64 protein-coding genes and 4 pseudogenes (1 of these 68 running past the window's edge) are annotated in these 54,869 nt (G+C 69.7%); 48 read left to right on the top strand and 20 right to left on the bottom strand.

The annotated features are described in order from the left end of the window. The 5 genes from AB0946_RS38055 to AB0946_RS38035 all read right to left on the bottom strand — a co-directional run. Positions 1-1,413 carry the 5' portion of a helix-turn-helix domain-containing protein gene (locus tag AB0946_RS38055; protein ID WP_366765304.1) on the bottom strand. It extends 93 nt beyond the left edge of the window, so only the first 1,413 of its 1,506 coding nucleotides appear in the window; the start codon lies at positions 1,411-1,413; its stop codon lies beyond the left edge, outside the window. Between the two features lie 1,111 nt (positions 1,414-2,524). Continuing rightward, positions 2,525-2,968 carry a GIY-YIG nuclease family protein gene (locus tag AB0946_RS38050; protein WP_366765303.1) on the bottom strand — a complete coding sequence of 148 codons (444 nt, stop codon included), beginning with the start codon at positions 2,966-2,968 and terminating at the stop codon, positions 2,525-2,527. Next, positions 2,965-4,197: an XRE family transcriptional regulator gene (locus AB0946_RS38045; RefSeq protein ID WP_366765302.1), complete on the bottom strand. Its 1,233-nt coding sequence runs from the start codon at positions 4,195-4,197 to the stop codon at positions 2,965-2,967. The genes AB0946_RS38050 and AB0946_RS38045 overlap by 4 nt, the downstream gene beginning before the upstream one ends. A gap of 236 nt (positions 4,198-4,433) precedes the next feature. Next, positions 4,434-5,144, bottom strand: coding sequence for an ATP-binding protein (locus AB0946_RS38040; protein WP_366765301.1), 711 nt, complete (start codon positions 5,142-5,144; stop codon positions 4,434-4,436). Continuing rightward, entirely contained in the window at positions 5,141-5,899 is a 759-nt protein-coding gene (locus AB0946_RS38035; protein WP_366765300.1) for a GntR family transcriptional regulator, read from the bottom strand. Before AB0946_RS38035 ends, AB0946_RS38040 begins: the two co-directional genes overlap by 4 nt. Before the next feature lie 361 nt (positions 5,900-6,260). Here AB0946_RS38035 and AB0946_RS38030 point away from each other — a divergent pair, with 361 nt between their 5' ends. The 15 genes from AB0946_RS38030 to AB0946_RS37960 all read left to right on the top strand — a co-directional run bounded on the left by AB0946_RS38030 (position 6,261) and on the right by AB0946_RS37960 (position 18,268). Beyond that, the gene (locus AB0946_RS38030) at positions 6,261-7,019 is read left to right on the top strand and encodes a hypothetical protein (RefSeq protein WP_366765299.1); all 759 of its coding nucleotides are present in this window, start codon (positions 6,261-6,263) and stop codon (positions 7,017-7,019) included. 162 nt (positions 7,020-7,181) lie between these two features. Then, positions 7,182-7,358, top strand: a complete 177-nt coding sequence (locus AB0946_RS38025; protein ID WP_366765298.1) for a hypothetical protein — start codon at positions 7,182-7,184, stop codon at positions 7,356-7,358. An 82-nt stretch (positions 7,359-7,440) separates the two neighbouring features. Then, entirely contained in the window at positions 7,441-7,623 is a 183-nt protein-coding gene (locus AB0946_RS38020) for a hypothetical protein (protein WP_366765297.1), read from the top strand. Between the two features lie 160 nt (positions 7,624-7,783). After that, on the top strand, positions 7,784-8,080 hold the full coding sequence (locus tag AB0946_RS38015; RefSeq protein WP_366765296.1) for a WhiB family transcriptional regulator: 297 nt from the start codon (positions 7,784-7,786) through the stop codon (positions 8,078-8,080). A gap of 108 nt (positions 8,081-8,188) precedes the next feature. Next, positions 8,189-8,365, top strand: a complete 177-nt coding sequence (locus AB0946_RS38010; RefSeq protein WP_366765295.1) for a hypothetical protein — start codon at positions 8,189-8,191, stop codon at positions 8,363-8,365. A 109-nt stretch (positions 8,366-8,474) separates the two neighbouring features. After that, a complete protein-coding gene (locus tag AB0946_RS38005) occupies positions 8,475-8,834 on the top strand; it encodes a hypothetical protein (protein WP_366765294.1) in 360 nt (119 codons plus the stop codon). 406 nt (positions 8,835-9,240) lie between these two features. After that, on the top strand, positions 9,241-10,764 hold the full coding sequence (locus AB0946_RS38000) for a DUF2637 domain-containing protein (protein ID WP_366765293.1): 1,524 nt from the start codon (positions 9,241-9,243) through the stop codon (positions 10,762-10,764). Positions 10,765-10,899: 135 nt separating this feature from the next. Then, the gene (locus AB0946_RS37995; protein ID WP_366765292.1) at positions 10,900-11,451 is read left to right on the top strand and encodes a hypothetical protein; all 552 of its coding nucleotides are present in this window, start codon (positions 10,900-10,902) and stop codon (positions 11,449-11,451) included. Positions 11,452-11,465: 14 nt separating this feature from the next. After that, on the top strand, positions 11,466-11,651 hold the full coding sequence (locus AB0946_RS37990) for a hypothetical protein (RefSeq protein ID WP_366765291.1): 186 nt from the start codon (positions 11,466-11,468) through the stop codon (positions 11,649-11,651). A 122-nt stretch (positions 11,652-11,773) separates the two neighbouring features. After that, positions 11,774-14,392, top strand: a complete 2,619-nt coding sequence (locus tag AB0946_RS37985) for a hypothetical protein (RefSeq protein WP_366765290.1) — start codon at positions 11,774-11,776, stop codon at positions 14,390-14,392. 11 nt (positions 14,393-14,403) lie between these two features. Continuing rightward, positions 14,404-14,850, top strand: coding sequence for a conjugal transfer protein TraB (locus AB0946_RS37980; protein WP_366765289.1), 447 nt, complete (start codon positions 14,404-14,406; stop codon positions 14,848-14,850). Positions 14,851-14,933: 83 nt separating this feature from the next. Then, positions 14,934-17,237, top strand: a complete 2,304-nt coding sequence (locus AB0946_RS37975) for a hypothetical protein (RefSeq protein WP_366765288.1) — start codon at positions 14,934-14,936, stop codon at positions 17,235-17,237. Between the two features lie 39 nt (positions 17,238-17,276). After that, positions 17,277-17,465: a hypothetical protein gene (locus tag AB0946_RS37970; protein ID WP_029380917.1), complete on the top strand. Its 189-nt coding sequence runs from the start codon at positions 17,277-17,279 to the stop codon at positions 17,463-17,465. 41 nt (positions 17,466-17,506) lie between these two features. Continuing rightward, complete coding sequence (locus AB0946_RS37965; RefSeq protein ID WP_366765287.1) at positions 17,507-17,698, top strand: hypothetical protein; 192 nt, start codon at positions 17,507-17,509, stop codon at positions 17,696-17,698. Positions 17,699-17,782: 84 nt separating this feature from the next. Next, positions 17,783-18,268: a hypothetical protein gene (locus tag AB0946_RS37960; protein ID WP_366765286.1), complete on the top strand. Its 486-nt coding sequence runs from the start codon at positions 17,783-17,785 to the stop codon at positions 18,266-18,268. Between the two features lie 82 nt (positions 18,269-18,350). Here AB0946_RS37960 and AB0946_RS37955 read toward each other — a convergent pair whose 3' ends face one another. Then, a complete protein-coding gene (locus AB0946_RS37955) occupies positions 18,351-18,569 on the bottom strand; it encodes a hypothetical protein (protein WP_366765285.1) in 219 nt (72 codons plus the stop codon). A 94-nt stretch (positions 18,570-18,663) separates the two neighbouring features. On the opposite strand from AB0946_RS37955, the gene AB0946_RS37950 reads away from it, so the two are divergent. From AB0946_RS37950 to AB0946_RS37860, 19 genes and pseudogenes are all read left to right on the top strand, one after another. Continuing rightward, complete coding sequence (locus AB0946_RS37950; protein ID WP_366765284.1) at positions 18,664-19,434, top strand: hypothetical protein; 771 nt, start codon at positions 18,664-18,666, stop codon at positions 19,432-19,434. A 254-nt stretch (positions 19,435-19,688) separates the two neighbouring features. Continuing rightward, positions 19,689-20,114 (top strand): RRQRL motif-containing zinc-binding protein, encoded by a 426-nt coding sequence (locus AB0946_RS37945; RefSeq protein ID WP_366765283.1) that lies wholly within the window; start codon positions 19,689-19,691, stop codon positions 20,112-20,114. Positions 20,115-20,133: 19 nt separating this feature from the next. Further along, a complete protein-coding gene (locus tag AB0946_RS37940) occupies positions 20,134-20,505 on the top strand; it encodes a hypothetical protein (protein WP_366765282.1) in 372 nt (123 codons plus the stop codon). After that, positions 20,391-20,666: pseudogene (locus AB0946_RS37935) on the top strand (hypothetical protein); the annotation flags it as partial. The gene AB0946_RS37940 and the pseudogene AB0946_RS37935, both read left to right, overlap by 115 nt. Positions 20,667-20,787: 121 nt before the next feature. Next, on the top strand, positions 20,788-21,294 hold the full coding sequence (locus AB0946_RS37930) for a hypothetical protein (RefSeq protein WP_366765281.1): 507 nt from the start codon (positions 20,788-20,790) through the stop codon (positions 21,292-21,294). Continuing rightward, on the top strand, positions 21,291-21,641 hold the full coding sequence (locus AB0946_RS37925; RefSeq protein ID WP_366765280.1) for a hypothetical protein: 351 nt from the start codon (positions 21,291-21,293) through the stop codon (positions 21,639-21,641). Before AB0946_RS37930 ends, AB0946_RS37925 begins: the two co-directional genes overlap by 4 nt. Further along, positions 21,641-21,808 (top strand): pRL2-8, encoded by a 168-nt coding sequence (locus AB0946_RS37920; RefSeq protein WP_311579286.1) that lies wholly within the window; start codon positions 21,641-21,643, stop codon positions 21,806-21,808. The genes AB0946_RS37925 and AB0946_RS37920 overlap by 1 nt, the downstream gene beginning before the upstream one ends. Before the next feature lie 96 nt (positions 21,809-21,904). Then, positions 21,905-22,846: an ATP-binding protein gene (locus AB0946_RS37915; protein WP_366765279.1), complete on the top strand. Its 942-nt coding sequence runs from the start codon at positions 21,905-21,907 to the stop codon at positions 22,844-22,846. Between the two features lie 95 nt (positions 22,847-22,941). Next, positions 22,942-23,247: a hypothetical protein gene (locus AB0946_RS37910; protein ID WP_366765278.1), complete on the top strand. Its 306-nt coding sequence runs from the start codon at positions 22,942-22,944 to the stop codon at positions 23,245-23,247. Positions 23,248-23,338: 91 nt separating this feature from the next. Further along, positions 23,339-24,016 (top strand): GGDEF domain-containing protein, encoded by a 678-nt coding sequence (locus AB0946_RS37905; RefSeq protein WP_366765277.1) that lies wholly within the window; start codon positions 23,339-23,341, stop codon positions 24,014-24,016. Further along, positions 24,013-24,456: a hypothetical protein gene (locus AB0946_RS37900; RefSeq protein WP_366765276.1), complete on the top strand. Its 444-nt coding sequence runs from the start codon at positions 24,013-24,015 to the stop codon at positions 24,454-24,456. Before AB0946_RS37905 ends, AB0946_RS37900 begins: the two co-directional genes overlap by 4 nt. Beyond that, on the top strand, positions 24,453-24,737 hold the full coding sequence (locus AB0946_RS37895; protein WP_366765275.1) for a hypothetical protein: 285 nt from the start codon (positions 24,453-24,455) through the stop codon (positions 24,735-24,737). The genes AB0946_RS37900 and AB0946_RS37895 overlap by 4 nt, the downstream gene beginning before the upstream one ends. 20 nt (positions 24,738-24,757) lie before the next feature. Beyond that, positions 24,758-24,934: a hypothetical protein gene (locus AB0946_RS37890; RefSeq protein ID WP_366765274.1), complete on the top strand. Its 177-nt coding sequence runs from the start codon at positions 24,758-24,760 to the stop codon at positions 24,932-24,934. Between the two features lie 11 nt (positions 24,935-24,945). Beyond that, the gene (locus tag AB0946_RS37885; protein ID WP_366765272.1) at positions 24,946-25,815 is read left to right on the top strand and encodes a hypothetical protein; all 870 of its coding nucleotides are present in this window, start codon (positions 24,946-24,948) and stop codon (positions 25,813-25,815) included. Then, positions 25,815-26,564, top strand: coding sequence for a hypothetical protein (locus tag AB0946_RS37880; RefSeq protein WP_366765271.1), 750 nt, complete (start codon positions 25,815-25,817; stop codon positions 26,562-26,564). Before AB0946_RS37885 ends, AB0946_RS37880 begins: the two co-directional genes overlap by 1 nt. A 32-nt stretch (positions 26,565-26,596) precedes the next feature. Then, the gene (locus tag AB0946_RS37875) at positions 26,597-26,773 is read left to right on the top strand and encodes a hypothetical protein (protein ID WP_366765270.1); all 177 of its coding nucleotides are present in this window, start codon (positions 26,597-26,599) and stop codon (positions 26,771-26,773) included. A gap of 77 nt (positions 26,774-26,850) precedes the next feature. Next, positions 26,851-27,090: a hypothetical protein gene (locus AB0946_RS37870; protein ID WP_366765269.1), complete on the top strand. Its 240-nt coding sequence runs from the start codon at positions 26,851-26,853 to the stop codon at positions 27,088-27,090. A gap of 113 nt (positions 27,091-27,203) precedes the next feature. Continuing rightward, complete coding sequence (locus tag AB0946_RS37865; protein ID WP_366765268.1) at positions 27,204-27,641, top strand: RNase adapter RapZ; 438 nt, start codon at positions 27,204-27,206, stop codon at positions 27,639-27,641. After that, a complete protein-coding gene (locus tag AB0946_RS37860) occupies positions 27,638-28,054 on the top strand; it encodes a hypothetical protein (RefSeq protein WP_366765267.1) in 417 nt (138 codons plus the stop codon). Before AB0946_RS37865 ends, AB0946_RS37860 begins: the two co-directional genes overlap by 4 nt. A 176-nt stretch (positions 28,055-28,230) precedes the next feature. On the opposite strand, the gene AB0946_RS37855 is transcribed toward AB0946_RS37860, so the two are convergent. Next, positions 28,231-29,340, bottom strand: coding sequence for a ParB/RepB/Spo0J family partition protein (locus AB0946_RS37855; protein ID WP_366765266.1), 1,110 nt, complete (start codon positions 29,338-29,340; stop codon positions 28,231-28,233). Beyond that, positions 29,337-30,485: a ParA family protein gene (locus AB0946_RS37850; protein ID WP_366765265.1), complete on the bottom strand. Its 1,149-nt coding sequence runs from the start codon at positions 30,483-30,485 to the stop codon at positions 29,337-29,339. The genes AB0946_RS37855 and AB0946_RS37850 overlap by 4 nt, the downstream gene beginning before the upstream one ends. A 400-nt stretch (positions 30,486-30,885) precedes the next feature. Here AB0946_RS37850 and AB0946_RS37845 point away from each other — a divergent pair, with 400 nt between their 5' ends. From AB0946_RS37845 to AB0946_RS37835, 3 genes are all read left to right on the top strand, one after another. Continuing rightward, positions 30,886-31,503, top strand: a complete 618-nt coding sequence (locus AB0946_RS37845) for a PIN domain-containing protein (protein ID WP_366765264.1) — start codon at positions 30,886-30,888, stop codon at positions 31,501-31,503. A gap of 64 nt (positions 31,504-31,567) precedes the next feature. Further along, complete coding sequence (locus tag AB0946_RS37840) at positions 31,568-32,341, top strand: hypothetical protein (RefSeq protein WP_366765263.1); 774 nt, start codon at positions 31,568-31,570, stop codon at positions 32,339-32,341. A 260-nt stretch (positions 32,342-32,601) separates the two neighbouring features. Continuing rightward, positions 32,602-33,225: a hypothetical protein gene (locus AB0946_RS37835; RefSeq protein WP_366765262.1), complete on the top strand. Its 624-nt coding sequence runs from the start codon at positions 32,602-32,604 to the stop codon at positions 33,223-33,225. 60 nt (positions 33,226-33,285) lie between these two features. On the opposite strand, the gene AB0946_RS37830 is transcribed toward AB0946_RS37835, so the two are convergent. After that, positions 33,286-33,486, bottom strand: a complete 201-nt coding sequence (locus AB0946_RS37830) for a hypothetical protein (protein WP_366765261.1) — start codon at positions 33,484-33,486, stop codon at positions 33,286-33,288. Between the two features lie 159 nt (positions 33,487-33,645). On the opposite strand from AB0946_RS37830, the gene mobF reads away from it, so the two are divergent. The 4 genes from mobF to AB0946_RS37810 all read left to right on the top strand — a co-directional run bounded on the left by mobF (position 33,646) and on the right by AB0946_RS37810 (position 37,361). Continuing rightward, entirely contained in the window at positions 33,646-35,475 is a 1,830-nt protein-coding gene (gene mobF, locus AB0946_RS37825) for a MobF family relaxase (protein ID WP_366765259.1), read from the top strand. Further along, positions 35,472-35,819, top strand: coding sequence for a hypothetical protein (locus AB0946_RS37820; protein ID WP_366765258.1), 348 nt, complete (start codon positions 35,472-35,474; stop codon positions 35,817-35,819). The genes mobF and AB0946_RS37820 overlap by 4 nt, the downstream gene beginning before the upstream one ends. 159 nt (positions 35,820-35,978) lie before the next feature. Further along, positions 35,979-36,251 carry a hypothetical protein gene (locus AB0946_RS37815; protein ID WP_366765257.1) on the top strand — a complete coding sequence of 91 codons (273 nt, stop codon included), beginning with the start codon at positions 35,979-35,981 and terminating at the stop codon, positions 36,249-36,251. A 567-nt stretch (positions 36,252-36,818) separates the two neighbouring features. Then, complete coding sequence (locus AB0946_RS37810) at positions 36,819-37,361, top strand: lamin tail domain-containing protein (protein WP_366765323.1); 543 nt, start codon at positions 36,819-36,821, stop codon at positions 37,359-37,361. A 518-nt stretch (positions 37,362-37,879) separates the two neighbouring features. Here AB0946_RS37810 and AB0946_RS37805 read toward each other — a convergent pair. Together AB0946_RS37805 and AB0946_RS37800 are read right to left on the bottom strand one after the other, a co-directional pair. Further along, on the bottom strand, positions 37,880-38,680 hold the full coding sequence (locus tag AB0946_RS37805; RefSeq protein ID WP_366765256.1) for an aminoglycoside adenylyltransferase domain-containing protein: 801 nt from the start codon (positions 38,678-38,680) through the stop codon (positions 37,880-37,882). Positions 38,681-38,718: 38 nt separating this feature from the next. Then, on the bottom strand, positions 38,719-38,892 hold the full coding sequence (locus AB0946_RS37800; protein ID WP_366765255.1) for an STAS domain-containing protein: 174 nt from the start codon (positions 38,890-38,892) through the stop codon (positions 38,719-38,721). On the opposite strand from AB0946_RS37800, the gene AB0946_RS37795 reads away from it, so the two are divergent. Beyond that, complete coding sequence (locus AB0946_RS37795) at positions 38,810-39,175, top strand: ATP-binding protein (protein WP_366765254.1); 366 nt, start codon at positions 38,810-38,812, stop codon at positions 39,173-39,175. The genes AB0946_RS37800 and AB0946_RS37795 overlap by 83 nt on opposite strands. A 432-nt stretch (positions 39,176-39,607) precedes the next feature. After that, positions 39,608-39,814, top strand: coding sequence for a DUF6417 family protein (locus AB0946_RS37790; protein ID WP_366765253.1), 207 nt, complete (start codon positions 39,608-39,610; stop codon positions 39,812-39,814). 53 nt (positions 39,815-39,867) lie between these two features. On the opposite strand, the pseudogene AB0946_RS37785 reads toward AB0946_RS37790, so the two are convergent. Next, positions 39,868-40,122: pseudogene (locus tag AB0946_RS37785) on the bottom strand (DUF6233 domain-containing protein); the annotation flags it as partial. Positions 40,123-40,315: 193 nt separating this feature from the next. Here AB0946_RS37785 and AB0946_RS37780 point away from each other — a divergent pair. Further along, positions 40,316-41,290, top strand: coding sequence for a hypothetical protein (locus AB0946_RS37780; protein ID WP_366765322.1), 975 nt, complete (start codon positions 40,316-40,318; stop codon positions 41,288-41,290). Between the two features lie 190 nt (positions 41,291-41,480). Here the strand turns inward: AB0946_RS37780 and AB0946_RS37775 are convergent, their stop codons facing one another. The 4 genes and pseudogenes from AB0946_RS37775 to AB0946_RS37760 all read right to left on the bottom strand — a co-directional run bounded on the left by AB0946_RS37775 (position 41,481) and on the right by AB0946_RS37760 (position 43,834). Then, positions 41,481-42,032, bottom strand: a complete 552-nt coding sequence (locus AB0946_RS37775; protein ID WP_366765252.1) for a sigma factor — start codon at positions 42,030-42,032, stop codon at positions 41,481-41,483. A 179-nt stretch (positions 42,033-42,211) separates the two neighbouring features. Then, a pseudogene (locus tag AB0946_RS37770) lies at positions 42,212-42,481 on the bottom strand (LLM class flavin-dependent oxidoreductase); the annotation flags it as partial. Positions 42,482-42,493: 12 nt separating this feature from the next. Then, a pseudogene (locus tag AB0946_RS37765) lies at positions 42,494-42,778 on the bottom strand (NAD(P)-binding domain-containing protein); the annotation flags it as partial. A 60-nt stretch (positions 42,779-42,838) separates the two neighbouring features. After that, the gene (locus AB0946_RS37760; protein ID WP_366765251.1) at positions 42,839-43,834 is read right to left on the bottom strand and encodes an aldo/keto reductase; all 996 of its coding nucleotides are present in this window, start codon (positions 43,832-43,834) and stop codon (positions 42,839-42,841) included. Between the two features lie 339 nt (positions 43,835-44,173). On the opposite strand from AB0946_RS37760, the gene AB0946_RS37755 reads away from it, so the two are divergent. The 4 genes from AB0946_RS37755 (at position 44,174) to AB0946_RS37740 (ending at position 47,403) form a co-directional block, all read left to right on the top strand. After that, on the top strand, positions 44,174-44,464 hold the full coding sequence (locus AB0946_RS37755) for a putative quinol monooxygenase (RefSeq protein ID WP_366765250.1): 291 nt from the start codon (positions 44,174-44,176) through the stop codon (positions 44,462-44,464). Between the two features lie 266 nt (positions 44,465-44,730). Then, a complete protein-coding gene (locus AB0946_RS37750) occupies positions 44,731-45,606 on the top strand; it encodes an alpha/beta hydrolase (protein ID WP_366755530.1) in 876 nt (291 codons plus the stop codon). Positions 45,607-45,769: 163 nt separating this feature from the next. Continuing rightward, complete coding sequence (locus AB0946_RS37745) at positions 45,770-46,651, top strand: alpha/beta hydrolase (RefSeq protein WP_366765249.1); 882 nt, start codon at positions 45,770-45,772, stop codon at positions 46,649-46,651. A 254-nt stretch (positions 46,652-46,905) separates the two neighbouring features. Further along, complete coding sequence (locus tag AB0946_RS37740; RefSeq protein ID WP_366765248.1) at positions 46,906-47,403, top strand: hypothetical protein; 498 nt, start codon at positions 46,906-46,908, stop codon at positions 47,401-47,403. Between the two features lie 160 nt (positions 47,404-47,563). Here the strand turns inward: AB0946_RS37740 and AB0946_RS37735 are convergent, their stop codons facing one another. From AB0946_RS37735 to AB0946_RS37720, 4 genes are all read right to left on the bottom strand, one after another. Then, on the bottom strand, positions 47,564-51,289 hold the full coding sequence (locus AB0946_RS37735; RefSeq protein WP_366765247.1) for an endonuclease/exonuclease/phosphatase family protein: 3,726 nt from the start codon (positions 51,287-51,289) through the stop codon (positions 47,564-47,566). Between the two features lie 293 nt (positions 51,290-51,582). Next, positions 51,583-52,668 (bottom strand): hypothetical protein, encoded by a 1,086-nt coding sequence (locus tag AB0946_RS37730; RefSeq protein WP_158712500.1) that lies wholly within the window; start codon positions 52,666-52,668, stop codon positions 51,583-51,585. 444 nt (positions 52,669-53,112) lie between these two features. Next, the gene (locus AB0946_RS37725; RefSeq protein ID WP_366765246.1) at positions 53,113-54,135 is read right to left on the bottom strand and encodes an LLM class flavin-dependent oxidoreductase; all 1,023 of its coding nucleotides are present in this window, start codon (positions 54,133-54,135) and stop codon (positions 53,113-53,115) included. A 268-nt stretch (positions 54,136-54,403) separates the two neighbouring features. After that, on the bottom strand, positions 54,404-54,869 hold a 466-nt coding region (locus tag AB0946_RS37720), incomplete at its 5' end, for an SDR family NAD(P)-dependent oxidoreductase (RefSeq protein WP_366765245.1).

Here is a 54,869-nt window from a genome sequence, read left to right as displayed (position 1 = left end):
AGCGGGACGCCCCATGGCGTCCACGGCCGTCATGACGAGGTCCGTCTCGCCTGCCATGAACTGGCCCCAGGCGTCCGCGCGCAGCTGCGCGAGCTCCTGCTCGCTCAGCTCCGCCTCGAGGGCCTGGTCGTCGGCGACGTCGTCCTGGTCCTGGTGGCGGCCGCCGTTCGCCGCCTCCCTGACCTTGGCGAACGCGGCCTCCACCTCCTGCTGAACCGCGCGACTGGAAGGGGCGTCCCAGTCGCCCTCGTAGCGCTCGGTGCGGGCGCGGACCTGCTGGATGCGGTGGCGGCGGGCGGCTTCCTGGGCACCGCGCCACTGCTCGATCGCGTCGGCCCGCTTCTCCGGGGTGTCCAGGACCGTCTCCGCACCGGCCAGCAGCACGGCGAGCAGGCCGGAGCCCCGGCGGACCCTCGCCGCCTCGCCGCGGAAGTGCAGCCAGGCGCGGACGTCGGTCACGGTCCATCCGGCATCAGCGACGTTCCGGGCCACCCAGGCGAGCCGGGGCACCGAGCAGCCGCGCAGCCAGTCCAGCTCCTGGGTGAGCTCCCGGGCCAGCTGGAAGCGGCGCCCGACGACGTTCAGCTTCCGGCGACCGCCGGCCTTCGCCTTGGATTCCTTCGGGGTGGGGGACTTGCTGACCCCGCTTGCGAGCTTGCTCTCAGGGGGGAAGGAAGTACCACCCGCAGAAGAGACAGTTGAGGTACCGACCTGCATTGGGGTGCAACGGACCTCATCCGAAACAGCCGTCACAACCCCCTGCTCAGCACCCCTCACCGAGGCCTTCGCCTGGGCCTTCGACGACGTCTTCGAGCGCGGCTTGCGCACCTTCCGGGCCGCCTTCTTCGCCAGCTTCGCCATCAGCTCCCGGCCGGCCTCCGCGATCCCGGACACCGCCCGCATGTACGCCGGAGCGTCCTCATCGCGCTGCACCGTGCGGATCCCCAGCGCGGCGTCGAACTCCACCGGGATCATCCGCGCGAACTCGCTGGCCTGCGCCGGACCGCCGGACACCCGGGTGCCCTTGACGATGTAGGCGAGCAGCCCGGCCTCCCGCAGGATCTGCAGGTGGTTCTGTACCGACCGCTCCGCCAGGCCGGTGCGGCGCATCAGGTACTCGATGCCCGGACGGCACGGGAACAGCTGCGCGAGCTCCTGGGCGACGCGCACCGTCGTCGGCCCGAACGAGCGCGGCCCGTGCGACCGGTGCCGCCGCGGCTTGTAGAGCCCGGACCCAGCGACCCAGTGGACCGCCCGCATCCAGGAGTAACCGTCGCCCGCGATCCGGCCCGACGACGTCGACAGCCACTGCGATGCCTCCGGCACGAACAGCACCGGCAGCATGGCGACTGCGCCGGCGTCGTCGACGGCCGGGCGCGGAGCGGGCACCATCACGACGGCCGACGCCGCCACGGCGCTCACCGGACCGCCCGGACGGACGAGATAGAGATCATTTCGGCAGCCTTGCGCAGGCAGCCTGTGGACAGAGTCCGCGAAGTGGCGAGATCGCTGATCCCTCCCGCCCGGCGGGCAGGAACTTCGGAGCGCGTCCCGCCCCACGGGACGGAGCCCCGGAGCATCGCGGCGGCCGGTGCCGCCGGGAGGACAGGGGTCCCCCTCTCGGTATAGGTGCGTCGGACCGGGGGGCGTGTGACGCTCCGCCCCCCTGAATCTTCGTGATTAATGCCGTGAACAGGGCAAACAGGGTGTGCGAATCCCGTCACGCGGGAAACGCCGAGGGCTCGAACCAGGCTGAATCGGACATGGTCGAGCTGACAGGGGACACCGATCTCGTGCACTATGGCGGGGACACCAACCTTCATATGGATCGCCCCGACCGCGACTAGGCCCCTGCCAAGGGACCTGACCACGGCCAAGCGCTCTGTACGGATAGGGCCCCGAGCCCGACGGCCTGCCAAAGCCGCCGGATCCCGGGGTGACGCTGCGGCACTGCATGGCCCCCTGCCAAAGGGGCCCCGCCGTGCCGGGGGTGGCCCGCTGCCAAGCGGACCGGGTGTTGCTGGACCCGCTTGCCAAAGCGGGGTTTTGCGAGAAGAAACAGCTCGATGAGCTGGAGCCCAGAGCCGGGGCCAACCGGGATCTGAGCGCCGACCTGGACTGTGTTTCCGGTCGGGACACGGGCCGCGCGAGGCCACTGTGGATGCCACTCCACAGTCGGCGCGCGCGGCCGATGGCCGCTAGGTCATGGCCGACCCCCTCGAATGCGAGAGCGGAGTCGGCGCATACCCAAAGGCGAGTCCGATGGTGTGATCGCAGAAGAGGAACGGCGCAGATACGCGTGCAGTTCCTCCGACGCGGGTACTCTTCATCCCGCGATCACCTCCCATCAGGTGTCGCCAAAACGAGGCTTCGCCCCGTTCGAGAGCCCTGGGACCCTGCACGGTCCTGGGGCTCTCGTCGTTTTCGATCTCCCACAGCCTAGCCCTACAACCCGACACAACCGTCGGACGAATTCGCGCAACGTTCGACGTGCCCAGAATGCCGAACTCACCAGCTGGGAAGGTCAGCTGTCGCACAGACACCTCCCGGCTTCCTTCCAGGTGGGGCATTCCTGCTCCACCCGCTCATACACCCGCGGAGGCACATCCGGCATCCACACGGACCGCTCCTCAATGGAGGCATAGTCAGATCGCAATTCGTGCACCGGCTGCCGACGTCCGGTGCGCTCGCCTTCCTCCACCTGCGCGACTTTCACAAAGGGGCTTACGCCCGCGACCGGATCCGGGCCGAGGTCGAACCACTCGCCGTGGCGGCGCTTATCGGCGAACCGGCGGTGAAGTTCGGCCTCGACGATGGTGCCGCCCTCGAAGACCGCGAGCAGCTGTAGAGGCACAGGTGAACCTGTCTGCAGGTGGCGGAGACGCCGCTCCGGGTTATCAGTCCAGCCGATCTTTACGAGTGAAGAGTCGGGTGAGCCGATCAGATAGACCCGGTCTTTGCGAGTCACTGGCCACCTCGCAGTTCGCGAAGGTGAGCGACGAACGCCTGGGCCTCGGAGGCGTGGGCGTAGTGGGACTGCAGGGCCTGCCCGAGGTCGGCGGCCACCATCGCGAGCGACGGCAAGGACTTCCGGTCGCCGGCGAGTGCTTTCTCCCCGTATGCGAGGGCGGTGTCGAGATCGCCCTCGCGGGCCGCGACGACACCGAGGGTGACCCGGGCTTCCGCGTTCCGCATGGGCGAGCGCTCCGTGCCGTCGAAGTCCGTCCCGGCCCGGATCACCTGGTTCGCCAGCTGCTCCGCGAGGCGGTTCTCCCCCACCCGGCGCAGCGCGTCCATCCGGTAGAAGTCGTACTTGCCCGGGTCGACCACGAAGTGGTCCTCGATGTTCTCCGGGTAAGGCAGGCGCTCCAGGAGCTGACGCCCCTTGTCCAGCGCCACCTCGGTCTGCGACCGATCCCCCAGCCGCGCCCACGCCTTGGCCTGCTGCGCATAGAGCTGCGCGGCCACGCTCTCATTCGGCGCCACGGCGATGCCGGCCTCCGCGGCCGCGATGACACCGCGGTAGTCGCCCCGGGTCAGGGAGAACCAGGCGCGCATCTCGTGCGCCCAGCCCTGCACGCTCAGATCGCCCGACTCCTGACCGAGCATCAGCGCGGCCCGCCGGGTCGCCTCCGCGTCGCGCGGGCGCCCGGAGTCGTACTCGACACAGCCCACCAGGAGCGACAGCTTCCCGGCCAGCGCGATGATCTCACGGTGCTGTGCCAGGCTCACCCGCTGGTGCTGGAGGCCGACGACCCGAGCCAGCCACGCCTTGCCCTCAACGAGCAGCTGGTCGGCGGGCATGTACGCGTACTCGCAGCACAGCCGGTCCGCCGTGATCCGCAGCGCGTCCAGCGTCGCGACATCGACGTCCGACGCACGCAGCCGCGCGATGATGTCCACGGTGTCCATGCCGCTGACCTGCAAAATCTCGGCGCGTCCGTCACGGCGGGACCTCTCAGGGAAGAACGCGCCAGTCGTCGTGCCGAAGGTCTGAGCGATGGCCGACCGGTACTTCGTCGGCTGAGCCTCGCCCGCCTCCCACCGCTTCCACTGCCGGAGCAAGTCCTGCTCGCTCACGACCTGGTCGTTCGGGAGCCGGACCATCAGCGCGCGTACCGCGTCGGTCTGCGACCAGTCCCGAGCAGCGCGCTCCTCCACCATCCGGCGAGCCCAGTCAGGACGCTCGTCAACCATCGCGATCCCCTTCCCCGTACGGTCCAGCGGCGCAGCCTGCGCCCCGACAGGGTGATGCCCGCGGAGCGGAAGCCGGCCCTCCTGCGGCCGAGCATGGCACGGCCCCTTGATCGCGCGGAGGTGACAAGTGGCGGTGACATTCCGAATGTCACCACGTGCTGTCACTTTCCGCGGTCGCACGACCCGAGCACGGTCATGGTCAACAGGTGCCGGGTGCTGCGCGTGGGAGGTAGAAGTCAATGGGGGCCGCCATCCGAGGAAGGACGTGCACGGCGGAGTTCCGCCAGGACTTGCTCCGGATGACCGTCATACACGATATGAGGCTCTTCATCGGTGGGCGCAGAGAAGCGGCCCGCATGGCGAAGCAGATCTTCCTCGCTGAACTCGATGCTGTTGGCGTCGACCAGGGACTGCTCGTTGCGCGCCCTGATCCGACTCCAGCGCACCTCATGCGGCACCGGCAAGTAGATCAGGACAGGTGCGCCGCCGGCCTCCATCGCCGTCGCTGCCCAATGCGCCCGCTCTTCATGAGTCCAGAGGCCATGGTCGAGTACGACGTCGTGTCCGGCCTCGAGCAGCTCCCGGAGCTCAAGGGCGATGTCTTTGAGTACCGGGGCCTCCCTGACCTTGAACTGGCCGCGAGGAAAGTCCCTGCCGTAGTGACCGTAGCGGCGAAACATCTCCTCGTCAGGGCACAGGCGCCGGAAGCCGGCCTCTTCCAGGGCGCGGGCGAGGGTGGTCTTGCCGGAACCCTGGAGACCGGCCATAAGGATCGCGCGAGGCGCTGGGCCCGGTCGGCCGGACAAAGCGGCGGAGATACGAGTGATCTCGAATCGTCCTTCCAGTGTGAGGGTGTCGGTGTGCTCGGCCTGGCGGAGCTGGCTAAAGCGGGTTTCGAGGCAGGAGACGAGCGTGTCGTCGAGGACTGCAAAGTTCTGCGTCGTCATCGCAGCACCTCTGACGTCGTGCGACGGGTGCGGCCCGGGGCACCCAAGTCCACGCCGTACTCCAGCAGCTCGCCGTCGGCGTCCAGGAAGCGCGCGGTCAGCACAAGGATTGCCGCGACGGTGTCGGCCTCCAACTCCAGGAGCTCGAGGTCGCGCCTCGTCGCAATGCGAGCCGTCTCCTCATCCACGCGCTTCACTACGTGCCGCCCGGTTGCCCGAGCGATCAAGTCGAGTGACAGCCCGCCCTTGAGTCGCTCACTCCGAGCCAACTCGGGGACGGCCTGGGCGAACTCCGCCGGGATCCAGGACGTGGAGTGGGAGACGATCCCATGACCGTCCCTGTAGACCCGACTACGACGAATCACGTCGTCACCAGGCGCAATGCCCAGAACGATAGCGACGTCTTCGGGAGCCTCGACTATGCCGGCGGTGTGGCCGGAGGATTTCTCGCCGACGCCCCACGACGACTGCGTCTTGCTGCTGCGGTCGTGGCGCTCCGCGCCGGAGGACAGGGAGATGGGCCGTGCCATCACCTCGGTGCCGACGCCGGGGATGCCCCGCACGAGCTTCTCTTCGCGCAGCAGTCGCATCGCCCGGTCTGCGGTGGCTGTGCTGACTTCCCACTCGGTCGCCAGCGCCTTGATGCTGGGCAAAAGGTCGCCGGGCGAGAGCTCCCCAGAGCTGATCAGGTCGCGGTAGTGGCCTGCGATACGCGCGTACGGCGGCCGATTGTCGGCTCGGGGTGGCCCTGCCATGTGCCTTCGCCTCCTTCAAATTCCCTCTAGGTGCCTCACTATACCGCTTGACACCTGAGGGTACCTGATGCAACCTGATGTATGTAAGGCGTCGGTGATCCTCCGGGAGCACCGAGTGAGCAATACCGCTAGACCGCAGTAGTCGTCCGCCCTCCGGGGCGGCCGGAGTGGTCCTCAGCTTGCTGCAGGACGCGAGAGCACCATCGAACTCCTCCGGAGCCTGACGGCCGCGACGACTGTGTGCACGTCGCAGCGCTGTGCGCTGTCTGTCCTGCGGGACGCCGGCCTTGTGCCGTGCGGCTCGGAGGGCGGAGAGAGCATCGCGACGCTTCCCCTGCCTCTTCGTTCGTGAGGAGTTCAGATGTCTGCTTCGACTCTTGAGCGCACCGCCCGTCCCCGCCGGAGCCGGACCCGCTCCCGCACCGTCAACGGTCGCCCGGCGCTGGCCCTCTCCACCCTCGGGCCCCACCAGTACGACCTGCATCCCGCCTGCGCGTCGCTGGTCTGCCCCGACTGCAAGACGTGGGTGCCGATCACCGGCCTCCAGACCAAGCAGCCCAAGGTCGTGCCGCACGACGCCGGCCGCGCGGGCAAGGACCCGGCCGTTCGCTGCCGCCTGGGCAGCAACCGCCTGGTCACGGTCGACGTCACGGTCAAGAAGTGGCAGGAGCGCCTGGAGGACGGCCACGCGGAAACCGCCAGCCGCCGCCGGACCACCGTGCGGCGCAAGCCCAAGGTCGCAGCCACGCCGGCCGTGGCTCACATGGTGGTCCAGGACCTGGACGCCAAGGGCGCGCTCCGGCTGGTCCGGGCCCACGCCGAGCAGTGCACGGTGTGCCAGGAGTCCGGCCACGCTCACTGTGCTGAGGGCAGCCCACTCGCCCGTCTCTACCTCTACAAGCTGCGCAACGCGCCCGTCGCCGCTGCGGCCCGAAAGGAAGAGGAGGAGTCGGGCGATGGCCGGACCCTCTGGCTGCTCCGGGAAATGAAGTGGGCGTCGACCGAGTCGGCCGTCCACGAGGCCGACACCCGGCGCGCGCAGCTGCCCGACGGTGACGCGCCGCTCGGCGCGCCGCCGGTGCCGCTCAAGACGCTCCACCCCAAGCGCCCCGCGCGCTGACCCGCTCCTGGACGAACGACCACGGCCCCGGCCACCCCATAGAGGGGAGGCCGGGGCCGTGGCTGCTCGTACAAGCAGTCAGCTCCCCAACTGGGGAGTGATCGCGACAGCCCTTGGGATTGCGGCCCGTGGGGCTGTCCAGGACCTGACTCGGAGGACCTGATGCAGCACAGCATGACACGCACGGCGGCGCAGCCGCGGGCCGGGATCATCGACGAAATCGAGCGTGAGGACGACTCCAAGGGCTACGAGCCCGAGGAGGCCGTCCGCGTCGACGTCGCCCTGGTCCTCGTTCCCAGCGTCGCGTCGGTGTCGGCCGGTTGGGAGGTGGCGGCGTGATCACCAGCCTGACCGACGCCGAGCGGGAGGCGCTCTCGCAGAAGAACAGGGAGCAGAACCAGCGGTCGGAGAGGCACCAGAAGTGAGCGCCCGCCCGACAGACGACCTGTTCGTCCGCTACATGAAGGCGTTCGAGGACTCCGCCAAGCACACCGCCGACTGCCCGGCATGCCAGGGCGAGACGCCGTGTGCGGAAGGAGCGCCGATCCACGAGCGGTTCGCCCGTCTCCAGGACGCCTACACCGCACGCCAGAAGCAGCGCTGATCCCCCGGCCCTGCCCGTCGTCCCCGCGCCTTCCCGGCCGGGGCCGGCGGAGAGCGCCGGGAGCTACCCCGCTCTGGCCATCCGGCCGACGACACAGAACAGCCCCGGGGCTCGCCTCCCCGGGGCTGCTTCGTACAACCGGACCTTCTGGGAGGCCCTGATGAACCGCTCCATCGTACGCACCAACTACTACGGCGCCGTCACTCCGGCCGTCGTCGAGCGCCCCCGTGCCGCCTGCGCCGACGAGGACCCCGAGCTGTTCTTCCCGATCGGCGACAGCGGCCCGGCCCTGCTCCAGGAGGAAGAGGCCAAAGCCGTGTGCCGTCGCTGCCCGCTGATCGAGAGCTGCCTGCAGGGCGCGCTGGACCGAGGCGAGAGCGCCGGCGTGTGGGGCGGGCTGTCGGAGAAGGAGCGTCGCTCGCTCAAGCGCCGCGCCGCCCGTCGCCGCTCCGCCTGATCCGTTCTGGCGGCTGCCTGATCCGCCCGCACCGCCTCTGGCTGGTGCGGGCGGTGAAGGGGAGCCGGACAGCCCGGCCGCATCCCACACCAGCGAAGGGCGCCCAGTATGCGCGGAACCCGCATCACGCTCACCACCGATGTCGACGCGCTCGGAACCCGGCACCGCGCCGGGGACCAGGGCACCGTCGAAGAGGTCCACACGGACGGACACCTGACTGTCCTCATGGACGACGGCCGCCGCAGCTTCCCCACCCAAGACGAGGTGACCTCCGAACAGCCGTGACCGGTCTGCCGGTTGCCTGATCCGCCCGCACCGACGCCGGTCCCCCGGCGGCCGGTGGCGGGCGGTGACGGGGAGCCGGAAAGCCCGGCGCCAGTCGAAGGAGGCCCCGATGGCCACGACGATCACCCTGCTCCAGCCCGGCACGGAAGCCGCCGCCCAGGCCGCCGCGTTCGCGATCTTCGGCAGCGACCTTCCCCCGATCGAGCCGGAGGAATACGGCGGCAGCTGGCGCACCACCCTCCACGTCATCGCGGAGGAATGGGTCGGCGAGGGCCGCGTCGAGCGGCACGCCGCCCGCACCGCGACCGCGATCAACGACCTGCTGCACACCGAGACCCTGTACGGCGAGGGCTCGCCCGAGGCCCGCGCCGCCGGCACCGCGCTCAAGCCGCTGATCGACAAGTGCCAGATCTACGGCATCACCACCGCCGACCTCCGCCGCCACGGCGCGCAGCTCCCCGAGAGCTGACGCCGGCTTCGTTCCCGCCCGGCGGGAGCCGACGGCAGTTTCGAGCCCGCCCCGCAGCACGCCGCCAGACCGGCCGCCCGCCTCCCGGGCCGGCGGCTCTTTCGTGTGCTCGGAGCGGGTAGAGCCGGTGTCCGCTTTGCGAGCAACCATCCCCACGGACCGCGGTTTCGGGGACGCACGGCTCGCGTTTCGGGAGCACCGACCGCTGTTTCGCCCCCGCCCTGACCGGCCCCTCCCGGAGGACCCCATGACGATCACCGAGACGCCGCAGAACGCGGTACCCGACACCCCCGTTTCGCTCCCACCGGACACCGCTTCGAGCACACCCGCGATGACTTCGGGAGCACCGTGGAGCGTTTCGCAGACGCCGAAGCGGAAGACGATCAAGCCGGGTCGCGACAGGCTGATGACCGCCTTGTCGATCGCCGCCGCGGTCGGCGGGACGCTGGTCGGGGTCATCGGCTTCGCGATGTCCTACAGCACCCTGGCCACGGTGGCTCTGAGCTGGGGATTCAGCCCGGACCTGGCCCCGTGGTTCCCGGTCGGCGTGGACGCGAGCATCATCGCGTTCCTCGCGCTGGACCTGTACCTGATCCGCAAGGACACGGCCTGGCCGCTGCTCCGGCTGGCCGCGCACGCCATGACCGGCGCCACGATCTGGTTCAACGCCTCCTCGCAGGGCCAGATCGCGGCCGACCCGGTCAGGGCCGCCAGCCACGGCGTCATGCCGCTCCTCTTCGTGATCGGCGTCGAGGCCGCACGCAAGCTGTTCATCAAGAAAGCCCAGCTCGAAGCGGGTACGGCCACCGACCGGATCCCGCTGCACCGCTGGATCCTGGCCCCGGTCGCCACGCCCCGCTTCTACCGCCGGATGCGGCTGCACGGCATCACCTCCTACCCGGAGATGATCCGCCGGCAGCAGGAGCTCATTGCCTACGAGCAGTGGCTCAAGCGCAAGTACAACGGCGACCTGGGCAAGGCGAGCGACGACGAGAAGCTGCCGATGAGGATGGCGGCCTACGGTTACACCGTCTCCCAGGCCCTCGCGCTGCCGGAGCAGCAGGAACGCGAGGCCGAGGCAAGGGCGGAGGAGGCGGAGCGCCGGCGCCTGGACGCGGAGACGCGCCGGGAACTCGCGCAGAAGAAGGCCGAGGCCGACCGGCTGAAGGCCGAGGGCGAGCTGGAAACGGTCCGAGCCCAGGTGGAAGGCCAGACGGCCCAGGCCCGAGCCCACGCCCGAGCCCAGGCCAGCGCCGCCGAGCGGGCCGCGGAGCTGGAGGAGGCGGCGCTGGAGACGGCGCTGGTCGCCGAGGCCCGCGCCCGGGAGGCGGCGGCGAAGCGCAAGGAGGCCCAGGAGCGCGAGGCAAAGGCCGGCGCGGACCTCCGCGCAGCCGAGCTGGAGCGCCAGGCAGCCCAGAAGCGGAAGGAAGCGGCAGAGGCGGACAAGGTCGCCGCGGCGGAGGCTCAGGCGATCGAGACGGCCACCACCGCGGAGGCCCGGCGGCGTGCCGCCGAAGCCGACCGGGCTGCCGCCGAAGAGGAAGAGGCCACTGCCGAAGCCGCCCGCCGTGCCGCCGAAGCCGACCGGCTGAAGGCGGAGGAAGAGGAGCGCGCGGCCATCGCCCGCGCCAACACGCAGGCCGCCCGGGAGCGCGAGGCCGAAGCCGAGTACCGCGCCGCCGAAATGCGGCTCGCCGCCGCCGAAATCGAGCGGCGCGCGGTCGAAATCGAGGACGCCGCGAAGCTCACCCCGCGCGAGCGGGCGGTCCGCAAGGTCGCCCGGATGATCCTCGCCGCCGGCGGCGACGCCGATCAGGTGCTGCTCTCCGACATCCAGCGCGAGACGCAGGTGTCCTCCACCGACACCGCCTCGAAGTACCGCCAGGAGGCGGTCGACCTGCTCCGTCAGGGCTACCGCCCGGAGCAGTGACCTGCACAAACGAGCCGTTCGGCGGTTCCACCGGCCCCCGAGACGAAGACAGCGCCTCGGGAGCGCGGTGAAGGCGCCGAAACGCCACCGCAAAGCCTCCCAGATCGCCCCCGCCCCGAGAAGGAGAACCCACTCATGGATATCAACGCCCTGTTCACCGACGAGGGCCTGCGGGCCTTCACCGCCACCGTTCGTGACCAGCACGTTCGCGACGCCCAGCAGTACGGGCAGATCGCCGACATCGTGCGCCGGCGCCTGGAGCAGACGCCGATCGAGGGCGACCGCTGGATGTCCAAGAAGCTCCGCGCCTGGAAGGTGTCGCGGCAGCTCAAGGCCATGCAGAAGGCGTCCGGCGAGGCCGCGAGCAAGGCGGAGGCCCTGTACGCGACCTACGTCAACGAGGTCCTGGAACTCCCCCAGCGCAGGGCGGCCGCGGAGGCCAAGCGCCTGGAGCGCAAGAACAGCCGCCAGGCCGCCATCGGCGCGGCCGTCGCCAAGTCCCTGGACAAGACCGTGACCGCGCTCCACGCCCCCCAGGAGCAGGCCCCGGGCGCGGTCCCGCAGGCGCGGCCGGCGGAGTTCGTGACCCCGGACAACCCCTGGAACCAGTGGCCGATGGCGGCCGGCGGTGAGCAGGCCCCGACCCGCACGATCAACGACTACTTCGCGAAGGGAGAGCAGGGGTGACTACCCCTCGGCAGGTGCAAAACCGCTCGCGGTTCTGGAACGCGCGAGTCGCGGAGGCCACGAGCGAGCCGGAGCGGGCCGGGGTCTGGTACGACGCGTGCCGGACCCTGGCCCGCCAGGCCGAACGCGACGGCAAGCCGAACCTGTGGCCCGCGCTCACCAAGGTGCTGCACGACTTCTACAAGAACAACGGAGGGTGACGAAGTTCTTCTTCATCACCGCCTCCTCCTCGCCGCCCGGAGCACCCCAAGGCGCGCGCGTGTCGTGCGCGCGCGAGGGTGCCCAGGCGGTGACCGTCTGTCAACTCCGAGAGGGAGACGTCATGGCCGACGACGACGGCCCGAACAACCTGATCCACTTCCCCCGCGTGGGCTACACCGCCCCGGCCGAGCCCCCCGCGGAACCCCCTACTTCGGCCCCGGCCGACGTGCCGTTCGCCGCCCCCGCAGACGCCTCCCCGGCCACGCCCGAAGCGTTTGCACCCGCGACGCGAACCGACCCGATGGGCGTCATCGCGACCCTGCCCGAGCCTGGTCTCGGGGCCCCGTTCGCCGCCGACTCGGAGCCCGCCGCGGCGCCTGCGACGGCGGGCACGATGGTCCCGGCGACCTTCCGCTCGGAGGGCGCGCAGCCCGCCGCGCCGCGCCTGGGATCGCTGTCCCTGGCGGCGATCCTCGCGGTGTCCCTGGCGGCCATGCGCGGCATCCACTCCGCCGTCGCGGCGGGCCGGGCCAACCGGGAGCAGCGCGAAGCGGTCGCGAAGACCGCGAGCACCGCCAAGGACGGCCCCACCGGGGGCAGTTCGAAGAAGCAGGTGCAGCCCAGCCACGAGTACGGCCGCAAGACCCTCCAGCGGGGTCCTGGCGGTCTGGGAGGCCGCTCCGGCGGCTCGGGTCCGGGCAGGTCCGGGCGGGGCGGCAGCGGGCCGTACAGCGGCTCGGGAGGCCGGGGGCGCGGCGGGTCGACGACCCGCTCGCCCAGCGGTTCCGGCGGTGGTGGCGGTGGTGGCGGCGGGCGCGGACGTGGTCCGGGTACCGGCCCGGGCGGCGGCCGCACCACCTCGCCGAACAAGAACAGCTCCGGGGTCACCCCGCTCAAGCGCACCTCGCAGGGCGGCGGCGTGAACCTCAAGAAGAACCGCGGCCCCGGATCGTCCGGCGGCTCGGGAGGCTCCGGAGGCGGCAAGGGCCCGAACAACAGCGGTGGAGGCGGCAAGAAGAACCGCGGCCCCGGCAGCGGCGGCGGGTCCGGCTCCTCGGGGGGCGGCGGCTCCACCACGAACCGCAAGCGCGGGCCCGGCAGCACCGGGCCCGGGGCCGGCGGTTCGTCTGGCGGCCTGGGCAAGAAGCGCGGACCGGGCTCTGGGACGGGGACCGGCAAGGGCACGGGCCCCGGCACCAAGAGCCCCGGCAAGGGCACGGGTTCGGGCTGGAAGACCACGCCCGGCACGACCACCTCGAAGGGGCCCGGTACCGGCAAGGGAACAGGCACCGGTCCCAAGAGCGGCACGAAGAAGTCGCCGCGCGGCACGACGGGCCCGTCCGGGATCCTGCGCAAGAAGCCGGGCACCACCACCTCCGGCACCGGTCCGAAGACCATGCCGAAGGGGAAGGGCAGCAGCGGCGCGGGCACCACGGCCCCCGGCAGCAAGCGCGGCGGGAAGCAGGGCAAGACCCGCTCCGGCAAGGGCGGGACGGGCCCGGCCTCGGTGCCCAAGGCGCCGGGCGGGAAGTCCCGCAAGGGCAAGAAGCTCAAGCTCTCGTACGGCATCGCGCACGGCACGTTCGCGTCGTCGGTGAAGCAGGACTGCCGCTGCCGCAAGTGCCGGCGCTTCCGCAAGGAGTACAACCGCAAGGTCCTCGGGGCGATGAAGTCCGCGGCGAGGGGCCGGACCACCTTCGGAGAGGCCGTGTACGAGACCGCGAGCAAGCGGCTCAAGCGCCGCCGCAAGAAGATGGGCCCGCCGGTCGTCACGAAGGTCAAGGTCAGGAAGCCGAAGAAGAAGACCGGCCCGAAGACCCAGACCACCAAGCCCAGCGGCATCAAGCCCGCCGGTCCCGCCGCGAAGGCGCCGACCGGTCCGGCCGCGAAGGCCCCGGCCCGCCGCACGCCCTGGTCCACGGCCAAGGCGAGGGCCCGCAAGCGCGCCCGGATGCGCACCACCACGGTCCCCGCTCCCCGCCCGGTGCCGCCGACCGGCACGACCACACCGCCCCCGCCGCCGGGCCCGCCCGTTCCTCCGGCAGCTACACCGGCACCGGCCGCCACGGTCACCAAGGCCACCCCGCTCCCGGCACCACCGGGCGGCGGCACGGTGCCCGGCACCGGCACTGGCATGCCGCGCCTGTCGCCGTTCGAGGCGATGGGCATGGCGACGGCGGTGTCCGCTCCGGCTGGTCCGATCACGGTCGAGCGGGCCGACTCCCCCGGGTCCGGTCCGGCCACGTCCGGCGGGGGACTTCCCGCCGGCACCTCGAGCACGAGCACGAAGGAGAACAGCGTGAGTGACGCCTGGCTGACGAAGTGGGGCAGCGGCAGCGTCGCGGACATGGACGCCCAGCACGAGACCGAGGTCACCCTCGACGACACGCTCGACGTCCTGGAGGAGCTCACCGCGCAGTCGTTCAAGGCTCACGAGACCTGCCGCAAGCTCTCCGAGAAGGCGCGGCAGATCCGGCACGAGCTGGACGACCTCGCCGCCGACCTGCGCTCCACGCACAACGTCATCGGCCGCCTGACCGGCGCCGCGATGGCCAAGCTCGCGGAGTCCATGGAGCTGCTGGCCCGCAAGGCCGACGAGATGTCCACCAAGTCCCTGACGGCGGCGGAGCTCTCCGAGAGCGCGGAGAACGCGATGTTCGACGCCTACCGGCCCCTCCAGCAGGCCACCGAGGACGCGGGCCTGGCCGTGCCCGCCGCCCGCATCCACAACGAGAACTGAGAGGAGATCACGTGAGCGACAACCTCCCCGCCATCCCGGGCATGAACAACGGCGTCGCCAGCACCGGCGGCGCCAGCAGCGGCAACGGCTTCCTCGCCCTGGCCGGCCGGACCGCCCAGCTCGCGGCCGCCGCCCTCTTCCTCAAGGAGGGCATGCACCTGCTCCGCTCCCACATGCAGGCCAACGCCAACGCGGCCAGGCGCCTGTCGGAGATGTGCGGCCAGGCCGAAGTCGAGCCCCGGTTCACCTCGATGATCGAGGACACCTCCGCCGCCCTGACCGGGGTCGCGGAGGCGTCCGGGGAGATGGTGAACGCCGCCGACGCCGTCGACACCGACGCCCGCGGCTTCAACAGCGCGCACGACCGGGAGTACCGCCCCGGCTACGAAGCCTCCAACGGCTCCGGCGTGCGGCAGGCCAAGCCCGGCTTCTACCGGCGCACCGGCCGCCGCAGCTAACGCACCCCACCCTCGCAGCAGCAGGGGCCGTTCCCGCGCCGGGAACGGCCCCTGCTGCCTCCTGCCCCTGAACGGAGGCTGTGTTGAGCACCATCGACCAGGCGGCGCCGGCCGCCGACACCACCAAGCGCGTCCCGGGCCACGTCATCTACCGGCGCGTCCTGGCCGAACGCACCTCCTACGCCCTTGCCGCGGCCGGGATGGCCGTCGGCCCGCAGCTGGACGACAGCGCCTGGTCCTACCTCGCCTCCGGCGGGATCGGCCTGGGCACGCTCGCCTGGCTGTACGCGAAGACCAAGGATGCCGACCAGGGCCTGAGCGCCCTCACCAGGGCACAGCGGGCGATCCCGTTCCTGACGGCCGCCGGCACCTACGTGGCGAACCTGATCACCCCCGGCTTCAACTGGTGGGAGGTCGTCGCCCCGGCCGCGTGGGCGTCCCTGATGGGCTGGATGGCGCCGCTCACCCGCAGCGCCGGCCTGGTCCTGGAGCTCACCGAGCACCAGGCGCAGCACGGCGCCGGTCCCGGGGAGCCGCTGACCTACACCGAGTTCCTCGCCGCGAAGTGGCAGCAGGCCACCGGCGACGGCACCCGGCTGGTGTCCATCCAGCCCTACCGCGCCGACCGGCCCGACTTCGAGGCCGTCGTCGTCGCCCAGGCCGGGAAGGCGGTGCCCACCTTCACAGAGGTGCAGCTGGCCGCCGCGTTCGACTTCCCGGTCGGCACCGTGAAGATCCGCCCGATCCAGGGCTCCGGGCCCGGCCGGATGCGGCTGGTCGCCCGCCCCACCACCGAGGACACCGAGGCCGCCGCCGAAGGCATCCGCGGCCTGTGGGAGTCGGCGGTCGCTGCCCCAGGCGGCGCCGCCCCCGGCGTCCACCTGATCGACTGGCGGTCCGAGCCGCACCGCATCGTCCTCCTGGTCGCTTCGCCCCCGGGCAAGGAGATCCGGCTGCCGCACACGGCGATCTGCTCCGCCTTCGGCATCGACGACCCCTCCCGCCTGGTCATCGAAACGGATGGCATCCGCCAGGGCGTCATCTCCGTCTACAAGACGAACCCGCTGATGAAGGTCCGCAAGGCCACCGTCGAAGACCTGACGATGGACTCCAAGGGCCGCGTCACCATCGGCGTCTGCCACGACGGCAAGCCCGCCCGGATGCGGCTGTGGGATCCCGGACAGGGCGCGCTGCGCGGCATCACCGCCGGCGTCACCGGCGCGGGCAAGTCCGTCCTGCAGAACCTGATCCTCGCCGCGGAGAAGCGCTCCGGCGTCGTCTCCTGGGTCGGCGACGTCCAGGGCGGCATGTCCCTCCCGGAGGCGGAAGGCCGGGTCGACTGGTTCGCCAAGGGCCCGGTGGAGACGCTCCTGATGCTCACGGCCGCGCACGCGGTCATGAAGTACCGCGAGCGGATCTCCAACGAGATGGGCCGCGGCGACTTCGCCCTCAACAAGCCGTGGCCGCTCATCAACATCACACTGGACGAGATCAACCGGCTGCTGTCCCACCCGGACGAAGCGATGCGCAAGGCCACCGCCTACCTCATCGCCGACATCCAGAAGACCGGCCGCAAGGTCGGCATCGGCATCCGGCTCGCCGTGCAGTCCCTGCACCTCAAGGACCTCGGCGACGACGACGCGATCCGCCAGCAGGGCAAGGTCGGCGCGCTGTTCCTCATGCGCACCGCATCCTCCTCCACCAAGGAGATGGGCCTGGACGGCATCGCCCCGGCCGGTTTCCAGATGGAGAACATCCCCGCCCGGATCTACGAGAACGGACAGATCGAGGCGCTGTTCTCCGGCAAGGACGACGAGGACGGCGAGTCCACCGCGGGCATGGCCTACATGTTCCTCGACGGCCGGGCGAAGTTCATGCGCACCTTCTTCGCGGAGAAGAAGGACGGGGTCTACCCCGACCTGATCGCCCTGTACGGCGAGGACCCGCCCACCGGGCTGACCGAGGGCGAGGCCAAGGCCGCGCAGGCCGGAGCCGCGATCTACGGCGTACGGCACACCAACCCGTACGCCGACTGCGACACCCTCGCCCAGGCGTTCTCCGACGCCCCCGGCAGCAAGCCGGCGGCCGGCACCCCGGCCCCGGCCACCGCTGCGGACACCGACGGCGACAGCGGCGAGGCACCCGCCCCGTTCGAGGCGCCGTTCGGCATCCCGTTCGGCGACAGCGGCCCCGACATCGGGGAGGAGCCCGGCCTCCAGGACCAGATCCTCGAACTGCTCGCCGACGGACCCAAGCAGCTCAAGGAGCTGCGCGCCGCGCTGCCCGGCTTCCAGCCCTCCAGCGTCAGCAACGCCTGCTCCCAGCTCAAGGCGAAGGGCCTGGCCATCTCGCGCAAGCGGGGCCTGTGGCAGCTCGCCGACAACTGACCCGCACCCACCACTCACTCACCGAAGGAACCGATACCCGTGGCCCTGTCGATCTCCCTGGTCCTCCTGCTCGGCATCATCGTCGTCATCCTGGTGCGCACCGGCTACCAGCGGATCATGCCGGGCATCGCCGTCTGCCTGTTCGGCTTCTTCCTCGCCAGCACCGGCATCGCCCCCACCATCACCAGCGCCGTGTCCTCCCTCACCGGTTGGATCAGCAGCTTCTGACCATCCCGATCCCGACCCGCCGAATGAGAAGGAGAACGACGATGAACCGCCCCCTGGTCCTGGTGGTCGACGCCGCCACCGACGTCCTCGCGGCCAGCCCCGAGGCCCGCGCCCTGGTCGACGAGCTGCTGCGCACCGGCCGCCGCAACGGCCTGGTGGTCCGCTCCCACAGCCGCCGGCCGCTGCAGTACCCCACGCCCGACGCCCTCGAGGCCGCCGCCGACCAGCAGTAGCCCCGCCCCGCTCCCCCGCCCCTGCGCCCTCCCCGCCACCACGCGGGGAGGGCGCCCGCGTCTGCCCCCGAAACGGAGATCACCATGGACTTCGACCACATCACCCGCCCGCTGTCCGACTCCGAGGCCAAGGCCGAAGCCGAGCGGATCATCGCCGAAGCGATGCGCCCCGAGCGCCACTTCCCGACGTCGTTCCGCGACGACACCCCGCTGCCCGCCTACGGCGACACCCCGCCCGAGAAGCAGGACGACAAGCGGATCGTCCCGGCCTGGGCGGCCGGGATCGCGGTCGCCTCCATCGGTGTCGGCGCCGGCATCACCGGCGTCGGCTGCGGAGCCTGGCTCGTGCTCCAGGGCCTGGCCTCCGTCACGCTCTACGGCGTCCTCATGGTCACCCTGCCGTTCGCAGGCGTCGCCATGGTCGCCACCGCGATCGGCGGCGCGTTCAGCAAGGCCCGCAAGTCCGTGCCGAAGACGGTCTACGAGGGCCCGGTCGTGCAGAACACACAGATCAACAACACCAGCAACCAGCGCGGGATGTTCTCCCGCACCCGCAACGACGTCCGCTGACCCGGGCGCCCTGCCTCGTATCCGAACACCTCGCCCGCGGGCCGGGGCTTCGGGTGCGGGACAGGCCGTCCGGCCTCACGGATCAGTCGTAGTCGATCCAGATACGGCCCTCGGTGTCGACCTCGGCACCCCGGATCTGGCCGTCGACGATCGCGCCGTTGATCGTCACCTCGACGTCGTAGTCCACGTCGATCCACAGCACGCCGTCGTCGTCGGTGAACGCGGGCCAGATCTGCCCGTCCGTGTCCACGACCTCTTCGAAGACGACTTCCTCCGGCTCATCGCGGGTGAACCACCCCATCGCAGCCGCCTCCCCTCTCTCCCGGGCCCGTCGCTCACAGCTTGGCCCACTCGCACGCTCCGTGAACACCACATCGACAACAAGGAGTTGCCCCGTGCAGTCCAACGACAACACCGGCCCCGGCCGCCAGGAGCTCGCCTACCTCCCCGTCCCGCTCCCGAAGACACCGGCCAAACCGCCGCGCCTCGCCGCACTGCGCGACTGGTGGAAGCGCGCCTGGGACATCGACGGCGTCCTGTACGACATGTGGGACGACGTCCTCAGCGCCCCCGACGACGGCCTGCGCCACATGGCGCCCTGGCTGCGCGCCGTCCTCATGGTCGCCGGGGTCTCCTTCGTCGTGCTGATGGCCGAGGCCGCCGGCGAAATCCTCCTCCAGGCCCTGCACCAGATCCTCACCGCCGCGCCCAAAGTGCAGGTCGGCATCGACACCTCCAACGGCGTCGCCGCCGTCGTCGACCAGCCGGTGCGCACCTACATCGCCCAGCACTCCGCCGGCCTCCCGGTCGCAGCCTCCACCGTCTACACGCTGTGGCTGCTCACCGGCATCACCGGCCTGGTCCTCGGCTTCCTCACCCGCAACAACGCAGTGCGCGCGATGTGGACGGCCTGGGGCGCAGCCACCGTGTTCATGGTCTGGACGGCCACCCCGGACACCAGCCGCCCCGTCGCCGCCGGCCTCGCCGCCCTCGCCTGGACGCTGCTGTCCGCGGTCGCCCTGCGCGGCCTGACCCTGCGCCGCCGCGTCATCGGACGCCCGGCCAAGGTCAGCGTCCGGCCCGAGATCCACGTCCCGGTGCCGTACCCGGTCCCGGCCGAGCCCGCCGCACAGCACCCGCACAGCAGCTGCCCCTTCCGGGACTGACTCCCGGTCGCTCCGCCTGGTCCTCGCCCACCCCGCTCCCGGGTGGGCGAGGGCTGGACAGGCCGACCGGCCGCCTCGCACCGCGCCCGCCGACGAACAGCCGACGGCGCGGTGCTTGCTGTCCACCGACATCAGGAGGAACCGCTCGTGCTCATCCCCCGCCCGCGCCGCCGGATCGGCCGGCCCCGCCCGCAGCGTCCCGGCACCCGTTACCCGCTGCCTCAGCGCCGGTTGCCCGGTACCTGGAGCAGGTGATGGCCGACCAGGACCAGGACCTGGTCGACGTCGACCCGTACGACCCCGGCGACGGCTCCTTACCAGTCTTCCGGTGGAAGCAGGCCGGGCACGCGAACCTCGCCACCCGCCGCCAGCTGCGGGAGATGGGACTGCGCCCCGGCGGCCAGGAGCCCGTCGCCCGAATCGAATGCCGCGGCGGCAAGCGCTTCGCGTGGCTGTACCGGATCGACCTGGCGAAGCCGAAGCGCCCGATGACCCTCGCGAAGGAGGCCGCGCTCGACAAGGCCATGGCCGCACGCCAAACGTGCGGCACCTGCCGTCGGCGCTACTTCCACTGCCTCCCGCTCAAGACCTTGGGGTCCTGCCTGGAGTGCTTCGACGGCACGCCCGCCGACCCCGCCTCCTACATCGCTCCCCCGGCCAAGCACCTGCTGGCCGCATGATCCGAGAGGACATCAGCCCATGAGCACCGCCACCCTCGCCGCCTTCACCGAGCCCGACCGCCCCAAGAACCTGCTGATCAGGTTCATCACCGTAGGCGGCTCGTACGTGGACGTCACCGGCCACGGCAAGCACTCGGACAAGAACCGCTGGAACTGCCACGGCTGCGGAGACTCCTCCGACCGGCCCGAGGAAGACTTCCTGTTCCGCATCCGGCCGGACGCCAACAGCCACGCCGCCAACTGCCGCGCCATCCCGCTGCGGCGACCGGCTGCCGTCTGCGCGCCGCCCTGCTGCTCGCCGCCGCCTTCCCGCTCGCCGCGGCGACGGCCGCCGTCGTGCTCAAGGCCGGCCACTGGCGGCTGTACGCCGACCGGCACCGCATCGAGCTGACGCCCCGGCCCCGCCGCTCCTGCCCCGACTGCCGGGGCGCGGGCGGCTGGTGGGTCGGCGGTGCGAACCCGGAGATGGAGGCGTGCGGCTGCTGGTCGGACCGGCGCGAGCTGCGCGTCCGGCTCCTGCCCGTCCCGGCCTGGCCGGACAACGAGCCCCCCCGTTCTGAACGACCCGACCCCGGCCACACCGGCCGGGGTCGGGACCGCCGGGTGGCCGCGCATCGGCAAAGGGCCGGCCACCCCGCTCCCTCACCCTCTTCGAGATCAGGAGACCTCCAGCATGCATCGTCCCGCCGTCTTCGCCGCCCTGCTCGGGCTGACCCGCGCCGCCAGCGCGGTCGGCGACTTCTGGGTCCAGAACGACTTCTGCGCCCGAGTGAAGGGTGCCTCCGACGACGCCCCGGTGACCTACGAGGACCCGGCCACCAAGGAGAAGACCACCCACGGCACCGCCGACGGCCGCAAGGCGTGCCTGCACCACTGCGTCACCTACACGGCCACGCAGGCGGTCGTCGCCGGACTCGGGGCCCGCGCGCTGGGCATCCGGGTCCACCCCGGCGCGGCCGCGGCCGCGCTCGCCCTGTCCTTCGGCACGCACTACATCGCGGACCGCCGGGTGCCGGGCCACGGGGTTCTGGAGAAGCTCGCCGACAAGACCGGCAAGACCAACTTCTACAAGCTGGCCTCGCACGGAATGAACGGCGCCTTCCACCTCGACAACTCCTGGCACCACGGCTGGGAGACCGTCGCCGCGCTCATTGCCACGGCCAAGGCCACCACCCGGTGACCGGCCAGCCCCGGACGCGACTGGAACGCGTACGCGCCTCGGTCGGGATCGCTTCGCTGGCCCTCCAGCAGATCGAGGACGACCTTCGCGCCGGCGACGTCGACCAAGAGGAGCTCGCCGCGATCCTGCGCGAGCTCATCGAGGACACCGACCCGCCCGGCGGGTTCATGGCGGCCGTCGCGCAGCTGCTCACCGCCGCCGCGCGTCGTGCCGAGCAGGTCGAGCCGGACCGCGACGGCGACGCCTCGTGTCCCCTGCACGAGGCCGCCGCCCTGATCACCGACAACGCCGGGCAGCGCCTGATCTGGGCTGCCCGCGCCCTTCACCCGCAGCAGGGAGGCATCTGATGGCGAGCGCGAAGGCGACGAACCCGCCCCGAGGGGAGTGCACGCAGTGCTGGTTCCACGCGTACGCCAGCCGCGAGGCCCACGCCGGGCTCGGTCCGCGTGAGGACTGCCCGCAGTGCGTGGACCACATGAAGAACGGCCACCCCGACCACATGATCGTCCGCTGACACCGCTGCGCGAAGCCCCCGCCCCTGCTCACCGCCCACGGCGGGCAGCGCCCCCATTCGGGCTGCCCGGCGCCCTCACCCGCAAGGAGATCTCGCATGACCGAGCTGATCTACCCGCAGATGCCCGAGCACAGCCTGGTGGTCCTGATCGGCCCGTCCGGCGCCGGGAAGTCCACGATCGCGCGCACCTGGCCCGCCTCCCAGGTCCTGTCCCTGGACGCGCTGCGCGAGGTCGTCAGCGACGACGCGGGCGACCAGGACGCGACCAGCGACGCGGTCGCCGCCCTGCACCTGCTCCTGGAGGCGAGGATGCGCCGCCGGCTGTTCACCGTCGTCGACGCGACCAACGTCACCAGGTCCGCCAGGGAGCCGCTGATCGCCGCCGCCAAGCGGCACGACATGCTGCCCATCGCGGTCATGGTCGCCACCCCCAGCAGCGTCTGCATCGAGCGGCAGGGGCCGCGGCCGGCCAACCGCACGGTGCCCAAGGACGTGGTCGCCAAGCAGCACCAGGCCATGGTCGCCTCGCACCGGACCCTCAAGACCGAAGGGTTCTCCGAGGTCGTCTTCTCCGACAGCCTCTACCGGCTGCTGCCGTTCCTGGAGCGCCTGAGCGAGACCCGGCAGGCCGACCTCGGCCTGGACGGCAGTGCCGGCCTCGGTGACCTGAACCTTGTATCCCGGGTGTTCGGCGAGGAGATCCTGCCGCTGTGGCAGTGGAAGCCCGGCTCGAACGTGGCCGACGGCGACCGTGTCGCGGAGATCCGCCTCGGTCAGCAGTACCTCACCCTCGCCCTGCGCACCGACGTCGACGGCGAGGGCGACGTCGGGTTCGACGTGCTGGTGCCGTGCCCGCACGACGACGAATGCACCGGCCGGGCCTGGGTGCCCGCCTACAGCGTCACCTGCCTCTTCCGCGCGCTCAACGGCGACCTGGACGACGACGAGGACATCGTCTGCACCGCCCACGGCCCGAACAACGGCGACGACCAGGACGACGACCTCGAGGCGCAGGACCTCGAAGTGATCCACGGCTGACGGACCTCCGTGCCGCCCCGACCCCGCCACAGCGCCGGGGCCGGGGCGGTCGCGGTGGTCCCTCACCACCGCGATCACGAGAGGAGACGGACGTCATGGCCCAACCCCCGTACTACGAGGTCGACGTCCCCATACGGAGCACCGAGACGCCCACCCTGCGCGGGGTGCACGTCTTCACCGGCTGGGCCGACAGCCGAGACGCCGCCGTGAAGGCCGCCCACGAGGTCTACGACGCGGCCCGCGCCGCAGCGGAGGCCGGACGCGAGATCCCCCACGGGCGCCCGGACGGCTGGTCGGCCTGCGGATACCGGCCCGGCTGGGAGCTCGACTGGCCCGCCGCAAAGGCCGGCCCCTGGAGGAGCCCGTACAGCTGGCTCAACTCCAAGCCCTTCGAGATGTAGCTCTGCCCCGGGACAGCCGCACGTGCTTGGCGGCTTCGACGGCTGCCCCGGGCCCACCCAACCCGTACAAGACGAGAGGGAAATCCTCAGTATGGACTCCGTTCTGCGTGCGCAGGGCCGGATCGGCTCGCGCACCCTCCTGATCACCAGCGCCGCCCTGCCGCTGACCGGCTGGGCGATCCACGCCGCCGCGCTGCACAAGCAGCTCGCCGCGACCCGGAAGGACCCGCTGACCGGCCTGCTGCGCCGCGACGCCTACACCGCCCGTGCCCGCCGGCTCCTGGCCCGCCACGGCGACGACACGGCCGTGATCATGGTCGACCAGGACCACTTCAAGGCCGTGAACGACACGATGGGCCACCAGGCCGGCGACGCTGTCCTCGCGGCGACCGCCGCCCGGCTCACCGCGTGGTCGGGCCCGCGCGCGTCCGTCGGCCGCCTCGGAGGCGATGAGTTCGCCGTCGTCCTGCCGCTGCCCGCCGCACGTCTGGAGCAGCGCCTCGCGCAGCTGGTCCGCATGCTGCACACCCCGGTCGTCCTCGAGGACGACCGCACCGTCGACGTCGCCGCCTCGGTTGGCGCCGCGACCCCGCACGCGGTCGGGACCCGCGACCTGTCCCTGCTGCAGCGGGCCGCCGACGCCGCCCTCTACGACGGCAAGTACTCGGGCCGCGCGCACCTTGCGACGAAGGAGCACGCGAAGGTGGCGTCCATCAACGGCCGGCGCGCGGGCCGCCCGGGCACGGCTGTGTGGGGGCGAGCCGCATGAGCCTGGCCACCCTGCCCGAGGGCGACTGGATCCGCGGCATTACGATCCGCCAGCCCTGGGCGACCTGCATCCTCGCCGGGAAGAACCCGGAGAACAGGCCCGTGCACTGGCCATGGCAAGGCTGGGTCCTGATCCACGCCGGGAAGAAGAAGCCGGAGCCGGCCGTGCTGCGCGACCCGCTGGTCGCCACCGCGATCCGCGGCCGCGAACTGCACCTGGGCGCGGTCATCGGCATCGCCCGCCTCACCGGCTGCCACCTGGACCAGGGGCCCGAGAAGTGCACCAGCCCCTGGGCGGAGCGCGACGCGCACCACCTGGTCCTCGCCGACGTCCAGGAGCTCGCCCTGCCCGTGCCCGCCACGGGCGCGCTTGCGGCCTGGAAGCCGACGCCGGACCTGCTGGCGCAGGTTTTCCAGCAGATGCCCAACTTCCGGCCGTGACCGGCCAGGGACGCACGAAGCAGAAGCCGCCGTTCGAGCCGGGTCTGATCCCGGCTCCCGGCGAGCTTCTCGTCTGGCGCGACGCCCAGCACTTCGACCGCTGGCAGGACCTCTCCTGCACGCTGTGCGGCCAGCCCACGCCCATGCGCTCCCACTCCGGCGAGCCCGTGCACAAGGCATGCGCGGAGGGCTGGATCACCGCCAACCCCGTGGAGGCCCGCCGCGGGCGGTTCGCCTCCGACCTCACGCCGAAGCCCAAGGGCCAAGGCGACCACGCCTGACCTCCACCTGGAGGACCTCCATGAGCAGCACCGACCGCGACGTCGACCACGCCCTCGCCTACCCCGAGCCGCCGGCCTCCCCGCTCTGGCACCGCCACGGCAGCGTGAAGGCCCGGCCGCTCACCCCCGAACAGCAAAAGCGCAACCGCGAGCTGCTGGACATCGCCCTGCGCAAGTCGCGCACCAGGGCCGCGTAGGAGGGCCGGTCATGTTCACCGACATGAAAGAGGCCCTCGCAGCCGAGGACCTCGAACTCACCCCGCTCCGCGACGACCAGAACGCGGCCGCCTCCCTGACGGTCGCCCACCACTCTCGCGACAAGGCCGACCTCATCGACCTGCTGGGCGCGCTCGGTCTGCCCTGCGGCGAGGACGACCTCGTACGCCTGCTTCCGCACCTCACTACCCCCGACGACTCCCCAACCGGAGAGACGATGCCCACCGGAACCGTCAACGCCTTCATCGCCACCGCCGTCTCCATGCTGAACAACGGCGACAGCCCCGAGCACGTCCGCGGCACCCTCGGCCTGTCCGAGGACGAACTCACCGAGGCCGTCCGGCACGCCGGACTGCCCGCCACCGACACGGACACCGGGGCCGGCACGGGCATTCCGGAGACGGCCGCGGCAGCGCCCGACAGCACGATGGACGCCGACGGAATCGAGGCTCTGCTCGTGTGGGCGGAGAACCACCCTGCTGCCGGCATCCGCAACCGGGCCGCCCGGGTGCGCAGTGATCTCACCGAGCTGACCGAGCGCCGTGCCGACGACGAAGCGCAGCGTCAGGCAGAAGAGCGCGTCGCGAGGGCCAAGGCCGAACTGGAAGCCGCCCAGGCGCAGCTGCGTGCGGTGAAGGCCGGCGGCCACACCGCCACGGCGGTACAGGCCGCCCCGCGCCCGGCTCCCGCTCCGGATCCGGCGGCTCCCACCGGCAAGCGCAGCAAGGAAGAGCTGGCCGCGATCCGCACGTGGGCCCGCGCCAACGGCCACCAGGTCGCCGACCGGGGCAACCCGGCCAAGGCCGTCGTCGACGCCTACGACGCCGCCCACCGCACCACCAACCTGGCGGAGGCGAGCTGATGGACGCCATCCCGCTCGCACTGGACGGCTACCTGGCCGCCGAACCCGAACCCGGCGACCGCGACGGCACCGCCTACTGGCGGCTGAACTGCTCCACGGGCACCGACCACCTGGTGGAAGAAGCGGTCATTCCCTGCACCACCATGGAGCCGGACATCGCGCACGCCATGCTCACCGAACGGCAGCCCGGCGACCTGCTGCGCATCATCGGCCACCTCACGCTCCCGGACACTGCCGACGGGGTCATCCGGCTGCACGCCGACACCCTCGAAGTGCTCTGGGAAGCGCCGTTGCTGGACGTGCACGGGGACGACGCGGACACCGCGACCGCGATAGACGCGGACGCGGACCGCAACAGTGCGATCGCGGCTCTCGCCGAAGCCCTCACCGGCTTCGGACCGGCCGCACCCGGCCCCGGGCAGAGCATCCGCATCCACATCAGCCCGACAGGAACCCTCGGCTCGGGCCTGGAGCACTGCCACAGCTTCGACGTCACCCCGGCCATGGCCCACCGGCTCGCCGACTACGTCGACGCCATGAACTGCTACCTGGACAGCGAACGCCCCGACGGTGTCGTCCTGGACCCGGAGACCATCGCGGACCTGACCGAACTGTTCGAGGACATCGACCTGATCGACCTCACCAACACCGTCCTCAACGCGACCCGCCCCGAGCACCGACCCGCCGTCACGCAGGCGATGGACGACATGTTCGGCGACATCCCCGCACCCGAGGACACCGACCCGTGACCCTCAGCCACCCCCGAAGGGAGGCGAACCCGATGACCACCCAGCCCCAACGCACCGTCCTTGAGCGGTTCCCCGCCGGAGGCCCCCGAGGCTCATGGCCGGCGGAAGAGTACGCCGCCGTCCAGCGCGCCCGGGGCAGGCCGGACGCCCAGGTCGTGATGGACCTGCCCAGCGACCAGTTCCTCGTGGTCACCCACACCACCAACTAGCACCACCACCCCCGAGCGCCGCGCCCCGCCGTCCAGGGCGGGCGCGGCGCTCTTGTCTGCGACAAGGAGCACACCACATGGCCCGCATCACCATCCGCGTCGAACCCCGCCACGAGGACAACAGCCGCTGCGAGCACGACGTGAAGCCGTCCGGCAAGCCGCGCGACCCCGCCTCCGGCTGCACGGGCCGGACCGCGTACGCCGTCGTGTGCTCGCACCACGGCGACGTCGGCGACACCCACCACGTCAAGGTCCTCGCCGAGCCCGCCGCCCGCGAGCACCGCCAGGAGCACCTCGCCGCCCTGCACACCCGGTGATCCCGGCCCGGCCGGGACCCGCCGTGCCTGCGGGGCGGCCGTCGACGCCAACTCCGGCCCGCCTCACCGCACTACCACTGACCTCAACCCGCTCTGCGAAGGGATCCCTCCGCATGCCCAAACCCGACACCGAACACGTCCTCTTGCTGACGTCGTTCGGCTTCCTCCACCTTCCCAAGGACGCCGACGGTCGCCCCGTCCCACCGTCGGCCGACCGCATCGAGGACGTCCGTGACCGGCTCCGTGACCCGGCCGCCGCCCGCGACATCCTCGACCTCGACGGTCTCAACCCCCGCGTCCAGGACGTCGTTCTGAACACCCCCGGCGCCCGCGAACTGCTCGCCAACCTCGCTGACTACGCGACCCTGCCTGCGGGCCCTCGCCGCATAGCGATCGGTTGTGCAGGCGGCAAGCACAGGGCATCCGGGCTCACCGAGCTCCTTGCCCGCGAAGTCCGCGCCCGCGGCCGCCAGGTCGACGTCGAACACCTCCACATCCACTTGCCGCGCGTCCTCAAGACGACCGACACCAGCACTGGAGCGAGCGCGTGACCACCACGGGCCTGTACGAGATCGAGACCAACGAGGGCGACGACGGCACCACGCACCCCGTCGAACAGCTCTGGACGCCCAGCGAGGACGCGGCAGAGAACGGCTTCGTCGTCCATCGCGGCCTGTACGTCACCGGGATCAACGACCCCACCGACGACCACCTCTACCCGATCGGTTTCGTCGTCCTCGGACACCAGGGGTGGGCCGACACCATCGAGGCCGCCGCCTACATGGCCCGGATCCACGGCTGGCGGAACCTGCATCTGTACCCGGGTGACGACCCCTCCGTAATCACCCCCGCATCCCGCGCGCCGTCCTCACGCACGGCGTCTTCTTACGGCACCCGCACCCGGACCACGGCTGCGGATGCGAGTGGGATGAGACTGGCGGATGGCGTAGGCACCCAGCACTGAGCCCGGCGCGGTCCCGATCACTGCCATGCGACACCCGGCCGCTCTGGTGACCGCCGCCAGCATCCCCAACCCCGACGAAGGCGCGCCCGCGATCTGGGCGGTCTGACAGGCGTCACGGCAAAGGCCCGTACTTCCTGCCAATCCGCAGGGGGTACGGGCCTTTCTGCGTTGGAGGATCAGACCGGCTGTTGCTCCTGCTCCCCCAGCTCAAGCAGCAGGGCCTGGTACTCCTCGGGATGCTGCTCGTGGAGGATCTTCATCCACACTCGTGCGCCCTGGACGAAGTGTTCGCTGGTCATCTTCAAGTGAAGATGCCGGACGATGTAGACCGCATCGTCATACGGCAGTCGCCTCGGCTGCTCGCCTTCGCCCTCGCCCGAGCTCTCGCCCTGTTCGGAACCTGCCCCGGCGGGAGTCTCAGCCGGGCCTTCTCTTCCGGCGGGGGTATTAACGCCGTTAACGGTCGACGGTTCGGCCAAGGTCTGCTCGGCTGCCCCTCCGGGGGTATTAACGCCGTTAACGGTTGAGGGCGCGCTTCTCTCTTCCGAGAGCTTTCGCCGCTGGCGCGGGGGCTTAACGGCGTTAATAGCCTTCTCCGCCTCGCCTGCCTGCTGCTCCTTGGGGAGTCGGCCGATCCGGCGAGCCGGTTCCACCTTGAGCTCGCCGGTTTCCACCTTCTCCTGCAGATCCGGTGTGAGCTCCAGCAGCGCCAGGCGCTGGGAGACCCAGGCCGGAGTCTTCCCCAGCCTCTTGGCCACCTGCCCCTGCGAACCATGGGCCTGTACAAGTTCCTGGATGGCCTTCGCCTGGTCCATAGGAGGGACATCCACCCGGTGGATGTTGGCGATAAGCGCGGCTTCCAGGATGTCCGCTGCGCTGGCAGCGAGGTCGTCGTTGACGTCGATACGCAGCTCGGTGAGTCCTGCGAGCTGCGCAGCGGCCAGGCGCCGGTTGCCGTCGATGACGACGTACTCCGCCTCTTCGCCGATTGCCGACTCCTGCCCAGGGTGGGCGTTCAGGAAGGCCGCGCGCCGTGCCACCGTGACGGGCTGGATCTGCCCCTTGGCTCGCAGAGACTCTGCCGTCTCTTCGATCTCCGTGAGCTCATCCCGGGGGTTGAACGGGTTGCTGGCGAGCAGCTTGAGCTCCACCTTGGCCGGAGGCCGTTTCCCTTCACCGTTCATGATCTGCTGGCGGGTCCGGATGCGGCGTGGCGCCTTCTTCTCGCCGCCTTCCTCCTCATCCATGCTGAACCCGCGGGTGATCCGGCCCTGAGGGGGTGTCATACGGCAAGCTCCTTCGCCAGATCGCGCATCACCTGCGCGTGCTCACTGTCGGGCGCGTACTCCAGCAGCGGGATCTCACCGTCTGCAGCCTCCCGGCCCTCCTTCAGATCACCGATCACGGCCAGGACCGCTGGGGAACTGCTCTTCTCCCACTCGTCCCTGTTCTGCTTCACGAGCTTGCCGCGCCGGCTGTCATAGGCGTTGATGATCAACCCTAGGTAGTCGACCTGGATCCGACCTTTCTTGCACAGGTCGTCCATCTGGTTCTTCAGAAGACGAAACGCCCTGTGTGAGGCCTTGTTGGCCCAGACCGGGGTGATGACGCCAGACCGGTCGGCGAGCTCTCCCTCGCGGCGGCGGACGTAGTACAGCGCGGTGTCCATGTTCAGGCCCAGGCTGGGTGGACCGTCGATGATGATGACGTCGTAGTCAGCTTCGAGCGGCTCCAGAGCCCGCTCGAGAGCGGCCTCGCTGAAGCTGACCTTGGACAGGGCGACGTCGCGCAGGAATGCGTCGTCGGATGCGGGGAGCAGGTGAAGGCGATCGCCGAACCGATCGCCGTCCAAGGCCACCAGCAGGTCGTGGATGTCGCCCCTGGCGGTTCCATCCATGTGCATCATCAACGTCTCGACGTCGTCCTCGTACATGAGGTCCTCGAAGCCGAGCTCTGCCGTGAGGTGCCCCTGCGGGTCGTAGTCGACGAGGAGCACGCGATGGCCGGCCTCCGCGAGCGCCTGGGCGATCCCGGAAGAGAGGAAGGTCTTCCCGACGCCGCCCTTCTGGTTGGCCACTATCACTCGCACCACAGGCTGCGACACCAGCGGTGCAGACGGGGACGGGTGATTGTCGAGCCACAGAGTGAGCGCTTGGGCCAGCCCCTGCACATAGGTGACGCCCCGCTCAGAGCAGGCCGCCTTGAACTTGTCGGGCTCACCGGCAGGGAGGAACGTTCCCCACGTCTTCGCACCGTCGGTCCTCACTTCTGGCAGACCGTCTGCTTCGTACCACGCCTTGATAGCGTGCTCAGTCGCGTCCTGGATGTCCATTCCGTGCTCAAACGCACGGATCTTCAGATGCCTGCGCAACTGGGGAGTGAGGGCTGTAATTAGCTTCTCTCGCTCCCCTCGGGGGCTAGGGATGCTCATGTGGCCGAACATTACTAGGTCAGGTGATGGCGGGCCGGTAACGGCTCCAACTCACATTTGCTGCGACTAGGGAAGGCCCCTGCCTGGGGCCCAGCGCGCGGCGGCATGGAGGATGATCGGGGGCATGCCTAGGAAGCCACCACCCCCAACCTACGTCGACCAGTTGCTGTCCGAACTCACAAGCATCGAGGGCTCCTACGCCTCCATCCTGGAAAGCTCTCAGGTACGGGCGAGGCAGATGGACCTTGGGGGCGTAACGATCATTGGCCATCCGTGGGCCTGGGCGCCCAGCAGTCCGGAGGTAGAGGCACGCAGGATGGAACTCCTACGACAGGTGCGCGACTGGGCACCGCGATTCCAGCTTCTCTTCCCTCACCCCACACCGGCCGTGCAGCGCAGCATGGACGACGGGATCCGGTTGCTGGAAGACTGGCTCGTCCGCGAAGGCCGGGTGAAGAACCGTGCTCCCAAGGACATCACCGGAGCGGTGACACGGCTGCGGGAAGCCACAACGGCACTGCGTGGACTTGTTCAGCTGCTGCCGCAGGACGACTGGCCGGTGCGGGTGGTCGTCGACACCAACGCCTTGATGGACGACCCCGACGTCACGGTGTACCAGGACGCCGTCGACAGCCCGCGCTACATGGTGCACCTCCTGCCCGTCGTACTGCGCGAGATCGACGACCTCAAGCGCAGCCACAACCGCCCCGAGCGCAGGGAAGCCGCGAAGAAGGCCGACCGGAGGCTGAAGGCGATGCGCGACAACGGAGACGTTCGCAAGGGAGCCCGCGTCGCCGGCGACGTCTACGCCGTCTTCGAGCACATCGAGCCCCGCGCCGACGGACTCCCCACCTGGCTGGACCTGGACGTCCCCGACGACCGCTTTATCGCCTCCACGTTGCTCCTGCAGTCCGCCCACCCCGGGTCCAAGCTGTACGCCGCGACCAGCGACATCAACCTGCAGACCAAACTCGCGGCGGTCGGTCTCCCCTACGTAGAAGGCCCCGCCTCTACGTGAGCCGACGGTGTGACCGCCGTCCGAACCGCCGATTGACCACCTAAGCCGGAGGAGCCGCTCCCGCATGGGTGCATCGAGCCCCACGGAACGCGATCGCGCGATCCACCGTCGCGTGGGCCACTACATGGCCGACGTGGCCAAGCTGTTGCTGCGTGATGGCTACCCCGTGGTCTCGATCAGCTCGTGCCCGCCAGAGGAACTGGGCGACTCCGAAGGTGACGGCGGTGGATACGTCGACCTCGGCCTCGAGGTGGTCGCTCAGATGAACGGGGCGCCGAAGGACGTGCTGGACATCCACTTTGACTGGAGCACCAGCAGCGGCTGGTCCCTAGTTATGGAAGTCCGTGGCGGAACGCCGATCGAGCGCTGGATGGGAGCCGGCCTGACGCCAGCCCCCGAGAAGGTCGCTGGCTTTCTCCTCTCCAGCCTCCTGGACGTCCGCAAAGCCGGTAGCGAGGACCAGCCCTACTACCGCAAGCCGGGCCATGACCTGGACGCTCTGGCCGAACGACTCGCCCCGTTCGACAGGGCAGGCTCGTTCAACAACCGCTTCCGGAACGCCCGGAACGCGACCGCAGAGCGTTGGGGGATCGATGCCATGCTCGGAGAGGACACCGTCCTCTCCATCCTGGCCCGTACCGGGGAACTCGCTGCCCTCCAGCATTTGGTCCAGTTCGTCGCCATGAGTGGCGACCTGCGCGAAGTGGCCGTACGACTCCGCGCGGACCTGAAGGTCCGCGTGGTTACTACGACAGACAGGAACCAGGGCACGGCCGTCACGAGGCACAGCACTGGGGCTGAACACGCGAAGCAGCAGCGACATACGGACCGCGGCTGAACGATCCTGGGCGCAGTATTCGCACGGGTTGGAGCGGCACGCCCACGTAAGGGTGAGATGGCCGTCGGCGATCGGGAGCGCTCTACGGTTCGGGGTGGCATGACACGAACGCCTACCGCCGCCGTCGCAGCGCCCACGCCGCTTGTGACCCAGTCCGGCCAAGGCTCCCCCGGCATCCGCTGGCACGGGCCCGTGCAGACTTCCCGCCGCCAGACTCGTTCGGCTGACCCGGGAGGAGCGTGGGTTCCCTGGAGAAGCGCATGACGAAGAACGGCTCCAACGTCCGCAAGGCCCGCATCCGTGCACAAGCCAGCAAAGCGGGAATCAGCCACCGCCAGGCAGCCCGCGAGGTGGACGCAAAGCGCGCACAAGAAGAAGCCGCTCATGCGGCGCAGAAGGCAGGACTCCGCGCCTTCATCCACAATCCCGAAGATCTCGCCGAGGAGCGGACGCGGTACCTGAGTCATATGCTCGCCGCTGAGCTGCCCGACATGGTCGTGGTCTGCCTGTTCGTACTGGCGGACAGGCTCGGCACCGGCAAGTACACCGATACGCAGGGCATCAGCTTCACCGTTCCCGAATTGGCGAACCTCACCGGCATGTCGCTTTCGGCAGTGGAGGACAGCCTGAACCTGGCCCGAGCCCACGGCTGGATGACCGGGGACTCCTCCGACGACGCTCGTCTCTGCGTACCGGGCGAGGACATCGACATGTACGAGAGGTTCCTGAAGCGAATCAGTCAGCCTGTCCGTGACAGCGAGCTGCATAACCGAGTGCTTGAACAGATCGAGCAAGAGCGCAGCCGACAGGCGCGGGAAGCTGAAGTGACGCGATCCGTGATCGCGCAGTTCTTGGCTACAAGGACACCGCATGCCGCCAGCTGATACCCGACTGTGCGGGAGACCCGACTGAGGAATCTCCCGCACAGCATTCGCACGGCGTCGTCAGGCGTCGTCCCCGGGCAGCAGCGGCATCGCCTCCTTCCATCGGACGGGCTGAAGCTGGCGGCAGCCGGCGGGGCACCAGCGGTCCTTGATGACCTCTCGCTGCGGGAGGGAGAACTGGGCGCTGAGGACCAGGTACACCAACTCCGTGGTGACCGTGTGGCAGAGGGCGCAGGGGATTCCGTCTCTGGTGATTTCCATGCGCGGGAGAGTGCACACACCGGTGGCTTACCGTCTCGGGCTGGCCTGGCGGTCCGCCTGGCGGGCGCTCCGGTAAAGATCTGGCGATGCCCTCCCGCCCGGCGGGAAGGACCCCGGATCGCGCTTTTGCGCAGGTCAGCGCTGGGGTTCCATGGGCCGATGATCAGCATGTCGCCAGTCCGCCCGGGGAACGGGTGGCGCTACCTCTTCCGTGGTGTGATGGTCGGCGACGGCCACCGCCGGGCGGGCACGCCGCTGCGCGCCGCCCAGGACGAAGCCGGTGTCCCGCCCGGCGTGTGGAAGGGCCGGGGCCTGGCCGCGCTCGGCCTGGCGGCTGGGGACGTGGTGACCGAGCGGCAGGCCGAGCTGCTCCTGGGGGAGGGCCGGCACCCGGACGCCGACCGGATCGAGCGCGAGCTCCTGGCGCAGGGCAAGACCCCGGCGCAGGCGAGGCGGGCGACCGTGCTGGGCAGGCCCATCGAGCACAACCGCTCACCGAAGACCGACAAGGCCAAGGAGCGCACCCCCTGGCTGGCCTTCGGCCTGACGTTCCGGCCCCCGCCGACGGCACATGTCGCATGGGCCCTGATGGACGACCGGCACCGCCGGGTGCTGGAGCTGTGCGACGTTATCGCCCGCGACAAGACCCTGGCGTGGACGGAGGAGTCGGTCGCGGAGATCCGCTGGAAGGCTGGCGGCAAGGAGCGCGCCCGGGTGAAGGACGGGCTGGTCGTCGCGGTCTTTAGGCATTACGAGTCCAGAGCCACGGAATCGAGGCCGCTGCTTCACACTCACGCGGTCGTGTCGATCCGCGCCCGGCGGCCGCACGACGGGAAGTGGGGCAACCTGTCGGCGGACTCGCTGATGGCCCACATAGTCGCCGCCGACACCCTCTACACCCTGTACTTCATGGAGGAGGTGTCCGCCCGGCTCGGGTGGGCGTGGGAGCCGCGCGAGGTGACGCCCGGCCGCCGGCCGGTCATGGAGATCGTGGGTATCGACCAGCGGCTGATCGGCTGGCAGTCGACCCGCCGCCAGCAGATCGAGGACGCGCTGCCCGTCCTGACGGCCAAGTACGAGGAGAAGCACGGGCATGCGCCGGGGGAGCGGGCCTCCTACGCACTTGCATGCCAGGCCGCCGACCAGACCCGCCCGCCCAAGCGCACCGAGCTGCTGTCGCTGACCGAGCTGCGGACGCGATGGCGCACCTCAGCGATCCGGGCCTACGGCGCCGAGGTCGTCGACCGGCTGGCGGAGCGGGCGCGAGCGGCGGCCGCGGCGGTGTGGGCGCGGGTACGGCCGGTGGTCGACATTGCCCTGGCCGCCGTGGACACCGTCGCCGTGGTGTACGTGATGCGCGGCGCCTTCGCACGCCACCACCTGCTCGCTGAAGCTCGCCGCCACCTCGCCTACGCCCTGCGCGGCCGGCCTCACCAGCCCGGCCTGGACGAACGGATCGTGCAGGCGGCCGTCGACGACTACACCCGCCCCGTCGGACGCGGCCGAAGGATGACCGCCGACCTGCGCGCCCTGTACCCGAGCGACACCGAGGACCAGGCCGTGCTGCGCCCGCTGACCCGCAGCCGCACGGCGGCCCCGTACGAGCGGGCCCGCATCGCCGCCGGCGCCCTGGCCGCCCGGGTCCGCGCCGCGCGGCGAGCGGAGCGCCTGGGCTCCCGCCCCCGCCCGTACGCCGTCGCGGTGCCCGCCGCCTCGACGTCGCACCCGCGGCCGTTCCGCGACGGTCGGAAGGATGGCCGCCTCCTGGAGCCGGAGACCGGAGTCGACGTCGACGCGGTGGAGCAGACCCGCCAGACCCTTGAAGCCGCCGCCGCGCAGGTGGCCGCCACGCTCCAGGACAGCCGCCGGGCACGCGAAGCCGCCCACGGCCTGCGTCCGCAGCCTGCCCCGGCGGCGGTCCCGCCGCCGCACGCCCAGCAGCCCGGCGCCCAGCACACACCGGGCCGAACCATAGGAGGAGTCACGTGAGCACCCCGGAAGAACGCCCCAATCCCGACGAAGCCCTCGCCCGCGCCCGTGCCACCCGCGAGCAGATGGCCGCCGCGCTCCACGAGGACCAGGAGCCCGAAGTCGACGAGCCCGTGGGGTGGCAGCCGATCTGGAAACGGCCGCGGCAACCGAAGTCGAAGGCGGCGAAGAAGGCGGAGCTGCGCAAGCAGCGGCGGCGGCTCCAGGACGCCGGACGTCGCCGCCTTGCCGCCGGGCAGTCGCGCCGGCCCCGGTCCCAGCAGAACCGGATCGGCAACGCGGCCGCGCGCCGCGACGCGCGTGCTCTGTCCCGGGTGCGGCACTCCACCGCGTGGCTGTGGTGACGATGCGACGCACCCGACCTGCTGCGGACGACGCACCGGGAACCTCCGCGCCCCCGACTGCACTCTGTCCGCCACGCCGGGCAGATCCCTCAGTGGGTCCCCTCGGGCCCGTCACTGCCAGCAGCAGCATTGTCAGTGGCGGCTGGAAGGCTGGGCGGTATGAACAGCGACGGCGAGCAGCTGCTGCGCGGCCGGGTCTACGGCGCCGACCCCGACCACCCGGGACCGCTGGCGGGCCGGAGCTACGTCGAACTGGTCGGCGGTCCGCTGGACGGGCTGCTGCTGGACATCACCGGCTGGACGCAGGATGAGATCGGTACCAGTGTTTCCCTGCTGACGGACCTCGGGCAGTTCGGGCTGGACGGCTGGGCGCTGTACGACCCCCGCCCGGGCGACCGCAGCCGTTTCGACTGGTCCGGTGACAGCCCCTGACCCGGTGGGCAGCCCGTCCAGGCCTGCCGAAGGGAGCGATGCCGCCGGAGGAGAGGCCGGGGTGCGGGTGGGAAGGCCGCGGCGTGGAGCGCGCGAGCGGTGCGGCCTGCATCGGTTCCAGTCCCTTCTTCTCTCGTAACGAGTCGCCGGTGCATCCCGCGGCGGGTCCGTCCCGTCCGGATTGGTGGGCCGGGTTGTTACTCACTTTCGGGTGAGGGCGCTCGTCACAGTGGGGTGGCGCAGCCCGGCGATGCGTCGCTTGAAGGCCGGTAGTTCCAAGGGCCCGGCATCCGGTGCCTCACCGGTCTGCCCGATTCAGCCGATCAATGCTCATTACAGGTGAGCGTCACAGAAATCTACTCAATCTGTAACAGGCTTCGTCAATCCCTCGCGGTTCGAGGTGCGGGCCGGAAGGTGTGGGTGCGCGGCCGACCGGCTGCGCACCAGCACAACGCACCGGGCTGAACCGTGGCTTCGATGCCGCGAGTTGGGCTGGGTGTGCGCACCTGAAGGGGGACCTTCGTGTCCGTTTCTTCTTCCGTCCGTCGTCTGACCGCGGTCGCCGGTGTGGCCGCTGCGGTGGTGGGGGCGGTGGCGCTGCCGGCGTCGGCCGCCGACCACCACGGCCGCCCGTACCGCCCGGCGGTGTACATCAGCGACGTGCAGTACGACTCCCCAGGCCGCGACGACCGTTCCAACCGCTCGCTGAACGCGGAGTGGGTGGAGATCACCAACGACTCGCGGCGGGCGGTGAACCTGGACGGCTGGACCCTCGAGGACGAGGACGGCCACACCTACACCTTCGACCACTACCGGCTGAGCGGCCGCGCCACCGTCCGCGTCCACACCGGCATCGGCCGCGACAGCCGCTCGGACGTGTACCAGGACCGGCGGGCGTACGTGTGGGACAACCACTCCGACACCGCGACCCTGCGCAACGACCGCGACCGGTTCGTCGACGAGGTCTCCTGGGGCTACGACCGAGACCACCGCGGCGACGACCGGCACCACGGTGGCGACCACCGGGGTGACGGCTGGCGTCATGGCGGCGGCCATCGGGGTGACGGCTGGCGTCACGGCGGTGACCACCGTGACGGACACCGCGGCTGACCTCGCACGGCGGTAGATGACGCGCCGGGTGGGTCGCCTCGTGCGGGGGCGGCCCACCTTCCGTGCTGCGGGCGACGGCGAGCTGAGCGGCAGGCAGCCGCCACACCGTGCGGATACGCAACAGGTGTACCGGTGGGGGTGCCGTGACCGGACTCGGGGGCCGGCCGCGACACCACCGAGGGCATTCGCCACGCACACAGCGGAGTTCCCCCTTGCCGGCCCCCGCACACGGAGCTGAACAGGTGGCGTGATCATGTGCAGCTGCTTCCGTCAGCCGAATAGGTCCAGACGGTCGACCCGGTCTCGTCTGCGCAGGCTACGCGGGATGCGGATCGTACGAGCGTCGAGCTGCCGGGTGACGGTGCCGGACTCCGGGACCCCTGCGCACTCGAAGATGGCAGGGGAAGGCTCGGGCATCCACATCCCGAAGCGGCCCGGAGAGTCCGCGGGAAACTGGGCGCCTCATGACGTCAAGGCATACCGCGGCCTCGCTGGTCATCCACCGCGACAATGCCCTGTCAGGCGCCGACTGCCGCGGCGTGCTCGTCGACGAGGTCGCGCACCCAGCCGAGAAACGCCCGGACCTGCGGACCGGGCAGGGACAGCGCGGCGGCGCGAGGACGTTCGAAGCTGCGGACCGCGGCCTCGATCAGCGGACGGAAGTCCTCCTGTGCGGCGGCGACTTGCCTGGCCGCGTCGCGTTTGGCGAACCAGCGTCCGGTGCGGCAGTAGACCACGGAGCGGCAGCCGTTGAGGACCCGGTTGTCGGCGAGATGCCCCTCACCGTCGCCGTGCTCGCGCACCGAGGCCCGGATCGCGGTGTACAGGTCCGTCGGCCGGGGCGCCGCGATCACCTGCGATGCGGGCGGCCCGTACAGCGCAATCCCGTCCTGGTGGGCCACGGAGCGGTCGATGACGTACCAGAACGACGGTCCCCCGGCCGTGTCGAAGGCGGTCCGGCCCGGCAGCTGAGCGCCGGTGTTGAGATCCAGCAGGTAGCCGGCCTCCCCGGACGGGACACGGGCGAAGCCCGCCGCGTAGACGACCAGTTCCAGCCCCGCCGCCGGGCACGGCAACTGCCGGTGATCGAGAGCATCGGCCAGTGCCCGCAGGGTCGCGGCCTGAGGCGGGCCCTCTACGACGACCGTGACGTCGATGTCACTGCGGCCATGCCGGTAGTCGCCGAGCGCGAGGGATCCGACCGCGACCACGCCGGTCAGCCGGGAGCCGCACACCGCGCGCGTGCGGCGTACGAGCTCCGTCAGGTAGGGCCGCACCTCGGCAGGAACGGCTTGAGACAGCTCGGTCTTGGCGCCCATCCCGCCAGTATGGAGTACACGAGAGGGCCGGGGGTCGGTCAGTTGGCGAGGGCTTGGCGGAGGGTCTCGCGGCAGTCGATGACGGCGTCGACGCCGACGAGGCTGATGATGCGCATCACGGATGTGCCGATGGCGGCCAGGCGCAGCCAGCCGCCGGCCTCGCTGAGGGCTTGGTGGGCGGCGATGAAGATGTTGATGCCGCTGGAGTCCATGAAGGTGACCTGGCGCGCCCACAAGTACGCCCCCGGCCCCGTGCTGCTCGACCTGCGCATCACCGGTGACACGGTCGAAGTCGTCGTGTGGGACTCCGACCCCGTGCTGCCGATCGCCCGGGCCGCGGACGCCGGCCGGGTCGGCCAGCACGGCCTGGAAATCGTCATGGCCGTCGCCCAGAGCTTCGAGGCGCAACGCGAACCGGTCGGCAAACGCATCACCGCCCGCATCGCCCTGGCCGACGACCCGGGCGGCGCCGTCTCCGGGCGCCGCCCGCTGTAAGGCGGCGGCGGCCGGAGTCCGCTCCTCAGGCGGGATGCGGGCCGGCAGCATGCCGGACCAAGGCTGCAGTCCCCAGGACCGCACATACAGACGCCCTGATTTGAGCTGAACCCATCGGCGTGAGGGGCTTCCTGCGGCGAGCGTGTCGGCTCGCACGAGATGTGTCCTGCCGCACCGGGAATGCCCGGCGGGCCGGTGTGGTTGGACAGGGCGTGATGGTGAAGGGAACAGTGTCCCCGGGCCTCATCTATCGCATGCGAGGACGATCGTTCGGCTGAAGCCTCGCATTGCCTTTCGCCGCGTAGGCGACCGCCCTTCACGATCACACTCTTCACGGGTTCAGCCCCGGCCGGCGGCCACGCCGGCCGGGGCTGTTTCCTGCCCGAGGCCAGGTCGCGTGACCGGGGTGGGGTGCGGAGCGTTGCCCCAGTCGTGGACGGCTACGAGGACCTGGACCTGGACGAGATCGACTTCGCGCCGGTGGAGACAGCGGGCGAGCGGCTGCCGCTGCTCACGCTTCAGGAGGCGCACGACCTGCTGAACTGGCTGCGGCTTGTCAACGCCGAGGGCACGGCCCATGCGCCGGAGGCCGGGCGATGGGCCAAGGAGATCGCTGCCCGGGTCCCCTCACAGGAGTGAGTCGCCACCGCCCGGTGGCCGCGGCCGGTTAAGCCGGCGATGCCGAGAGCGGTGTCGGGGCGGCAGTGGCTGCACGCGCTGGTGCCGTCGGCCAGCAGCCGGCGGGCCTCGTCCGGGCCGACGGGACGGTGCCGTTTGCCCGCCATGTAGCAGGTGCCCCGGTGGACCTGCACGGGCGGCCGGCCGACTCCGATACCGAGTTCGACGATCCAGTCCGGCGGTGCCGGCTTCGCCCGCCGGCCGCGTTCCTGTTCGGCTTGCCGCTGCACCAGCTGCGCAATCTTGCGGTCGATGCGTGCCAGCCACATCGCGTGCCACACCCGCAAGGTGCGCAGCCGCTCTAGGTCAGGCGGCAACTCATCGAACATATTTTTGATTCTATGTCCATGATCACGCTCTCCGCACTCGCGTGTTCGAATTTTCGTTCGATAGCGTGAGGGTGTGGAGGTGAGGATCGTGAACAACGGCGTGAAGCAGGTCGAGACTGTGCGGGCGACGGTGATGCATGTGCGCTGCCCGGACCGGCTGGGGGAGGAGACCTACCGGCAGGTGCTGGAGCTGCTGGCCGGTCTGTCGCCGGTGGTGCAGGCTCTGCCGCCGTCCGCTGCTCTGGTCGAGCTGAAGGGCGCCCTGCGCTACCACGGCACCGACGCGACCCACCTGGGCGAGGTCCTGCGTATACGGTGCATCTCGCGCCTCGGGGTCGACGTCCGGGTCGGTGTCGGGCCGACGATCACCGTCGCGGCCACCGCCTCCGCCCAGGTCACCGGTCCCGGCGGCGTCCTCGCCGTCTCCCCGGACGAGGTCGCCGACTGGCTCGCCCCGCTGCCGGTGGAGGCCCTGCACGGGATCGGTCCCCGCCAGGCGGCCGTGCTCCGTGACTACGGCATCCACTCGGTCGGTCTGCTCGCCGCCGTCTGTCCGGCCACCGTGCAGCGCCTGCTGGGCAAGAAGGCCGGCCAGCTCGCCGCCGACCGCGCCTGCGGCATCGACCCCCGCCCCGTCGTCCCGAGGGAGCTGCCGGCCTCCGCGGCCGTACGCCACCGCTTCACGCACCACACCCTGGACGGCGCCGTCGTCCGGACGGCCCTGCTCGACCTCGTCGTCCGGCTCGGCCTCCAGCTCCGTCACCGCGGCCAGGCCGCCCGCGCGCTCACCCTGACCCTGCGCTTCGCGGGCGGCACTACGTGGGAGAAGACCCGCCGCCTGCCCGAACCCTCCGCCCACGAGGACGACCTGCGCACACTCGCCTACCAGCTGATGGACGCCGCCGGCCTGCAACGCGCCCGCCTGACCGGGATCGTGCTGAGGGGCGAGGACCTCATCGACGCCGACCAGGTCGCCGAACAGATCAGCCTCGACACCGCCCGCGAGTCCCGCCTCGTCGCCGAGCAGGCCATGGACCGCATCCGGAAGAAGTTCGGACCCGACTCCATCGGACCGGCCGCCGTCGCGCCCCTGCGCCGGGCCTCATGACCGCTCTGCAGAACCTGGTCGCAGGACCCGAAAACCGCTGCGGCCCGCAGGCGGCACGCCCCCACCGCGACCTCGTCGCGCCTGGCCACGGTGGCAGCGATGCCGCGCGACGGTGATGCATCCAGCGCGGCAGGTGCCGGGGAACGGCAGGTAAGGGTTCGGGACGAAGTGCCCGTTCGAGCGCCGGCCGTCACGAGGGATACGACAGGCTGAGTGCTCCCGGGCCCGCGACGCGGCGGCGCCGGCGGGCCCGGTCCTCACCCCGCGCACCAAGCGGACCGACGAGAGCACGGCAGCGCTCAGCAGTGGTTCCGGCAGCTTCGTATTGTGACCGTGCACGAAGGTTGGCCCGTAGGGCCAGGTCCTCGCTCAGCCACGGCAGCCGCGTCACCGCCGTCTTCACGGCGGCGAGCCGGCGACGGTCGTCGACACGTTCGACGGTCTCGTCGGAGAAGTCGCGGACGACATCCGGTGCGGGGAGCCGGCTCATGGCTCGACTGTGGCGGCGCACGGCCCGACGCCGGTTGTGCAGCACGTTCGTCGCTATGCCGTACACCCAGGGACGTACCGGGTCGTCCCCGGGCGCGAGCCGCTCCCGCAGCCGCCACACTTCAAGGAACGTCAGCGAGACGACTTCCTCCGCCGCCGACCAGTCGTCCGAGACACGCAGGGCATGACGGTGTATCGCTTGGGCGAACTCCCGGAACGCCTCCGGTTCACCCGCCCGAAGCCTGGTTCTCAAAGATGCCTTCACACCATGACCTGTTCCATGGAGGTGGCAGGGTTCCCGTGAGCCGCGTCACATGTGAACGGGCGGGTGACCGGCGGCGGTGCACATGTCCGCCGTGCCCGACGGGCGGGCCGGCCTGTGCCGGGGCGGACATGTCTCCATGTGGCGGGGGCGTCGACCGGTGACTGCGGTCAGCGCCAGCCGAGTTCTGGTGCCACGTGCGTGAGGATGCTCTCCAGAAGGGGGGTGTTGTAGTCGACTCCGAGCTGGTTGGGGACGGTCAGCAGGAGGGTGTCGGCGGCCTGGTTGGCTTCGTCGTCGCGGAGCAGTTGCACCAGTTTGTCGGGCTCCGCGGCGTAGGACCGCCCGAAGACGGACCGGGTGACGTCGTCGTGCGTGCCGACCGGGTCGCGGGAGTTGCGATCGTGGCCGAAGTACGCTTGGCCGAGGTCGTTGGTCAGGCGAAGTCCATGCTCGGCGGCCGTGGCCGCGACCGAACGCGCAACGTCGGGACGGACGGTGCTCATGTCGATGAGAAGAGAGCCGGACCTGGTGTTGGCGATCACGCCGTCGGGTCCGTTGTAGACCGAGGTTACATCGAGTGAGTCAGGATGCATCGTGATCACGACATCAGAGTCGGCCACGGCCTCCGCAACCGATAGGACACCGGGCCCCCGGCAACTACGAATTCCGCGACCCGAGCAGGGCTCCGGTTGTACCCCACCACGTCGAACCCGGAACGAAGAAGGTTCCTTCACACAGTCTCCGTCGTCGCTGATGTCATGTGGGACCTCAAGAGCCCACAGCAGCCTTGCCTGTCACCTGGCTGGGCGATGCAGGGCGAGATCCACCTCGCTGAAGCGGCTGGAGGCCAGGTTGGCCTGGTGCCAGTGCGGATAGATCAGATCGGGTGCGCTGACCTGGTCGAGCCGATCGATGTCCTCACTGCTCAAGTGCACGTCAACGGCACCGAGATTGTCCGCCAGCTGCTCGTCCTTGCGAGCGCCGACGATCACGGAGGTCACGCCGGGCTTGGCGAGCAGATAGGCCAGGGACACCTGTGCGGGCGAGGCCTCATGGTCTGAGGCGATGTCGACGACGGTTTCGATGGTGTCGTAGAGTTTGTCCTGGTCCCGTACGGGTGGTTCGGACCACTCGGTGAGATGGCGGCCGTCGCTGGCCTGCTGCCCGCGGCGATACTTTCCCGAGAGCAGCCCTCCGGCGAGCGGGCTCCACACCATGATGCCCAGTCCCTGGTCGAGGGAGAGCGGCACCAGCTCGTACTCGGCGTCGCGTGCTTCCAGTGAGTAGTAGATCTGATTGCTGACGAAGCGCTCATAGCCATGCGCGTCGGCCACGCCAAGCGCCTTCATCAACTGCCAGCCCGAATAGTTGGAGACACCCAGGTAGCGGACCTTGCCGGAACGCACCAGGGAGTCGAGGGTTTCCATGGTCTCCTCGAGGGGCGTCAGCCCGTCCCACTCGTGGATGTGGTAGATGTCCAGGTGGTCGGTGTTCAGACGGCGCAGGCTGGCCTCGATCTGGTCGAGGATGTGGTGGCGTGACAGTCCCTCGTCGTTGGGGCCGTCACCCATCGCCATACGGACTTTCGAGGAGATCAGCACCTGGTCGCGGCGCCCCGCGATCACCTGACCGAGAATCTCCTCGGCTGCGCCCCTCGAGTACATGTTGGCGGTGTCCACGAGGTTGATGCCGGCGCCGAGGCACATGTCGATCTGGCGCCGGGCACCCGCCAAGTCGGTTTGGCCGACGTTTCCGAAGACATCGCTACCGCCGAAGGTCATGGTGCCCATGGCCAGCGTAGAAACTCGCAGACCCGACCGGCCGAGTCGCCTGAATTCCATGGCGATCACCCTCCGTCCCTATTGCATGACTACCAACGCTTGGGGTGCTTGCCTCCCCGGTCCTCGCGGCTGCACCAGCGCCGACTGCGGTGCGACACACTGTTTGATGAGAGCACGGTCTTTCCCGCTGAACTCCCAATCGCTGCTTGACCTGCTACGTAATCGCCTGACCTGCTTGCTCCAGGTGTCGTCCCCCGGGTTTCCCCGTAGAGGCAGAGATACCCCCAGATGCGCGACGAGGCAGTACGACGGAGGATGTCGTGTGACGCCTCTCGACAGGAGGTCGAGATGATCATTCTAAATGTCTTCTTCGACGTGGCTCAGCAGCATGAGGCAGAGTTCCTGAAACTGCTGAACAACATGGTGGTGGAGTCCAACAAGGAAGACGGATGCCACCTGTACCAGCTGTGGCGCAACGACCACGATCCGTACAGCTATGCCCTGATCGAGCACTGGGAGTCGCAGGAGCATCTGACCGCGCATGGCAAGACGCCGCACTGGATCCACTTCAACGACACCGTCAATGGCTACTTGAAGTCGGCCTACGACGAGCACCACTACGAAGAGATCCCGCGCTGAGCTGAGTGCCCGTACAACCTCAGCTATGCGGTCCCGGGCTCGAAGAACGGCGTTCAGAGGCGACGGTCCCGACGCCTTCAGCCGCACAGCATCGCGCTGAGCGTGGGCTTCATCGCCCGCTGCCGACGGCCCTAGCTGACCCGGACCCCAATTCGTCCGCTGTCATCGCCGATTGATAACGAGAAGTAGGACTGGGGCCGTCGAGACTCCATCACCCCGATCAAAGTTTCGAAGCATCCTCACGCTTACGCCTGGAGGCGATCCGCATGCCTTTCTCCCAGCCCATACAGGGTTTCCGGAACTACTACGAACGCTCCGGCAGCGGCACGCCCGTCGTCCTCGTTCACGGCAACCCGGGCGACCACATGGAGTTCTCGCGCGTGGTTCCGCTTCTCGGCGATGACGTCGACGTCCTGACCCCCGACCTGCACGGGTACGGGAAGTCCGACAAGCACTTGGAGAATGTCGGCAATGCGTACTCGCTCACCGGCCAGGTCGACGCCATCATTGCACTTATCGATGACTTGGGCATCAGCAACGCCGTGCTGTGCGGCTACGACGTGGGAAGCTTCACCGTTCAAACCATCGCGATGAAGCGCCCGGACCTGGCGCACTCTCTCGTCATCGCTCCGCCGACGCTGGGGGTCGGGCGACGAATCCTGGAGGAGAAGGCTGTCAACGCCTTCCTGCACGCCATTCTGTACAAGACCAGGCTGGTCGAGGACTTGATCGATGGGAAACCTGAAGCCGTGCGTGCCGCTTTGCGAGAGAACCTGGAGAGCTGGTCGCCCCCCGGCTCCCCAGCAGTCGACGTACTCCTCGACCACCTCACTGAGAATCACTCGAAGCCGGGCGAATTCGTCGCCGGCGCGATGTGGTTCCGCTACCCCGAGGGCAACCCCATCACCTTTTACGCCAACGAGACAAAGCCCGCGCCGGAGGACAGGTTTTCAAAGAACCTCACCATCCTGTGGCCTGACAGCGACGCGCTCTTCCCCACGGAATGGAGTGACACGCTCGACGACTACTACAGCGACTACGACCTCCATTTCATGCAGAACACCGGGCACTTCAGCCCTGTCGACTCCCCCGAGACCTGGGCGCAGCACATCCGCAAGCACGTACAGGCCGCCGCGAAGTAGCCGAGCCGAGGCATGGGCGGTGATCGAGCCATTGACCCTGAGTCGAAAGAGAGGGGATTCCCGTCCAGGTCGCCTTGACCGACGAGTGGTGTGAACGGGGCCGTAGTGGCGGCGGAGACGTAACTTCACCGAGGGAAGTAACATGCCTGATTTTCACCACAATATGTTCGAGCACGAGGGTGTCCGAATCCATTACGTGACCGCTGGTACCTCCCCGGGCCAGGGTGGGGACGATCGGACCATCGTGTTGATCCACGGCTGGCCGCAGACCTGGTGGGAGTGGCGTCACATCATAGAGCCGCTTCGTTCTGACGGCTGGTTCGTTGTGGCACCGGACGTCCGAGGGGCCGGCGGCTCGTCGAAGCCTGCGGGTGGCTATGACAAGCAGACCATGGCGGGCGATATCAGGGCGTTGTTGCAACACCTCGGTGTGCAGAGTCCGATTACGATTGTCAGCCACGACCTCGGGATGCTGGTGGGCTACGCGTATGCATGCCTATGGCCCGACGAAGTCGCGCGCCTCATGGTCTCGGAGGCACCGATCCCAGGCACCGCCGGATACGAAAGCGCCGTGGCGACGAGCAAGTACAGCGAGAACAGAATCTGGCACTTCCACATGCACGGCGCAGCGGACAACGCTGCCGAGATGCTCATCGAGGGCCACGAGTTCCCGTACCTTCGCTCGTTCTACGTCAGGCTGAGCGCGAACCCCGATGCGATCTCGATCGCAGACGCGGAGCGCTACGTCGCCGACTACACACAGCCCGGAGCCATGCGAGCGGGTATCGAGCTCTTCAGGGCCTTCGAGAAGGACGCGGAAGACAACCAGCGCATCCTGGCAGAGAGGGGAAAACTCACCATGCCCGTGCTGGGGCTGGGAGGTACTGCCAGCTTCTTCCTCCCCATAGCCGAGCAGATGCTCTCGGAGGTCGCCGAGAACGTCACCGTGCGAGCGGTCGAAGATTCGGGTCACTGGATGGCCGAAGAGCAACCGGAGAAACTCTTGGAACGCCTTCGCGAATGGTTCCAGGAGACCGGCGGGTAACCGCGGGATGCGTCCGTGGTCAACAGATGTCACACCCGATCGCGCTCGCGCAGCCCAGTCAACATGCGCTCGTAGGTCGTGTGACGACAGTCTCCGTGCGCAACGGGTCCCAGCCAGTAAGCGCGCCTACATGCACGTCGTGTAACGGGTACGCAGCCCGCGCACTCTTATCGGACGGGTCGTTGATCGAACCGGTGATCACCGCGTGGAGGGACCGGCACCGCTCGGTCGGCGGCCGGCAGGGCGTCGGCTACGTGCCCGACGGCTGGCTGACCGCGAACGGTTGGACCGACCCGCTCACGATTGCCGCGTACAACCCGGCGAACTACCCGCTGCACGGTTCGGGCCTGTACTTCGCCGGCCTGGAGTGGGACGGCACGCTGCGCGACTACGGTCTGAACTCCGAAGGCACGTTCACCACGTTCGGCACTGTCTCGACCGGTAAGGCGTCCGTGATGGACGTGGTGTTCGACGCCGGAACCCAGCGCATCGTCGCGACCTGCGACAACACCTGCGGTGAGACGCACACCTTCATGCAGGTCAATGCGTCCGGTGCGATCGTGCCGGAGGTGACCTACACGAACCCGGCCGTCATGCCGATCGACAACCTGGAGGGCTTGGCGCTCGCGCCCACGCCGACCTGTGTCAACGGGTCCCGCGAGGCGGTCTGGAGCGATGACGGCATCTACGGCCTCGGCTCCGGAAGCTCCTCCTACGGACACGCCCTGTACAGCGGCACTTTCCCCTGCTGATCCTCCCGACCGAAGGAGACGGCCCACGCACGCCTCCAGGCCGGGCAGGAAGCGGCGCGCGGCGGTCCCGTGGGGTCGAGGGCGACTCCGTGCCCGGCCTTTGTCCGGCCGGGCACGGAGTCCACCGGGCCGCGTCAGGTACTCGGTGACGCGGTGGGGATCACTCGGTGACCGGATTGAAGTCCCACACGTCAGCCGCGTAGTCCGCACGGTTCCTGACGGTCACCCGGCCGTGCAACGCGCCCCCCGTGAGGTAGATGGGCTCGTCTCGTTCCGCCGGACCCGTGTGGTTGGCCAGCAGCACTCCGTACTGGGCGGGCCGCAGGCACCACAGGAAGCCGTCGGCGTGGGGCACGAACTCGCTCATCGTGACCTGGTTGCCATCGACGGGTACTCCCGTGTCGTTGGTCGACGCCACGTACCGTCCGTCGTTGGCCAGGTAGAAGCACTCGTCCGAACCGGTCCGTCCCGCGGGGATCGTGGTGAACCTCTCCTCGGGCGCGTCGTCGTCCTCGTCCAGAACCACGGGGAACTCGTTGATCGCGTCGTTCCAGGCGTTGAGGATCCAGGGCAGGCCGTCCTTGGACTTGAGATGGACCTCCCTGCGGTCGCTCAGATCCTCGACGTCCTGCAGGAACCAGCGCTGGCTCGGCGCCTGGTCGTCCGCATCGTGGGCGAAGAGCGCGCCACCCTTGAGATCGGCCGAGAGGTACTGCTTGGTCGCGTAGTTCTCCAGGCTCCAGGTTCCGTCTCCCTGGTAGTGGGGCTTCCACAGCTGATCCAGTGCGGGGCTCTTCCAAAGCACTATCTTGCCGTCCCGCTGGCTGCCTTCTTGCCCCAGGTAGTAGTTGTAGAACTTCGGGTCCTTGGAGAGCAGGTTGAGATAGCCAGGGTGTTCGGACGACTCCTTCAGGTCGAACAGCAAGTTCGATCCCGGGTTCTTGTAGTCGAACTTCACGTCACCGATGACGTTGCTGCCGGCACTGGCGAACCCCGCTACGTTGACGGTGTGGGCGCTCATCACGACGACGTTGTTCTGGGGAAGTGGTGGCGCACTCGACGGCGCCGGGGAATCGTCCGGCAGATTGGTGAGGTAGTGCCATACGGGGTAGTGGTCAGAGTCGATGTAGTCGTCAAGCAGTGATGATCCGAAGACGTCGACGCCGTTGTTCACGGGAGTGACCGCGTAATCGAGGACATGGGGTGTGCCTGTCCTGCCCGCTGTGGGATGTGTCGCGGCCGCGGTGGAAGCGGTGTTGTAGACGCCCGCGGGGAGGGCGGTGGCGAGATCGCCCGGATCCCGGTTGTAGTCGCCGGCGGCGATCCAGGGCTGCGACTCATCGCCGCCGGCCCCCAGGTGCTCCATGTGGTGGCGGATGTTCTGCAGCAGTTCGGGAGCGTCCTGGCCCTGGTTGTCCGCTCGCGCGTGGATGGTGAAGTATCCCACGCCGCCCACGCTGATTCCGAGTGCGGGCCGGGAGTAGCCTTGCCCAAGTACCGGGTCGTAGTCCGCCGGCTCGACGACGTGTATGTCCTGGGGGGCGACCGGTGTTCTGCTGGCTATGGCGAGGTTGACCCGTCCGTCATTGGTCGTTCCGCTATTCGTGTGCAGCCAGTATATGTATCCCACCGTGCGGCTGCGGGTTCCGAGGAGCCGGTACTCCCGGACCGGGGGGTACGTGCCGTCCGGGTGTCGCCAGACGTTCTGCGCGTGGTCTTCGAGGAATTCGAGGCGTGATCCTGTCGGCGGGGTTCCGGCCTCCTGGATGAGGACGATGTGAGCCCCCCGAGGTGCCGCATCCTCCATCATGTAGCGCAGATCATCGTACTTATTGTGTCGCCCTCCGTCCGCCAGTGCGCCTTGCATGTTCCAGTTGACTATGGCTCGGTCGGTACCCGTACGGGGGTCCAGATCGCCACCGGTCTTGGTCAGGAACAGGGACGGTCGCTTGCCCACGGCGAGGGGCACGACGCCGTGCCCCACGTAGTCCAGGGTCTCCCGGCCGGTCCAGTCCGGGATCGCCTGCCCGTCCGTCTCCAGCGGCTCGAACTGGGTGGGTGCGTTGCTCTTCGAGCCGAACTGGAAGGCGGTGCCGGTCTGAGTGCCGTACGGCGCGTACGGTTCGAACGGTCCGCCGGGACTGGTCTGTTTGATCAGGGTGTTGTTGTAGAAGACGTTCTGTGGTCCGGAGGAGCCGGACCACTTGACCGCCTTGGGGCCGGCCGCCCACCAGATGGGGTACCAGGTGCCCTGGTCGATTTCGCCGCCTTCACCGCCGCAATTCGTCTGGCAGTTGGCCGAGCGGTGCTCGTACGGGACCCTGACGGTGTTCTGTTCGAACAGGTTGTTGTGTTCCCAGCCGCCGTGCAGGTTCAGGTCGGAGTCGAGGTCGTTGCGGAAGGCGACGTTGCCGCTGGCGGACCACTGGAAGGTGAAGTGGCGCAGGTTGCGGCTGAGGTTGTAGGCCCACAGCGAGTTCCACACGCGGCTGCCGCGCAGGTATCCGTTGCCGCCCTTGCCCTTGTTCCAGGCACCGTCGAAGCTGTTGCGCTCGATCTGCAGGTTGAGGGCGTCCTCCGTGACGATCGGGTGCGAACCCGTCATGGTCGCCTTCAGCCCGCGTGCCCAGCTGTTGGCGGCCCACTTGTACACGATGCCGTGCATGGCGTACTCGGGGGCCATGTTGCCGTAGTTGTGGACGGCCTGGTCGGCGGTCAGCTGGTAGGTGCCGCCGCCCAGCTTGGGCAGGCCGTTCATGTCCTGGGTGAAGGCGAAGTTCTCGAAGCCCACCCCCTCGACGATGCGCAGCGGGGTGACCTTGCTGGCGTAGGGCTTGTCACCCAGCGCCGCGGAGCCGTCCGAGGTGGAGTCGACCGGCAGGTCCCACTCCAGCGGGCGGTCCAGCGTGACCGTCTTCGCGTCGGCGTCGACCCCGGTAACCTTGAACATCTGCTGGCGCATGTGGAGGTCGTCCATCACGCCCGGGTCGGTGACGCCCTGCTGTTCGTAGAACTTGATGCTGTTGGCCGCGCCCACCCAGACGTAACCGCCGGGTGTGAACTTCGACATGGAAGCGGTCGCCACCAGCTGCACGGTCCTGCTGCCCCGCCGGGCGGCGTACCCCGGGTCGTCGGCCGTGGCGGCAACCTTGACGCCGGAGGCCCAGTGCTGGTTGACGGAGCCTTCGAAGATGTCCTTGCGGTTGGCCGGCGCCGCCGCCCAGTCATCCTTGTACCGGTCGGCGACGTCCCGGGTCTGCACCCGGAACATGCCGCGCCCCGGCCACATCCAGCCGCCGGTTCCTTCGTCGCTGCCGGTGCCGGCCTTCATGCTGTCCTGGTCCCAGCGCCCGTTGACCACCGTGTCGTAACGGGTGTTGAGATCCGGCCGGAACACCAGCTTCGTCCCGCCGTCGCCGGAGCCCTGCCCGCGCACGATCAGGAAGCTGGCGTCGACGTAGACCTGGCGGGTCAGATCGATGCGTCCGGACGGCAAGGTGATGAGCGAGAGCTGATCGTAGCTGGCCGACGGCGAGCACTGGCTCTTGATGTCGTCGATCGCCTTCTGCAGCCCGGTGGTGTCGTCGGCCCCGTCGTCCGCTCTCACTCCGTACTGGGAGGACAGTTGTTCCGGAGAGATGCGGCAGGACGCGTCGTCGGTCACCTCCCCGTTGCCGGGCAGCGCCGCGCCGCTCCGGTAGCCCGCGCGCGACCAGTCCGGCAGGCCGGGGGCCGAGGTGGTTCGGTTGGCGCTGGAGAGATCCGGTCCGTCAGCGTCAGGGCCGGCTGTCACCGTTGCGGCCGTCGCCGAGACGGTCGTCGACGGGCCGGAGGCGAACGCCGGCAAGGAGATGGACAGCAGCAGGCCGGACAACAGTGCTGCCATGGGTCTGAAATGTCTCACACGAGCTCATTTCTGCGTCAATGTGTGATGTTGATGGCGATGTCGAGTCACTTCGGTGCGCGACGTGTCCCGTCACTCGGCGCCGCTGCCCGAAATGCGGTTCTGCGCGATCGGGTTGCTGTCGGCGGTTCGTGCCGTACGCCGAAGCGCGACCGGTCCTGACACCGACGCCCGGCGTCGGTGTCAGGACCGGGATGTTCACGCGGCAGTCGAGGTCATGGTGCTTCCCGCCACAGGCGGCAACCGGTGTGGGGTCACCACGACCGGCAGGACCATTAGGGTGCCGGGGGCGTGGGCAGACCGCGGAAGTCGGCGGCCTGCTTCCACACCACTCCGGTGGTGCCGCCGCCGGAGCCGGTGATGATGTCGTAGACGAGGGGTCCGCTGCTCTGGGCGAGCGGGGCGACGTTGGTCCAGCCGTAGCCGGAGTCCTTGAAGTTGCCCAGGACGTCGCCGTGCCGATTGATCTCGTAGTTGCCGATCGTCCCGTCGTAGTCCCGGAAGGTGATGACCCCGTAGCCGTTGTCGGTGAGGGCGACAGAGGGGGTGCTGGTCGTGTACGGCCCGACCTTCTTCGGGTTGGTCCAGGTGGAGGAGCCGTACTGCTGCCGCGCCATGTACACGTTGAAGTCGGTGCCCTCGAAGGCGAGGACGACCTGGTTCCACGGAGCCGGGTCGTTGCCGTCGTTCACCTGGGCGGCGAGTGACGGCGCGTCCTGGCTGCGGGCATTGGGAACCGCCTGCGGAGCGTTGAACGTCGTGGTCGCGGCGTCGTAGTACATCGTCCAGACGTCGTCGGTGGTCTGGCTGTTCCAGGCGAGCATGTACGAGTTGCCGGGGAGCGCCGCGGCCGCCACGGGCTGGTTGGTATTGGTGCGGGCGTCGTTGGGGACCTGCGTGGCGTTGGGCAGTGTCCCGGGCAGCTGGTAGCTGGTGGTCAGCTGGATGCGGTGCTGGTAGATGTGGCCGTCCTTGCCGGTGTGGAAGATCCGGAAGTTACCTCGGCCCCCGTCGTTGGTCCAGATCACCGTCGGGGCGGCATACGTCTGCGCGTGATCGGTGGACCCGGCCGTCGCCGGCAACGGGTAGGCAGGTCCGTTGTTCAGCGAGATCCAGATGTTGTCGTTGTCCGAGCCGCGCCAGGCGTGCAGGACGTTGCTGAGGTTGTCCCGCGCCTCCCCCTCGGTGCTGCTGCTCCTTATCTGCCCGCCCGAGTACGTCACCGGCTGCCATCCGGTACCGGCACCGGGAAGGTCGGCGAGGGCAGGGCTCGCCACTCCGAGAACAGCAGCGGCAGCAGCGAGGACCGGCGCCGCACGCCGGATCGTCTTCGCCTTGTTGAACACTTCTTCTCCACTCATCGTTCGTACGCGAGACACGTCGCGATCGCCGCGGAATCCCACGCAATGTCGGGGCGCTGGCGCACATCAGCCAGGCAGGACAACGTCCACCCCCTGTGGCACACATGTGTGTTGCACAGATAGTGGAGGTGGGTGTTTGCCAGCAGAAACTCTAAGCATGATTGATGTGTCAAGCAAACCCATCACGCCTGCTTGGTCCACATCGCGCGGAACGTACGTCCCATCGCAACCGCAAGCGCGGGGCAGGCACACAAGTGTCACCCATGTCCCGGACATGGGTGACACTTGTGTGCCTGCCTGCTTCCCCGACAACACATCCAGGCCGACGTGCGACGTCAGGCGGAGATCCGCAGGAAACCGGTCACCGCGTGCGCCCAGGCAGGTTTCTCCCCCGACGGGAAGCCGGCCCACCGGTGCGGGATGGCGTGCTCGCCGGCGACGCGGTCAGCGCCAGCCGAGCTCCGGTGCCACGTGGGTGAGAATGCTCTCCAGCAGGTGGGTGTTGTAGTCGACACCGAGCTGGTTCGGGATGGTCAGGAGCAGGGTGTCCGCGGCCTCGATCGCCTCGTCGTTCCGCAGCAGCTTCACCAGCGCCTCCGGCTCGGCGGTGTAGGAGCGCCCGAAGACGGACCGGGTCGTGTCGCCGAGTAGGCCGACATAGTCCTGGGAGTTGCGGTCGCGGCCGAAGTAGGCGCGGTCGAGGTCGTTGGTCAGGGCGAAGATGCTGCGGCTGACCGACACTCGCGGCTCGCGGGTGTGGCCCGCCTTCTGGTATGCCTCGCGGTACGCCTCGATCTGCTTGCGCTGCTGTACGTGCAGCGGTTCGCCCGTCTCGTCCTCCTTCAGCGTCGAACTCTGCAAGTTCAGCCCCAGCTCGGCGGCCCAGACGGCGGTCGCGTTCGACGCGGAGCCCCACCAGATCCGGTCGCGCAGCCCTTCGGAGTGCGGCTCGATCCGCAGCAGTCCGGGCGGGTTGGGGAACATCGGCCGCGGGTTGGGCCGGGCGAAGCCCTCACCGGTGAGCACCTGAAGGAACGCCTCGGTGTGGCGACGGGCCATGTCGCCATCCGTCTCGCCCGGCGCGGGACGGTAGCCGAACAGCCGCCATCCGTCGATCACCTGCTCCGGTGACCCGCGGCTGACGCCCAGTTGCAGCCGACCACCCGAGATGAGGTCGGCGGCGCCCGCGTCCTCGGCCATGTACAACGGGTTTTCGTAGCGCATGTCGATCACGCCGGTGCCGACCTCGATCGTCGACGTCCGCGCACCGATCGCGGCCAGCAACGGGAACGGACTGGCCGCCTGCCGGGCGAAGTGGTGCACCCGGAAGTACGCGCCGTCCAGGCCGATCTCCTCGGCGGCGACCGCGAGGTCGATGGACTGGAGCAGGACGTCCGAGGCCGTCCGGGTGGAGGAGTGCGCATTGGGCGACCAGTGACCGAAGGAGAGAAATCCGATCTTCTTCACAGTGTGTCCAGCTGTCGGGGTGTGTTTGTTCTGCCGGAACGGGTCTGTCGCCGCCCGCGCGACCGGCCGGCCGGTCGCCGTAGGGCGCGGCGCGCACGACGCAGGCGGCAGGGATGGACCGGGGCGGGCACGGACCACCGAACCTGCCGCGGTCGGCGCCTCCGGCAGGCCGGCCCCGGCATGCCTGGCGGAGCCCGCCCGCGCCCTGCCCGCCCCACGTCCCCGGCACAGGCAGCGGTGCCCGTGCCGGGCCGGGTCGGCCTCGGTGTCAGCTGGCCTGGGCGGTGGGCATGATGAAGACCTGCGGGAGGTTGACGCGCAGGGGCAGGGAGGCGATGAAACCGACCGTCCGCGCGATGTCGATCGACTGGAGCCAGTCGATGGTGTCCTTCGACCCTTCCAGCCATTCGCGGGCGCCGGTGTCGGTGACGTGGTCCTGGAGTTCGGTGCCCACGATGCCGGGCTCGATGGCGGAGACCCGTACCTTCTTCGGGCCCAGCTCGATGCGCAGGTGCTTGGAGAGGTGCGAGACGAAGGCCTTGGTGCCGGCGTAGACGGCGAAGGTCGGGTAGAGGTTCTGCGCGGCGCTGGAGGAGGTGTTGATCAGGTCGGCGATACCGCGCTCCTGGGCGGCCCGCACCAGCTGCGGGGTGAACGCGCCGATGACGTTCATCAGCCCGGAGACGTTCAGGTCGATCTGCCGCTGCCACTGGTCGGCGCGCAGTTCCTCGACG

Source organism: Streptomyces sp. NPDC046870, from assembly GCF_040704595.1.
GTDB lineage: Bacteria > Actinomycetota > Actinomycetes > Streptomycetales > Streptomycetaceae > Streptomyces > Streptomyces argyrophylli.
This window is presented reverse-complemented; position numbering and strand designations above follow the sequence as displayed.

Coding starts and splice junctions, on each gene's coding strand:
- AB0946_RS38045 (WP_366765302.1), bottom strand. CDS start 4,197: ATGGTTGACGAGCGTCCTGACTGGGCTCGCCGGATGGTGGAGGAGCGC.
- AB0946_RS38040 (WP_366765301.1), bottom strand. CDS start 5,144: ATGACGACGCAGAACTTTGCAGTCCTCGACGACACGCTCGTCTCCTGC.
- AB0946_RS38035 (WP_366765300.1), bottom strand. CDS start 5,899: ATGGCAGGGCCACCCCGAGCCGACAATCGGCCGCCGTACGCGCGTATC.
- AB0946_RS38030 (WP_366765299.1), top strand. CDS start 6,261: ATGTCTGCTTCGACTCTTGAGCGCACCGCCCGTCCCCGCCGGAGCCGG.
- AB0946_RS38025 (WP_366765298.1), top strand. CDS start 7,182: ATGCAGCACAGCATGACACGCACGGCGGCGCAGCCGCGGGCCGGGATC.
- AB0946_RS38015 (WP_366765296.1), top strand. CDS start 7,784: ATGAACCGCTCCATCGTACGCACCAACTACTACGGCGCCGTCACTCCG.
- AB0946_RS38010 (WP_366765295.1), top strand. CDS start 8,189: ATGCGCGGAACCCGCATCACGCTCACCACCGATGTCGACGCGCTCGGA.
- AB0946_RS38005 (WP_366765294.1), top strand. CDS start 8,475: ATGGCCACGACGATCACCCTGCTCCAGCCCGGCACGGAAGCCGCCGCC.
- AB0946_RS38000 (WP_366765293.1), top strand. CDS start 9,241: ATGACCGCCTTGTCGATCGCCGCCGCGGTCGGCGGGACGCTGGTCGGG.
- AB0946_RS37995 (WP_366765292.1), top strand. CDS start 10,900: ATGGATATCAACGCCCTGTTCACCGACGAGGGCCTGCGGGCCTTCACC.
- AB0946_RS37985 (WP_366765290.1), top strand. CDS start 11,774: ATGGCCGACGACGACGGCCCGAACAACCTGATCCACTTCCCCCGCGTG.
- AB0946_RS37965 (WP_366765287.1), top strand. CDS start 17,507: ATGAACCGCCCCCTGGTCCTGGTGGTCGACGCCGCCACCGACGTCCTC.
- AB0946_RS37960 (WP_366765286.1), top strand. CDS start 17,783: ATGGACTTCGACCACATCACCCGCCCGCTGTCCGACTCCGAGGCCAAG.
- AB0946_RS37955 (WP_366765285.1), bottom strand. CDS start 18,569: ATGGGGTGGTTCACCCGCGATGAGCCGGAGGAAGTCGTCTTCGAAGAG.
- AB0946_RS37945 (WP_366765283.1), top strand. CDS start 19,689: ATGGCCGACCAGGACCAGGACCTGGTCGACGTCGACCCGTACGACCCC.
- AB0946_RS37940 (WP_366765282.1), top strand. CDS start 20,134: ATGAGCACCGCCACCCTCGCCGCCTTCACCGAGCCCGACCGCCCCAAG.
- AB0946_RS37930 (WP_366765281.1), top strand. CDS start 20,788: ATGCATCGTCCCGCCGTCTTCGCCGCCCTGCTCGGGCTGACCCGCGCC.
- AB0946_RS37920 (WP_311579286.1), top strand. CDS start 21,641: ATGGCGAGCGCGAAGGCGACGAACCCGCCCCGAGGGGAGTGCACGCAG.
- AB0946_RS37915 (WP_366765279.1), top strand. CDS start 21,905: ATGACCGAGCTGATCTACCCGCAGATGCCCGAGCACAGCCTGGTGGTC.
- AB0946_RS37910 (WP_366765278.1), top strand. CDS start 22,942: ATGGCCCAACCCCCGTACTACGAGGTCGACGTCCCCATACGGAGCACC.
- AB0946_RS37905 (WP_366765277.1), top strand. CDS start 23,339: ATGGACTCCGTTCTGCGTGCGCAGGGCCGGATCGGCTCGCGCACCCTC.
- AB0946_RS37900 (WP_366765276.1), top strand. CDS start 24,013: ATGAGCCTGGCCACCCTGCCCGAGGGCGACTGGATCCGCGGCATTACG.
- AB0946_RS37890 (WP_366765274.1), top strand. CDS start 24,758: ATGAGCAGCACCGACCGCGACGTCGACCACGCCCTCGCCTACCCCGAG.
- AB0946_RS37885 (WP_366765272.1), top strand. CDS start 24,946: ATGTTCACCGACATGAAAGAGGCCCTCGCAGCCGAGGACCTCGAACTC.
- AB0946_RS37880 (WP_366765271.1), top strand. CDS start 25,815: ATGGACGCCATCCCGCTCGCACTGGACGGCTACCTGGCCGCCGAACCC.
- AB0946_RS37875 (WP_366765270.1), top strand. CDS start 26,597: ATGACCACCCAGCCCCAACGCACCGTCCTTGAGCGGTTCCCCGCCGGA.
- AB0946_RS37870 (WP_366765269.1), top strand. CDS start 26,851: ATGGCCCGCATCACCATCCGCGTCGAACCCCGCCACGAGGACAACAGC.
- AB0946_RS37865 (WP_366765268.1), top strand. CDS start 27,204: ATGCCCAAACCCGACACCGAACACGTCCTCTTGCTGACGTCGTTCGGC.
- AB0946_RS37855 (WP_366765266.1), bottom strand. CDS start 29,340: ATGACACCCCCTCAGGGCCGGATCACCCGCGGGTTCAGCATGGATGAG.
- AB0946_RS37850 (WP_366765265.1), bottom strand. CDS start 30,485: ATGAGCATCCCTAGCCCCCGAGGGGAGCGAGAGAAGCTAATTACAGCC.
- AB0946_RS37845 (WP_366765264.1), top strand. CDS start 30,886: ATGGACGACGGGATCCGGTTGCTGGAAGACTGGCTCGTCCGCGAAGGC.
- AB0946_RS37840 (WP_366765263.1), top strand. CDS start 31,568: ATGGGTGCATCGAGCCCCACGGAACGCGATCGCGCGATCCACCGTCGC.
- AB0946_RS37835 (WP_366765262.1), top strand. CDS start 32,602: ATGACGAAGAACGGCTCCAACGTCCGCAAGGCCCGCATCCGTGCACAA.
- AB0946_RS37830 (WP_366765261.1), bottom strand. CDS start 33,486: ATGGAAATCACCAGAGACGGAATCCCCTGCGCCCTCTGCCACACGGTC.
- mobF (WP_366765259.1), top strand. CDS start 33,646: ATGATCAGCATGTCGCCAGTCCGCCCGGGGAACGGGTGGCGCTACCTC.
- AB0946_RS37815 (WP_366765257.1), top strand. CDS start 35,979: ATGAACAGCGACGGCGAGCAGCTGCTGCGCGGCCGGGTCTACGGCGCC.
- AB0946_RS37805 (WP_366765256.1), bottom strand. CDS start 38,680: ATGGGCGCCAAGACCGAGCTGTCTCAAGCCGTTCCTGCCGAGGTGCGG.
- AB0946_RS37795 (WP_366765254.1), top strand. CDS start 38,810: ATGGCGGCCAGGCGCAGCCAGCCGCCGGCCTCGCTGAGGGCTTGGTGG.
- AB0946_RS37800 (WP_366765255.1), bottom strand. CDS start 38,892: ATGGACTCCAGCGGCATCAACATCTTCATCGCCGCCCACCAAGCCCTC.
- AB0946_RS37780 (WP_366765322.1), top strand. CDS start 40,316: ATGCATGTGCGCTGCCCGGACCGGCTGGGGGAGGAGACCTACCGGCAG.
- AB0946_RS37760 (WP_366765251.1), bottom strand. CDS start 43,834: ATGGGCACCATGACCTTCGGCGGTAGCGATGTCTTCGGAAACGTCGGC.
- AB0946_RS37755 (WP_366765250.1), top strand. CDS start 44,174: ATGATCATTCTAAATGTCTTCTTCGACGTGGCTCAGCAGCATGAGGCA.
- AB0946_RS37750 (WP_366755530.1), top strand. CDS start 44,731: ATGCCTTTCTCCCAGCCCATACAGGGTTTCCGGAACTACTACGAACGC.
- AB0946_RS37745 (WP_366765249.1), top strand. CDS start 45,770: ATGTTCGAGCACGAGGGTGTCCGAATCCATTACGTGACCGCTGGTACC.
- AB0946_RS37735 (WP_366765247.1), bottom strand. CDS start 51,289: ATGGCAGCACTGTTGTCCGGCCTGCTGCTGTCCATCTCCTTGCCGGCG.
- AB0946_RS37730 (WP_158712500.1), bottom strand. CDS start 52,668: ATGAGTGGAGAAGAAGTGTTCAACAAGGCGAAGACGATCCGGCGTGCG.